The 57,671-nt window shown below is 37.8% G+C and carries 40 protein-coding genes, 1 pseudogene and 1 riboswitch (1 of these 42 running past the window's edge); of the genes and pseudogenes, 24 read left to right on the top strand and 17 right to left on the bottom strand.

The window, feature by feature from the left end:
* Positions 1-631, top strand: the 3' portion of a protein-coding gene (locus ACQKNC_RS18330) for a metallophosphoesterase (RefSeq protein WP_427426184.1). It extends 185 nt beyond the left edge of the window; only the last 631 of its 816 coding nucleotides appear in the window; the start codon falls outside the window, past its left edge; the stop codon is at positions 629-631.
* A gap of 14 nt (positions 632-645) precedes the next feature.
* Here ACQKNC_RS18330 and tatC read toward each other — a convergent pair whose 3' ends face one another.
* The 5 genes from tatC to ACQKNC_RS18305 all read right to left on the bottom strand — a co-directional run bounded on the left by tatC (position 646) and on the right by ACQKNC_RS18305 (position 5,765).
* Positions 646-1,491, bottom strand: coding sequence for a twin-arginine translocase subunit TatC (gene tatC, locus ACQKNC_RS18325; protein WP_427426183.1), 846 nt, complete (start codon positions 1,489-1,491; stop codon positions 646-648).
* An 11-nt stretch (positions 1,492-1,502) separates the two neighbouring features.
* Positions 1,503-1,706 carry a twin-arginine translocase TatA/TatE family subunit gene (gene tatA, locus ACQKNC_RS18320; protein ID WP_427426182.1) on the bottom strand — a complete coding sequence of 68 codons (204 nt, stop codon included), beginning with the start codon at positions 1,704-1,706 and terminating at the stop codon, positions 1,503-1,505.
* 35 nt (positions 1,707-1,741) lie between these two features.
* The gene (locus ACQKNC_RS18315; RefSeq protein WP_427426181.1) at positions 1,742-3,454 is read right to left on the bottom strand and encodes a GMC family oxidoreductase; all 1,713 of its coding nucleotides are present in this window, start codon (positions 3,452-3,454) and stop codon (positions 1,742-1,744) included.
* 17 nt (positions 3,455-3,471) lie between these two features.
* Entirely contained in the window at positions 3,472-4,218 is a 747-nt protein-coding gene (locus ACQKNC_RS18310; RefSeq protein WP_427426180.1) for a gluconate 2-dehydrogenase subunit 3 family protein, read from the bottom strand.
* Positions 4,219-4,580: 362 nt separating this feature from the next.
* Positions 4,581-5,765: an alanyl-tRNA editing protein gene (locus ACQKNC_RS18305; RefSeq protein WP_427426179.1), complete on the bottom strand. Its 1,185-nt coding sequence runs from the start codon at positions 5,763-5,765 to the stop codon at positions 4,581-4,583.
* Positions 5,766-5,934: 169 nt separating this feature from the next.
* On the opposite strand from ACQKNC_RS18305, the gene ACQKNC_RS18300 reads away from it, so the two are divergent.
* The 7 genes from ACQKNC_RS18300 (at position 5,935) to ACQKNC_RS18270 (ending at position 13,483) form a co-directional block, all read left to right on the top strand.
* Positions 5,935-6,222: a DUF6509 family protein gene (locus ACQKNC_RS18300; RefSeq protein ID WP_427426178.1), complete on the top strand. Its 288-nt coding sequence runs from the start codon at positions 5,935-5,937 to the stop codon at positions 6,220-6,222.
* Positions 6,223-6,771: 549 nt separating this feature from the next.
* Positions 6,772-7,917 (top strand): VanZ family protein, encoded by a 1,146-nt coding sequence (locus ACQKNC_RS18295; RefSeq protein ID WP_427426177.1) that lies wholly within the window; start codon positions 6,772-6,774, stop codon positions 7,915-7,917.
* A 13-nt stretch (positions 7,918-7,930) separates the two neighbouring features.
* Positions 7,931-9,265, top strand: a complete 1,335-nt coding sequence (locus ACQKNC_RS18290; RefSeq protein ID WP_427426176.1) for an FAD-dependent oxidoreductase — start codon at positions 7,931-7,933, stop codon at positions 9,263-9,265.
* Positions 9,266-9,366: 101 nt separating this feature from the next.
* A complete protein-coding gene (locus ACQKNC_RS18285; protein WP_427426175.1) occupies positions 9,367-9,843 on the top strand; it encodes a glutathione peroxidase in 477 nt (158 codons plus the stop codon).
* A 653-nt stretch (positions 9,844-10,496) separates the two neighbouring features.
* Entirely contained in the window at positions 10,497-11,264 is a 768-nt protein-coding gene (locus ACQKNC_RS18280; protein WP_427426174.1) for an ABC transporter ATP-binding protein, read from the top strand.
* Entirely contained in the window at positions 11,251-13,119 is a 1,869-nt protein-coding gene (locus tag ACQKNC_RS18275) for an ABC transporter permease (protein WP_427426173.1), read from the top strand. The genes ACQKNC_RS18280 and ACQKNC_RS18275 overlap by 14 nt, the downstream gene beginning before the upstream one ends.
* 1 nt (position 13,120) lies before the next feature.
* Positions 13,121-13,483, top strand: coding sequence for a YxeA family protein (locus ACQKNC_RS18270; RefSeq protein WP_427426172.1), 363 nt, complete (start codon positions 13,121-13,123; stop codon positions 13,481-13,483).
* A 27-nt stretch (positions 13,484-13,510) separates the two neighbouring features.
* Here ACQKNC_RS18270 and ACQKNC_RS18265 read toward each other — a convergent pair whose 3' ends face one another.
* Positions 13,511-14,902, bottom strand: a complete 1,392-nt coding sequence (locus tag ACQKNC_RS18265; protein WP_427426171.1) for a sensor histidine kinase — start codon at positions 14,900-14,902, stop codon at positions 13,511-13,513.
* Positions 14,899-15,621, bottom strand: a complete 723-nt coding sequence (locus ACQKNC_RS18260) for a response regulator transcription factor (RefSeq protein WP_427426170.1) — start codon at positions 15,619-15,621, stop codon at positions 14,899-14,901. Before ACQKNC_RS18260 ends, ACQKNC_RS18265 begins: the two co-directional genes overlap by 4 nt.
* A gap of 537 nt (positions 15,622-16,158) precedes the next feature.
* Here ACQKNC_RS18260 and ACQKNC_RS18255 point away from each other — a divergent pair.
* The 4 genes from ACQKNC_RS18255 to ACQKNC_RS18240 all read left to right on the top strand — a co-directional run bounded on the left by ACQKNC_RS18255 (position 16,159) and on the right by ACQKNC_RS18240 (position 21,072).
* Positions 16,159-16,773 carry a PH domain-containing protein gene (locus tag ACQKNC_RS18255; RefSeq protein WP_427426169.1) on the top strand — a complete coding sequence of 205 codons (615 nt, stop codon included), beginning with the start codon at positions 16,159-16,161 and terminating at the stop codon, positions 16,771-16,773.
* 82 nt (positions 16,774-16,855) lie between these two features.
* Complete coding sequence (locus ACQKNC_RS18250; RefSeq protein WP_427426168.1) at positions 16,856-18,214, top strand: acetamidase/formamidase family protein; 1,359 nt, start codon at positions 16,856-16,858, stop codon at positions 18,212-18,214.
* Positions 18,215-18,450: 236 nt separating this feature from the next.
* Positions 18,451-19,005, top strand: coding sequence for an HPP family protein (locus ACQKNC_RS18245; RefSeq protein WP_427426167.1), 555 nt, complete (start codon positions 18,451-18,453; stop codon positions 19,003-19,005).
* A gap of 591 nt (positions 19,006-19,596) precedes the next feature.
* A complete protein-coding gene (locus tag ACQKNC_RS18240; protein WP_427426166.1) occupies positions 19,597-21,072 on the top strand; it encodes a hypothetical protein in 1,476 nt (491 codons plus the stop codon).
* Between the two features lie 124 nt (positions 21,073-21,196).
* Here the strand turns inward: ACQKNC_RS18240 and ACQKNC_RS18235 are convergent, their stop codons facing one another.
* Together ACQKNC_RS18235 and ACQKNC_RS18230 are read right to left on the bottom strand one after the other, a co-directional pair.
* Entirely contained in the window at positions 21,197-22,381 is a 1,185-nt protein-coding gene (locus tag ACQKNC_RS18235) for a CaiB/BaiF CoA transferase family protein (RefSeq protein ID WP_427426165.1), read from the bottom strand.
* Positions 22,382-22,847: 466 nt separating this feature from the next.
* Positions 22,848-23,756, bottom strand: coding sequence for a CAP-associated domain-containing protein (locus ACQKNC_RS18230; RefSeq protein WP_427426164.1), 909 nt, complete (start codon positions 23,754-23,756; stop codon positions 22,848-22,850).
* Between the two features lie 273 nt (positions 23,757-24,029).
* On the opposite strand from ACQKNC_RS18230, the gene ACQKNC_RS18225 reads away from it, so the two are divergent.
* Both ACQKNC_RS18225 and ACQKNC_RS18220 read left to right on the top strand, forming a co-directional pair.
* The gene (locus tag ACQKNC_RS18225) at positions 24,030-25,598 is read left to right on the top strand and encodes a sensor domain-containing diguanylate cyclase (RefSeq protein ID WP_427426163.1); all 1,569 of its coding nucleotides are present in this window, start codon (positions 24,030-24,032) and stop codon (positions 25,596-25,598) included.
* Between the two features lie 601 nt (positions 25,599-26,199).
* Positions 26,200-30,522, top strand: coding sequence for an S-layer homology domain-containing protein (locus ACQKNC_RS18220; protein WP_427426162.1), 4,323 nt, complete (start codon positions 26,200-26,202; stop codon positions 30,520-30,522).
* 338 nt (positions 30,523-30,860) lie between these two features.
* On the opposite strand, the pseudogene ACQKNC_RS18215 reads toward ACQKNC_RS18220, so the two are convergent.
* The 6 genes and pseudogenes from ACQKNC_RS18215 to ACQKNC_RS18190 form a co-directional block, all read right to left on the bottom strand.
* Positions 30,861-31,075: pseudogene (locus ACQKNC_RS18215) on the bottom strand (SDR family NAD(P)-dependent oxidoreductase); the annotation flags it as partial.
* 189 nt (positions 31,076-31,264) lie between these two features.
* Positions 31,265-32,653 (bottom strand): nucleoside recognition domain-containing protein, encoded by a 1,389-nt coding sequence (locus ACQKNC_RS18210; RefSeq protein WP_427426161.1) that lies wholly within the window; start codon positions 32,651-32,653, stop codon positions 31,265-31,267.
* Positions 32,625-33,350: a FeoB small GTPase domain-containing protein gene (locus tag ACQKNC_RS18205; RefSeq protein ID WP_427426160.1), complete on the bottom strand. Its 726-nt coding sequence runs from the start codon at positions 33,348-33,350 to the stop codon at positions 32,625-32,627. Before ACQKNC_RS18205 ends, ACQKNC_RS18210 begins: the two co-directional genes overlap by 29 nt.
* On the bottom strand, positions 33,347-33,601 hold the full coding sequence (locus ACQKNC_RS18200; protein WP_427426159.1) for a FeoA family protein: 255 nt from the start codon (positions 33,599-33,601) through the stop codon (positions 33,347-33,349). Before ACQKNC_RS18200 ends, ACQKNC_RS18205 begins: the two co-directional genes overlap by 4 nt.
* Positions 33,602-34,019: 418 nt before the next feature.
* Complete coding sequence (locus tag ACQKNC_RS18195) at positions 34,020-35,318, bottom strand: hypothetical protein (RefSeq protein WP_427426158.1); 1,299 nt, start codon at positions 35,316-35,318, stop codon at positions 34,020-34,022.
* A gap of 460 nt (positions 35,319-35,778) precedes the next feature.
* Positions 35,779-37,680, bottom strand: a complete 1,902-nt coding sequence (locus ACQKNC_RS18190; RefSeq protein WP_427426157.1) for an S-layer protein — start codon at positions 37,678-37,680, stop codon at positions 35,779-35,781.
* 252 nt (positions 37,681-37,932) lie between these two features.
* On the opposite strand from ACQKNC_RS18190, the gene ACQKNC_RS18185 reads away from it, so the two are divergent.
* The 3 genes from ACQKNC_RS18185 (at position 37,933) to thiC (ending at position 43,469) form a co-directional block, all read left to right on the top strand.
* Positions 37,933-40,035 (top strand): methyl-accepting chemotaxis protein, encoded by a 2,103-nt coding sequence (locus tag ACQKNC_RS18185; RefSeq protein WP_427426156.1) that lies wholly within the window; start codon positions 37,933-37,935, stop codon positions 40,033-40,035.
* 192 nt (positions 40,036-40,227) lie between these two features.
* A complete protein-coding gene (locus tag ACQKNC_RS18180; RefSeq protein WP_427426155.1) occupies positions 40,228-41,157 on the top strand; it encodes an AEC family transporter in 930 nt (309 codons plus the stop codon).
* Positions 41,158-41,440: 283 nt separating this feature from the next.
* A riboswitch (TPP riboswitch) is annotated at positions 41,441-41,555 on the top strand.
* Positions 41,556-41,690: 135 nt separating this feature from the next.
* Positions 41,691-43,469 (top strand): phosphomethylpyrimidine synthase ThiC, encoded by a 1,779-nt coding sequence (gene thiC / locus ACQKNC_RS18175; RefSeq protein ID WP_427426154.1) that lies wholly within the window; start codon positions 41,691-41,693, stop codon positions 43,467-43,469.
* A gap of 278 nt (positions 43,470-43,747) precedes the next feature.
* Here the strand turns inward: thiC and ACQKNC_RS18170 are convergent, their stop codons facing one another.
* Together ACQKNC_RS18170 and ACQKNC_RS18165 are read right to left on the bottom strand one after the other, a co-directional pair.
* Complete coding sequence (locus tag ACQKNC_RS18170) at positions 43,748-45,253, bottom strand: catalase (protein WP_427426153.1); 1,506 nt, start codon at positions 45,251-45,253, stop codon at positions 43,748-43,750.
* A 546-nt stretch (positions 45,254-45,799) separates the two neighbouring features.
* Entirely contained in the window at positions 45,800-47,254 is a 1,455-nt protein-coding gene (locus ACQKNC_RS18165; protein WP_427426152.1) for a helix-turn-helix domain-containing protein, read from the bottom strand.
* A gap of 259 nt (positions 47,255-47,513) precedes the next feature.
* On the opposite strand from ACQKNC_RS18165, the gene hutH reads away from it, so the two are divergent.
* From hutH to ACQKNC_RS18130, 7 genes are all read left to right on the top strand, one after another.
* Entirely contained in the window at positions 47,514-49,028 is a 1,515-nt protein-coding gene (gene hutH, locus ACQKNC_RS18160) for a histidine ammonia-lyase (protein WP_427426151.1), read from the top strand.
* Between the two features lie 102 nt (positions 49,029-49,130).
* On the top strand, positions 49,131-50,459 hold the full coding sequence (locus ACQKNC_RS18155; RefSeq protein ID WP_427426150.1) for a YjiH family protein: 1,329 nt from the start codon (positions 49,131-49,133) through the stop codon (positions 50,457-50,459).
* Between the two features lie 15 nt (positions 50,460-50,474).
* The gene (gene hutU, locus ACQKNC_RS18150; RefSeq protein ID WP_427426149.1) at positions 50,475-52,145 is read left to right on the top strand and encodes a urocanate hydratase; all 1,671 of its coding nucleotides are present in this window, start codon (positions 50,475-50,477) and stop codon (positions 52,143-52,145) included.
* The gene (hutI, locus tag ACQKNC_RS18145) at positions 52,142-53,428 is read left to right on the top strand and encodes an imidazolonepropionase (protein ID WP_427426148.1); all 1,287 of its coding nucleotides are present in this window, start codon (positions 52,142-52,144) and stop codon (positions 53,426-53,428) included. Before hutU ends, hutI begins: the two co-directional genes overlap by 4 nt.
* 36 nt (positions 53,429-53,464) lie before the next feature.
* Positions 53,465-53,770, top strand: a complete 306-nt coding sequence (locus ACQKNC_RS18140) for a hypothetical protein (protein WP_427426226.1) — start codon at positions 53,465-53,467, stop codon at positions 53,768-53,770.
* Positions 53,771-53,859: 89 nt separating this feature from the next.
* The gene (gene nadD, locus ACQKNC_RS18135) at positions 53,860-54,474 is read left to right on the top strand and encodes a nicotinate (nicotinamide) nucleotide adenylyltransferase (RefSeq protein ID WP_427426147.1); all 615 of its coding nucleotides are present in this window, start codon (positions 53,860-53,862) and stop codon (positions 54,472-54,474) included.
* 796 nt (positions 54,475-55,270) lie between these two features.
* The gene (locus ACQKNC_RS18130) at positions 55,271-57,148 is read left to right on the top strand and encodes an SLC13 family permease (protein WP_427426146.1); all 1,878 of its coding nucleotides are present in this window, start codon (positions 55,271-55,273) and stop codon (positions 57,146-57,148) included.
* The last annotated feature ends 523 nt before the right edge of the window (positions 57,149-57,671 follow it).

Raw genomic sequence — 57,671 nt, 5'->3', positions numbered from 1 at the left:
GAGACTCATAGCAAAGGTGAAGACAACAAATCCTGACCTGATTTTTATTACAGGTGATTTAGTTGATAGTAATCGCTATGATTTGGAGCGAAGCTTACAGGCTGTTAGAGGATTAGTTAAATTAGCGGATGTCTATTATGTACTAGGAAACCATGAAGTAGCGACGAATAAAGTGAATGAAATTTATGAGGAGCTATCATCGTTAGGCGTACATGTGTTGTCCAATGAATCGACCATCATTGAGCGCGACGGGGAGCGCTTGGCGATTGTTGGCATAGAAGATCCGTTATCGGGTAGAACAACGAAAGAAATGCTAGAGATAGCAACAAGGAATGTTCAACCAAATGTACTAAAGATTTTACTAGCACATCGACCAGAAGTGTTTGATACGTATGTGGAGTTTGGAATTGATTTAGTATTTTCAGGACATGCGCATGGTGGACAAGTTCGGATTCCTGGAATTGGTGGTCTTTATGCAAGAGGGCAGGGAATATTTCCGAAATATACGGCAGGTCTTTATAAAGAAGGAACCACAACTATGGCTGTTAGTCGAGGATTAGGTAATAGTACAGTACCTATGCGGATTTTTAATCCACCAGAGATTCTTGTCATGGAATTAAAGAAAAATTAAGCACTGCGTTTTTGCTACGCAGTGCTTTCAATTTGTTTACGCTCTATACGTTTAACGAGATAGATGCTTATTTCATATAAAATAATCATTGGAATTAAGACGAGTAGCTGACTAATAAAATCAGGTGGTGTAATCAAAGCAGAACCAACGCCCATCCCGATATAAGACCAGCCTCGTATTTTTTTCATGGATTCAGCCGTTAATACACCAATGGACGATAAAAAGAGGGCTACGATTGGTAATTCAAAGAGTAGTCCGAGTGGTACGGTTGTCATCACTAAAAAATGCATGTATTCATTTGCGGATACCATAACATCAAAATTGGTTGCTCCTATACTCACTAAAAACGAGTAGCTGAGTGGATTAACAATAAAGTAACCGAAAGCTACGCCTAATAAGAAGAGTACTAGCATGACAGGTGCATAAAGACCGAGGAAACGGCTTTCTTCTTCTTTTAAACCTGGCTTTACGAAACTCCACAAAAAATGAACTAAAAATGGCATAGATAACCCGAAAGCTAGTGTTGTGGATATCGTCATGTAAAATTTTACAACCTCTAACGGTCCTAAAATAATTAGTGAATGTCCTCGAGTGACATAAGGAAACCAAATATTAATGGTAGAGAATACAATAATAAAAAATAGAATAAATACGAAAAGCCCTTTAATAATTTGTTTTCGCAGTTCAGTAAGATGTTCAAGTAATGATGCCATTGGAAAAAGTGGTTCATCAACTACCGTATCCTGTTCAATTGTTTCTACTTGAATTTCAACAAAAGCCTCCACAGGTGTGAGAGGCTCTGCTTCTTTCTTATCAAGTGGACTTAAATATTTTCTTTTTCCGTCTTCATATGGATCCATAGGAAACCCTCCTACGAAACGTCAGATTTTTTTTCTTCTTTTTTCGCTGGATCATCTTCATCATCGATAAGCCCCTTTGTGGACTTTTTAAACTCAGCAAATGTTTTACCGACTGCCCCGCCGATTTCTGGCAATTTTTTCGGACCAAACACAATTAAAACAATTACCAAGATGATGATTAACCCAGGTACTCCGATTGCTCCAAGACCTCCCATAAGTCTTGCCTCCTTTTAAAAAATTTGATTGTTATTTAGACTAAGGAGCCACCTGATTTGCTATATTTTACAACACCCTCTGCACAGCGGTAGGCTAGTGCCCCTAAAGTACCTGTAGGGTTATAACCGCTATTGTGCGCAAAGTTTCCGGCACTCACAGCAAAAAGATTCTCAACATTCCAATGTTGCAGGTAGTTATTCACAACGCCATTCTCTGGCTTTAAGCTCATAACAGTTCCGCCTGTATTATGGGTTGTTTGATAAGGTACGATATTGTAATCAGTGATTTCAGCATTTGGGACAACAGTTTTGGCGCCCATTTCTTTCATAATGTCAGCTGCACGTGCTGAAATATATTTATGGAGTGCTCGATCCTGATCTGTAAAATTGTACGTTAACTGTATTAGAGGTAAGCCGTAAGCATCTTTATACGTAGAATCAAGAGACAAATAATTTTCTTTGTGTGGCATCGAAGCACCTTGTGCACCAATCCCGAATGAGCGTGTATAGTAATGAATAGATTGTTTTTTAAATTCTGCACCCCATGTTGGCGTATCAGGAGGTGTTGGGTTCGAGCCGATAGGGCGTGCACCAGTTTGTGTTAGAGCTATATTTCCACCGTGAATAAAATCTAAGTCACTATGATCGAAATTATCGCCATTATAGTCATCAATACTCATACCGAGTGAACCCGCACCCATAAATGTGTTATATTGCTCATCAAAAAATCCTACTGCTCCAGGTAGTATTTGATAGCAATAGTTTCTTCCAAGTGTCCCTTTTCCAGTAGCTGGATCATAGCGTTCCCCAATGTTAGAGACCATTAATAGCTTGGCATTATTAAAGACATAGCTAGTAAGTACAACAGCGTTTGCTGGTTGAATAAATTCTTCACCAGATATCGTATCGATATATCGGACACCAGTTACTTTATTGCCTTTTTTTAAGATTTCAACAACATTGGAATTATAGCGTAAGTCAAAATTACTTGTTTTTAATGCAGTAGGAATAACAGTAACCTCTGCAGATGATTTGGCGCCATATTCACAGCCGAAGCGTTCACAGAAGCCACAATATTGGCAAGCGTTAATCGTTTCACCGTCAGGGTTCTTATAAACTTCTGATAAGTTTGCAGAAGGTACCATGTAAGGTGATAATTTTAATTTTTTTGTAGCTTTTTCAAATTGCGAAAGCATCGGGGTCATTTTCATAGGCCCCGTAGGATAAGGATTTGAACGTTTTCCGCTAAATGGATTTTTATCATCCCCGGAAATACCTGCTGTTTTTTCGAACTTGTCGAAATAGGGCTCAAGTTCATCGTATGTTAATCCCCAATCCTGTAATAAATAATCAGGTCCAAGCTTTTTCGGACCATAACGTTTGTCTGTTAATGTTTTAATTTGAAAATCGTATGGTAAGAAGCGATACGTCATACCGTTCCAGTGTGTACCAGAGCCGCCAAGCCCTTCACCAAGTAAAAAGGAACCGAGCTGACGCATGGGCAATGCCTTCATATTGCGATTATTACGAAAGCTTACGGTTTCTTTCGAAAGATTTTGCATTAAATCATAGCGGATTGCATAACGATACTCGTCATGGATAGTCAGATAATCTTCTGTGCCACGCTTTTGACCGCGCTCTAAACCAACGACTTTTAAGCCTGCCTTCGAGCACTCTGCAGCGACAATGCCGCCGGTCCAACCTACCCCGACTGTAACAACGTCTACACTTGGTAATGTTGTTGCCATTTCCTTACCCCCTTATACTAGTGACTGCCTAATGAATTAGGCTCAATTTTTTGGAATTTCGGATCTTCGATTTGAGAAATATACGCCATTTGATGGCCAGGGAAGCTCTTCATACGCCATCCATCCATGTTACGATTCCCGCCATATATAGGGTCAGAGTAAGCACCTTCTAATGTTGCTGCACGTAATAAAGTAAAGAAGAAAGCAGATGTGACACCACTCATTTGCACGTCACCTTTCTGGAAGGCAGTTAAAATTTCATCCATTTGCTTACCATCAATATCATTAAAGCTCTTTTTATAGCGATTCTGTGCTTCCGACTCTAACTTTTGGACACCTTGCTTAAAAATTTCCGCACGGGTTAAACGACTCTGATAACCCTGTGTTGGGGCACCCTCACCAAAAGGTCCATGCATATATTCTTTAGAATTACTTCCATATTGCCCTGCTAGCTGATGATCGATAAAGTAAGGCACATCTAAGCCCTTTGCCCCCGGGCCTAAATCATCCTCAGGGAAAATACGTTCAGTAGCATTCGTTAAAATATTGAAATCTCTTTGATTCATAAAAAACATTTTAGCTTTTGGAGAACCAGTCTCTTCAGTAGCAGTTCCATGCTGACCATGCTCTAGCGTAGTAGTTCCTTTACTAGGCATGTTATAGCCAACAAGACCTCCTATTAATCCACCGCCGACTAATGTACCTGCTGCGATCCCTGTTGTTTTTAAAAAATCACGACGTGAAACATCCTTTTCTGGACTCATAGAAATCCTCCCCTCAAAATGTATAGAAACCATTCTATTTTTTATAATCAGCAAAAAAAGTAAATTATAATCAGGTATAACTGGAAAAACTTTTAATATCATCCAACTGGCAAATTGATTTGACGTAATCGAGATGAATTGTGGACAAATTGTGCATTAAATGTGGATAATTTGTGGATAAAAATAAGGTGCTGAGGAATCTATTACTTCAGCAGGGCAAATGTCTGTGGATAACAATCGACGGGGAAGATAGCAGCAATAGAACGTGCAGCAAGTGATGATAAGCATGAATGAATAAAGGAGCCGTCCCAGTAATGGAACGTCTCCTATTTTTTGGAATTTTTATTATCGAAAAGGTTAGTTTAGTTTAGTACTTCTTGCATAGCTTCAAATAGTTCCTCGGTAGAGATAATACGCTCGCCACCGCCTTGTACCATCTGATCGCTACCGCCGCCTTTTCCGTTAATGAGTGGCAGTGTCTTTGCAGCTATGTCTTTCATACTTTTCTCAACTTTTGCACCACGTGCCGCGACAAACTGAAGCTGGTCTTCATTTTCTGAAACAAGTAATACGACAGCGTCTGCCTGCTCAGCGACAACAGTCCGAGCTATTTTTTGAAGCTCTTGCATAGTACGCTGAGTAAAGGTAGCAGTAATAATACGTTTTTTACTAGAGACTAGCGCTTTTGCTTCATAATTTAGTAGCTCTTCTTTTGCTGCTACAAGTGCTTTTTCTGTATTTTTCTGCGTTGTTAAGACTTTTGCAAGTGCTGTAGCCGCTTCCTCTTCAGGTACACTTAGTTGTCTGGCAACGTCAGCTAGCACTTTCTTTCGCATTGCAAGCTCCGCTAAAACTCGGTGGCCACAGACAAAGGAGACGCGAATATTGCCCTTCATTTTTTCCGTGCCGAGAATTTTTATTGCGCTGACTTGTCCAGTTGAAGTTGGATGGGTACCACCACAACCGTTGTAATCAAAATCAGGGATAATAACGAGTCGAATATCTCCTGTGACCGCTACTTCTTTACGTAGGCAATAGTTCTCAAGTTCTTTTTCTGTAATCCATGTCGTTTCAATGGGACGATTTTCTAGAATTATTTCATTGGCACGGGCTTCCGCAGCCACAAGCTGTTCTTCCGTTAAGGTGTCCACGGCAATATCAATTGTGACCTGCTCACTACCCAAATGGAAGCTCACAGTTGGTGTATCAAAAAGCTCGACAAAAGCAGCTGTTAAAATATGTTGACCTGCATGCTGCTGCATATGATCAAATCGTCGTTGCCAATTCAATTGTCCATGCACTTCTCCAGTTAAAAGCGAAGAGTCGTCTAGGATATAATGACGAATTTCATCATCAATTTTCTCAACATCGATGACTTCGATATCATTTAAAGTACCTGTGTCATGAGGTTGTCCACCTCCTGTTGGATAGAATGCAGTATTTGATAGCACCACGTAGTTACGGCCATCTATATCAGTTCCTTTATCGACAATTGTTGCATCAAATTCACGTAGCATGACATCTTGATAATATAGTAGCTCTTTCAAGAAAAAAGCCTCCTTTTTGTAGAGTATCCTTAAGAGAATCGCGTCTCTCAATTATTTTAATTTCATTGTGGCATATTTACTTTCAAGTGTATACGAGTTTTCTAGTTGACCCATGCTGAATTTGATTTAATATATAAAAAGAACAGGTTAACTTAAAGGAGATCGAACAATGGAAATTACACAATTCTCAATGGAAGAAATTTTAGATCCAACAAACATTATTGAAGGTAAGCGTTACGAGTTTATTTTAGATGTAGATATTGATGAAGAAGATGAGCTTTATCATGAAGCAGGAATTGAGATTCGAGTACTGGTTGCTGAAAAAGGTGAAGAGCTATTTATTTTAAATTACTTCATCATGGAAAAAGCTGAAGGTGAGTATTTAGATTTCGCATTAGAAGATGATGAGCTAGAGGAAATTTTAGCTTTCTGTAAAGAGGAAATGGCAAAAGCATAGTATGCTCGTGTAAAAGTCCTTCAAACAAAAATTTATATTCTTATTTGGTAAAATTCCGCTTTGCTCTCCGTGGCATGCACGAGCCGTATCGATCTTTCATTTCTAGATCTTATGCTCTTGCTTAACCCCACTGGAGTCTAGCGGAATTTTAATTTTATATCCAGATGGCCTTATTTATCAATTATGCCTCGGCATAATTACGTCCGGAATCGGCTTTGTGCCAACGTGATGTTAGTCACTTAGTCGTGTGTTGTTGTTGCTGTCGCTACGCTTTCGCACAGATAAATTGCCACAGGATGCGGCGTTCTTAGACTTAAGTTAAATTAAGGATTATTTAAGATAGGTGAAATATTCGTGTTGTGTTTATGGGCTAAACTAAGTTTAAGATATAAAAAAACGGGGATTTAACATCAAAAGTTGGGAAGGGCATTAATAAAATATATGCCATTCATATAAGTTGATTGGTACGAAGGCTGGAAGCGCCCAGTCGGAACGGAAATCAATCCCTCGTTATGGTGAAGAGCCTATTTTTAAATGAAGAGGTGTCCAATGTCAGTTTATACACATTCTATAATGGTAGCTTTTTTAATAACAATATTCTTGTCCTTTATGCTATTTGTACCGTGGCTTATTTATACGTATCGGAAATATGGCTACTTATCTGTATCCAAAACGATTATTATGTTCTCATTTATTTTTTACTTTTTATCGGCACTATGCTTAGTATTATTACCTTTCCCGGAAACACGTGATACTTGCTCTCTACAAGCCCCGGATACAGTACATTATAATTTACATCCTTTTCAATTTGTCGCTGATATTTTAAAGGATAGTGGGATCGTTCTGACGAATCCATCGACATGGATTTATATACCGAAGCAGCCCGCTTTTTACCAGGCATTCTATAATTTCTTACTGCTCATGCCATTTGGCGTATACTTGCGTTATTTTCTTAAAAAAAGAGAGTACTGGAAGCGTGCATTTCTATTTAGCTTTTTGCTAACATTGTTTTATGAGGTAACCCAATTTACAGGGATTTATGGCATCTTTAATTGTGCGTATCGAATTTTTGATGTGGATGATTTAATGCTTAACAGTGTTGGGGCACTATTAGGGTTCTTTTTAGCCCCTGTTGTGTGGGCGTTGTTTCCTTCTCATGAAGAGGTGGCGGCTAAAGCAGCAGAAATGGTCAAAAAAGATATCGTCAAGCCATTATCTATTTTGTTAGCACTAGCAATAGATTTATTTATCGCACATATCATTTTGTTCAGTATTGGTGCCGTAACAGGCTATAGTGGTATTTTCGAATTTTTAGTAAAAATAGCTTTGTATATGTTGTTGTTTGGCGTTGTGCCGAGCTTTACAAATGGAGCAACGTTAGGGATGAAGATGATGCGATTTACAATGGTAAGTGAAAACGGCAAAAGTATTGTAAGTCAATCTTGGCGCCGTTGTATTGCCATTATCGTGGTAGTATGTACTTCGGAGATAATAACAACAATAGGCCATATTAAATTAAATATGGATTCACCATTTTATGTACTACAAATTGTCATTACATTGCTAGCTTTTGTAGCGAATCTTGTTCTAACGATGGTTATTGCTATTCATGTATTACGTGTCATCGTAAGTGGAGGAAGTCACCGTTTTTATATGGACCATTATGCATGCTTAATAGCAACAAGAAAAAAATAAGGGGGATGGTTGGATGAAATACGTAATCATCGGGGGAGATGCTGCCGGAATGTCAGCAGCAATGGAAATATATCGAAATGTACCAGGAGCAGAGATTACATCTGTAGAACGTGGATTTATTTATTCATATGGGCAGTGTGGGTTGCCCTATGTTATAGATGGACGTATTTCATCGACAAAGCGTCTCATAGCAAGAGATGTAGAAACGTTTCGTGATAAGTATGGTATTGATGCTCTTGTTGGCCATAAGGTTAACGAAATTGATGTAGACAAGAATCTTGTTTTGGGAACACAGTCATCTGGGGAATCATTTGAAATTCCCTATGATAAGCTACTTATTGCAACAGGCGCGGATCCTATTATGCCGGTGGAGAAGGGCTCAGATTTAACGGGTATACACACGGTGAAAACAATACCTCAGCTAGATGATTTACTAGCTGATTTAACGTCAGATATAGAAAATGTAACGATTATAGGTGCAGGTTATATTGGGCTTGAGATGGCCGAGACGATACATGCTTGTGGCAAAAAAGTAAGATTGATTCAACGCGGTAGCTATGTTGCAAGAATTTTAGATGAAGAGCTTGCTCAACATGTTCATGAGGAAGCAAAAAAGAACGATATCGAGCTTGTGTTAAATACAAAAGTAGAGGCGTTCGAGGGGAATCACCGTGTTGAACGTGTTATTACTGACAATGGCTCGTTTGATACAGATTTAGTCATTATGGCTGTGGGGATTAAACCGAATACGCAATTTTTAGAGGGAACAGGCATAGCACTGGCTAAAAATGGGGCAGTAATCGTCAATCGACATTTAGAGACATCTGTTGAAAATATTTATGCAGCGGGAGATTGCGCAACGCATTTTAATATTGTGAAAGAACGCTTAGATTATGTACCTCTTGGAACGACAGCTAATAAGCAAGGTCGTTTAGCGGGACTCAATATGTCGGGCAAGTTTGCACCGTTTCGAGGTATTGTAGGTACTTCGATTTTAAAATTTTTCAATTTAACAATCGCCACGACAGGTATTAATGAGCGCAATGCAAAAGAGTTAGGTTTTGAATATGAGGCATTTAAATTGTCTGCCCGTCATATTGCAGGTTATTATCCAGGTGCTCAACGGATGTTTATTAAAATTGTTGTTCGTAAACGAGATCAACAGCTTTTAGGAGCACAAATTGTTGGACCTGCAGGTGTTGATAAACGGATTGATGTGTTTGCAACAGCCTTATACAATAAAATGACATTACCAGATTTATTAGATTTAGATTTAGCCTATGCGCCTCCATTTAATGGTGTTTGGGATCCTCTACAGCAGGTTGCCAGAATGAATGCGCGTTTATAAAGTGAATTTTATGGGGTTTTCTCTAACTCCGCTGATTATTAGTCTTCATGAATCGAGCTTATACTGCCCGTTTATGCGGGATAAATAGGGGGTAATTAGAAATGAGCATTTACGACATTCAGGTTGCTTTAGAAGATGGTATTGAATATAGCTTAGATCGTTATAAGGGTAAGGCAATGTTAATTGTTAATACGGCCTCAAAATGTGGTTTTACACCGCAGTTTGAAGAATTAGAAGGTCTATTTAACAAATATCAGGATGAGGGCCTTGTTGTTCTTGGCTTCCCATCTAATCAGTTTAAGCAAGAAGTAGCGACTGCTGAGGAAGCGGCGTCACAATGTCGTTTGACATATGGAGTGACGTTCCCTATGCATGAAATTGTGAAGGTCAATGGTAAGGATGCACACCCTATTTTTGAGCATTTGACATCACATTCAAAGGGCTTTCTTGGCAACAGTGTAAAGTGGAATTTCACAAAATTCCTTGTGAATCGTAATGGTGAAGTTGTTGGACGTTACGGATCAGCTGATAAGCCAAGTAGCTTTGAGGATGATATTAAAAAAGTATTAGCAGAATAAAGTTAGAGGATTCACGCACAATTTTGTGTGTGAATCTTTTTTTGCTCTTTGGAAGTTGGATGTCGATAAAATTCAGAAGTTGGTTGATAAAACGTGAAAGTTAGTCGAAAAAATTCAAAAGTTGGTTGATAAAACGTGAAAGTTAGTCGAAAAAATTCAAAAGTTGGTTGATAAAACGTGAAAGTTAATCGATAAAGATTAAAAGTTAGGCGATAATTCTTGAAAGTGCCCCGATAACTAAAAAGTTGAATGACATTTTGTTAAAACTCATGTCATGAGGATAGGTTGATCTTCGTTCAGACTGGACGACATAATAAAGTAAAAGGATTCACGCAAAATTTTGTGTGTGAATCCTTTTTTGCTTTTTGGCAGGTGGATGTCGATAAAATTTAAAAGTTAGGTGATAAAACGTAAAAGTTGGGTGACATTTTGTTAAAACGTATGTCATGTAGATAGGTTGATTGGAGTGGAGACTGACGCCCCCAGGAAGCTTTGCTCTGTGCGAAAGCGAAGCGACAGCTCAAAGCGCCCAGTCGGAACGGAAATCAACCCCTCATCATTAAGCCTACGATTTAAGGTTGTTGTAAGTTTGCGACAAATTTGCTGTAAGTTTGGGGGCGTATACTAAAGTCAGAAAGAAGAGGTGAGCGTTTATGACGTCATTATTAAAGGTACAAAATGTAGAAAAAACTTACGGCAAAGGCGCAAATACATTTACAGCGCTATCGAATATATCATTTGAAGTAGAAAAAGGAGAGTTTGTTGGTGTAATGGGGCCTTCAGGGGCTGGGAAATCGACGCTACTAAATGTGTTAGCGACAATTGATACACCAACGACTGGTGAAATCATTATTGGTGATACAAACTTAGCGCGCATGAAGGATGCAGAGTTAGCAGATTTTCGTCGCGATAATCTAGGCTTTATCTTCCAAGACTATAACTTACTCGATTCATTAACAGTTCGCGAAAATATCGTACTGCCGCTTGCGATTGCAAAAGTGCCAACAAAGGCAATTAACGCAAAGGTAGAACGCATAGCTACACTGTTTGGGATAAAAGAGTTACTCGATAAATACCCATATCAAATTTCAGGTGGGCAAAAACAACGTACAGCATCATCACGTGCATTAGTTACAGAGCCAAAATTAATTTTTGCGGATGAGCCAACAGGTGCTCTTGATTCAAAATCAGCAACAGACTTGCTTGAAAGTTTAAGTGATCTGAATAATTCTCAAGCGGCCACTATTATGATGGTTACGCATGATGCATTCGCAGCAAGCTTCTGCCAGCGTATTATTTTCATTCAGGATGGACAGCTTTCTAAGGAAATTCATCGTGGTACTCAAACAAGAAAGCAATTTTTCCAAGAGATTTTACAGGTGCTTGCTGGCATCGGAGGTGGAGTAAATGACGTTATTTAGTTTAGCGCGTAAAAATATTCAGCGAAATTTGTCGAACTACTTTTTATATATAGCCTCAATGGTTTTTAGTATCGTCATCTACTTCACGTTTGTGACGCTGAAATATAATGATGATCTTTCAGCCTTAAAACAATCATCACAGCAAATTAAAGGATTGATGAGTGCATCATCCGTTGTGCTATTATTCTTTATCATCATCTTTATGGCGTATTCCAATTCGTTTTTTATGAAAAAACGAAAAAAGGAAGTTGCACTTTACTCACTTCTAGGTGTGCGTAAGCAGAAAATTGGCTTAATGCTCTTTTTTGAGAATTTAGTGATCGGTTTTGTTTCACTAGTACTAGGAATTGTTCTTGGATTCTTTATGTCACAAGGTTTGTTAATGATTTTAGTACGTTTGATGGGCTATGAGGTTGTAGGGAGTTTAACATTTTCCACTGAGGCTCTAGTAAATACAGCAGGAGTTTTTACGCTACTATTTTTATTCACATCTTTACAGGGCTATCGTGTTATCTATCAATTTAAATTGATTGACCTGTTCCATGCAGAGAAGCAAGGAGAGAAAATTCCGCGTGCATCATTATTAGCAGCTATTCTTGGGACAGCGCTAATTGCATTTGGTTATTATACAGCGTCTGCAGATATCTTTACGAGTAATATTTGGAGATTCTTCACTGTACTAGGTACTCCACTAATGGTTATAGGTGTGACAATTGCAGGGACATATCTTTTATTCCATAGTGTTAGTGTATTTGTGTTAATAGCGTTGAAAAAAGCAACTTCTTGGTCATGGAAAGGCTTAAATTTAATTGGTGTATCGCAATTATTGTACCGTATTCGAGCAAATGCTAAATCTCTTTCGATCATCGCTATTTTAAGTGCGACAACGATTACAGCTGGTGGCGGTGTTTTCGGTATGTATTACAATGCGGAAGCCAGTGTACGTCAAGCGCTACCTAATACATTTATGTGGAAGGGCGATACGGTAAAATTCTCTCAAGAAGAAGTCTTATACAACGAATCGCTTTCTGTGAAAAATTTACGCGTGGATAATGAATATTCGTCTTTTGAATATACATTATTAAAGGAATCTGACTATAATCGTTTAGCAAAATTGCAAGGGAAAAATGAAGAACTGCACATTGCAAATGGTTCAACAGTTTTACTTGATGCTAGCTTCGATGAACGTTTTTCAGATGATTTTACTGGTGAAGAGTTTAAATTGGAGAACGGGGAATCAGTCCATGTTGATAAAATGTACACAAAGAGTGTATTAAACTTTATGCCAGCTGGGACAGTACTCGTTGTTAATGATAAAGTGTTCGCTGCAACAAATGCAGAAGATGTTAACATGCAGGTAGTGGGTATGGATAATGACTTGAAGCAACAAGCCATTTCAAAGGAGATTTACAGTCAACTATCTACTGAACAGCAGGAAGGGTTTTCAAGTGTTCCGCAAAGTTATGAGGATGGTTTAGCTACTGTAGGATCACTATTGTTTGTAGGAAGCTTTTTAGGATTAGTATTTTTAGCAGCGACAGGAAGTATCATTTACTTCAAAGTTTTAACAGAGGCAGAGGAAGATCAGCCTAAATATGCAATTTTAAATAAAATCGGTGTTAACAAAAAACAAATATTAAAAACAGTTGCAGGGCAGGTTGCCGTTATCTTTAGCGCACCACTCGTTGTCGGCATCGTCCATAGTGCATTTGCGCTACTAGCATTTTCACAGCTATTTAGTATGGATATAACTAAACCAGTAATACTGTGGATGATTGCTTATTCGGCAATTTACGGCATATATTATATCTTTACAGTTCGTTCATTCTATAAAATTGTTAGACAGGAGAATTAATATGAAAAAGGTTTTCTTAGGTATAGGAGCACTGTTCTTATTGTTCGTAGCAGGTCTTGTTGTTCTGATGACCGTAGATTTTAATCGTTTAAATAAAGAAGCATACTATGTTCATATTACTACTGATGGTGATATAGAGGAATATAAGCTAGATAGTGGACAAATTATGAAAATGTATTGGTACGAGCTACCTGCTTATGACGAAAATGGTAAAGAGCAAACATTAAAGTTTTCAGCCCATAAAAATTTACGTCACGATGCATACATGAAGCTTTATGTAAAAAAAGAAACGGAAGTTACATCATATGATGAAGTAAAATTCCATGAGCTACCTAAAAAAGTACAGGAGCTAATGAAGAAATAGGAGGAAGGAGTAGTCCCTAGTATAGGGCTACTCCTTTTTTTCTTCTGATAATTGAATGCTGACAGTTGTACCTTGTTGTTCTTCAGAGGTAATCGTTACAGTTCCTCCGTGCGCTTCGATAATATCTCTAGCAATAGCGGTACCTAACCCAGTACCATGCGTTTGCTCAGTATTTGTACCTCGATAATAGCGCTCAAAAATATGTTCAAGATCTTCGGCAGAAATGCCTTTACCATTATCAGAGATTGTAATAGTAGTATCATCAACAAGAACATTGACTGCAACATCAGAAGCATTATGAAGCAATGCATTGTGTAAAAAATTCATCACTGCTCGTCGCATAAAGTGTTCGTCGATGTGATACTTGATGACATCTTTAGTTGCATTAAATTCAATATTGGCCTGCTCGTATTGTGGTGTATTGAGTGTATCAATAACGATTTCACGGATAAATTGCACCATATTTACTTCGGTTAAGCTGAGCGGAAGCTGTTGATGTCTTAATCGCATAGTTAAGTTTAAATCATCCAGTAGATCTTGCATATGCAATGATTGTTTTTCGATAATCTGAGCATATTCTGTTTGTTCATGAGGAGTTAATTTTCCATCATTCAGTAGTTCCGAATAACCACGAATCGAGGCAAGGGGTGTTTTCATATCATGTGAGACATTGCTGATCCATTCCTCGCGCATCATCTCTAATCTTTTACGTTCCTGCTCATGTGCAGCAAGCTCTCTCGATACTTCGTTTAAATTCTCAAAAACTGGTTTGTACACACCACCTGGCATTTTACTAGGCATATGATCATGATTCTTTAAATGGCGAATACGTTCAATCATTGCATGCAGAGGCTTGGTCAACGTTCGGCCGAAAAGCCAGCCAACTAATGTAGCCACTAATAAGTCAGCAATAACTATGAATAACCCAAACTTGCCAATAAACTGTAATACTGATGAGCCAGAAAAATGCATGACTAATCTTGTACTATCACTACCCTTAATACCAATGAGATAACTAACATCATCTTTACTGCCTATATACACCGTAGTATCAGCATCAAATTCTTTATATTTATATACTTGAATTAAATCGATGGGTGTATAGTGTGACTGAGCCTTATCTGGTACGAAATGAGATTCAAGAACCTGACCATTAACATCAAGCAATTGAATCCAAGCATTTCGCTGATGTAAGTGTTGAAGCCCCTCTTCACTTACTGAAGGCGTACCATTACTGATTTTAATATACTTCTGGAAGTCCCGGACAAAGTTTTCTTCTGTATCTGCAATGCCCCCATCATAATCATTTGTTAGCTGATAAGAGAGGAGCCCGATTAGAATGGCTGTATTTACGAAAATAACAATAATAACAATAGACAGCACAGACAGAAGGAATCTAGCTGTTAATTTCCATTTCATACTTGCTCCTCTTTTGGAACGACAAATTTATAGCCAAGCCCTTTTACAGTTGTAATATACACAGGTTTTGATGCATCCTTCTCAACCTTTTCACGCAGACGTCGAATATGCACCATGACGGTATTGTCTGAGCCGAAAAAGTCCTCTCCCCATACACGCTCAAACAGAGTTTCTTTACTTAAAATTCGATTAGGATTATTCATAAAGCAAGCCATCAAGCCAATTTCCTTCGCCGTTAGCTCCAATAAAACGTCGTCCTTATGTACCTCCGTTTCATCCCCATTAAGCAAGAATGGACCAACTTGAATAGACTGCACGGAAGTTACTGGCGCTGTTTCTTGCGTTTGGTAGCCTGCTCTGCGAAGCTGTGCCTTCACACGATAGGCAACCTCTTTAGGACTAAAAGGTTTCGTAATATAATCGTCTCCTCCGATCGCAAGTCCTAAAATTTTATCGATTTCCTCATTTTTCGCAGACATGAAAAGCACTGGCACATGCGACACTTCTCGAATACGTCGGCATAAATCGTAGCCCTCGCCATCAGGAAGCATCACATCAAGAAGTACTATATCAGGTTGTGTCTGTTGAAAGCCCGTCCATGCTTCTTGAATGGAGCCAGCTGTATGAATTTGCTTATAACCTTCTCTTTGTAGGCTGACTTTTAGAAGATTTGCTAAATCTGCCTCATCATCCACCACTAGAATAGTTGGTTCTTGCATTGTTCACACGTCCTTTCTTTTTTATTATTGTAAATCGTCATTAGAATTTTAAGAATAGCTTATGGCTAATAAGTTTAATGATAGCGCGATAAGCAATTCCTTATTAAAGTTACCGATTGAAGTTTCACTTATGTGACTCATTATAAATTAAACATGCTTAAAAAAGGAAACTTGAATTAATAAAATAAAGACCAATTAGTTACTTATAAAGGGGGAAATAATGCTTTGTATACTCAGCTGAAAAATTTATATTTAAACACGTACAGGTCTCAAGAGTTTTGTGGAAAAGCCTTTAAAATCAACGATGCAACTTTAGGTTGCGGAAAAAGTAACTAATGAGTTCTCGATGGATTTTTGGATTTTCAATAAAGTTAAGGTATCAAAAATGATAGGCGGAATGATGTATGAACTTATCACAGAATTTAAAAAATAAAAGAGAAAAGCACAGATCAGTACTAGTAAGAGTACTCAGGCTATTTGAAACTTTTTACAGATGTAAAGCGTAATAAGAGTATCAACCATTTAAGGAGGTAAACAATGTTTAAAAAAATAGCAGCAGACGCGCTCGGACTTTCAGATATTGGGGTAGTAATCACTCGTAAGGACTATGATAAGACGGATGCAGATGATTTTATCCTACATGAAATTGATGAGAAAATTTATTTTTTAATTAAGACGAAGGCAGATGAGTATTGCTTTACAAATCGTGCGATTATTCATGTAGACGGTGAAAGCGCGATGAGCAAAAAGCGTTTACTGCGTCGTTACGACTACTCAATGCACAATATTAGTGATGTATTCCTCGAAACAGCAGGAACTATTGACCTTGATGTCGAAATTAAATTTACAATCGACAATACACCATTATCAATTGATATTCATAAACGTTTTATCGATGACATTAGAGATTTATATAAAGCGTTGCATGCCATCAGCTATGAGCAAAAGCAAAATGCATACAAGCTCGAGGTGGCAGAAAAGAGTTTATCCGTTGCTTCTTCATCCATTGGTCGTATCGGAAATGACAATGTCTCACCATCTGCATCATTCGAGGAGATTACACGTTTTGCGAATAATTGGATGATTGACCATAAGGACAAATACAAGAAAGAAGATTTCTCACACATATTTGATTTATACATGAACAATTAAGGAATATAGCTCTCTACGTTTTGTAGAGAGCATTTTTAACATAAGTATATACATAAAATCAGAACTAGGAGCGTGACGAAAAATGATAAACGAGTTGCAAATGCTAGAAAAAGAAGAAATGGAAAGTGATGACCTTGTACAGCAGTCACAAGCCGCCGAAACATTATTCGTAAATGAGTTCATAGATGGTATTTTAGATCCACAACAGAAAATGCTTGGACCTGTCAAAGACGGTGGAACAATTATTGCTAATACGACGCCAGGATGTTGGGGCCCGATGCTAACACCAACGATTCGTGGTGGGCATGAAGTAACAAAGCCTGTATTTGTAGAAGGGGCAGAGGTAGGAGACGCCATTGTTATCAAGATTAAATCAATCCAGGTAACATCATTAGCAACAGCATCTGGGCACGATGAGGTAATTACAGATCGATTCATTGGAGATCCATTCGTATCAGTAAAATGTCCAGGCTGCGGTAAGCTTCATCCAAGTACAGTTGTCAAAGGGATAGGTCGACAATCCATTCGCTGTTCGACATGTGATACAGAAACATCACCTTTTAACATGACGAATGGCTATACGATGGCACTAGATCATAAAGGTAATATTGGTGTCACTGTTGGGCGAGAAGGGGCTCGCCGTATTGCTCTTGATGCGAAAAATTATATGCGTACACCTGAAAATTCTGTGCAAAATCCTGTAGTTGCATTAGCACCAAGTGATTTGATTGGTGTTATGGCAAGAATGCGACCGTTTTTAGGGCAACTTGGAACGACGCCTTCAAAGGCGATGCCAGACTCCCATAATGCTGGTGATTTTGGATCGTTTTTAATCGGTGCACCACATGAATATGCATTTACTCAAAATGAATTAGATACACACCGTACAGATGGACATATGGATATAAGCCGTGTTCGTGAAGGTGCAACGATTATTTGTCCAGTAAAGGTTCCAGGTGGCGGTGTGTATATAGGTGATATGCACGCAATGCAAGGGGACGGTGAAATTGCAGGACATACAACCGATGTTGCCGGTATTGTTCAACTTCAGGTAAGTGTATTGAAAAAAGTAGCTTTGGATGGCCCTATTTTATTGCCAAATACAGAGGATTTACCTTATACGGCAAAACCTTTTACAAAGGAAGAAAAACGACGTGCACGTGAGCTTGCAGAGGAATTCGGCGTAAAACAAGTGGAGGAAGTATTACCTGTATCAATTGTTGGCTCTGGAACATCATTAAATGAAGCCACGACTAATGCTATAAGCCGTGCAGCAAGGCTTTTTGAGATGAGCGAGCCAGAGGTTATGAATCGAGCGACGATAACAGGATCGATTGAAATTGGTCGTCATCCAGGAGTCGTAACAGCAACCTTCCAAGTACCTAAAGCAGTATTAAAAAAAGCACGTATTTATAAGCCAGTGAAAAAACAATATGATTAAATGCTGAGAAGCCTTAAAAGAAAGCAAACTAGAAAATTTCATAGTTTGCTTTTTTGTTATAGGGAGAAAAATAACTGAATTTTGTATGGTGAAATTCGGACGCAATTATGCCGAGGTAGTTATGTCTAAAATTTTACATTTTGAAGTGGAATTCTAGTTGCTATAATAGAACAAGCTTAGAATATACAAAAAATCGATACAGTTTTTTAGAATTTTGGATAGAAAAAAGGTGACTTATGGCAGATTTCGTACGTTTGCAAGACAAGAGAGAAAAAACAAACCCTATTAAAACATACATATTCAAGATGAAAGGTGGGGGACATGCTCCTTCACGAACAAATTTTGCTGATGCTATAACAGGTGCAATCGGTGGATTAATATGTATTTTTGTATTGCTTTGGTTGACGAACTATACAGGGGCGCCATGGTTAATGGCGTCACTTGGTGGGAGCTGTGTACTTGTATTTGTCGTTTGGAATGCGCCATTGTCCCAACCTAGAAATATTATTGGAGGTCATTTGATTTCAGCTTTTATCGGCTTAATCATGTATTCGCTGTTAGGGACGAGCATTGTCTCAATTAGCCTTGGCGTAGGTTTAACGATTTTTTTAATGTCCCTATTAGGAATCATTCATCCGCCAGCCGGAGCAAATCCGATTATTATTATCTTAGGGGGCTATGGATGGAACTATCTAGTAATGCCCGTTCTTATAGGCGCTCTCATTATCGTATTCTTTGGTCTTGTGATAAATAATCTACGAGAAACGCGGAAATATCCTTTGTTTTGGTGAGGAATAAATTGAAGCAAGTGGCGGAAAAAAGTCGCGCTTTCGGGGCAGAAAAAAATCCATCAAAAATTTGATGAATTTGAAAACCTTTTGCCCCTGCCGCTACGCTTTCGGAGCAGAAAAAATACGTCAAAAATTTGACGTATTTTTTTGTAACTATTTTGTTGGTCGCTCGTCTACTGTTGTGAGAATGCTTTTTCTCGATTGTATTGGTGAATAATGCATAGCTTTCTTTAGTTGTGCGTAATATGGCGCTAGCTTTGACTAGCGAAGGCAATGAGCTATTGGTGACAATACGAATGGGCTACCAACTTATGAGTGATTGTCCAATGAGCTCATTTGCCATTTTTTAAACCGAAACTTAATCTTATAAGCCGTCTATGAAGTATCTTCGCTTTATAGATGGCTTTTTTTATGCTGCTATAGCTGAAGTTGTCGATTTTGACTAATACTTTTGTTGTCATTTCTTCACGATTTTTTAGCATATGTTGGATAAGATTTGTTATATTGAAGAAAGAGTAATCAATTAGACAATTATTTTACACGATAGGGGAAGATCTTTGTTGGTTGAATTTGATGGGGGGCTCCAGTTGCATGCTGTTGGATTGTGATGAGCAGTTATTCATGACATATAAACAAAGTGGTGAAAAGGGTGCTGAAAAATTACTTTCAAAATGGTTAGAGGCAGAGAGTGACTCACAGGCAGACCCGAAAATACTAGGTACTGCACTTTCACCGAATTTATTTTTAGTGAATGAGGAAACAGTGATGAATATTGCGTTTTCAACTGCACGAAAATATTGGGGCCGTGTAACGACAGATATGCAAACTTTTTTTAACAAGCATGGTTTAGATACTAAATTTGTCAATGAACGTCTCAATGCTTTTTTTTATACGCAAAAAGGCAAGGAGACCTTTTTTGAGCAGCTTTTTGCACAGCATACAATGGACTTAGAGCGATTAATCTGGCTAATTTTCGGGAAGCGAATGCAAATTACTATGCCAGTCAATGAACTACAAACTATATTTTTATATAAATTTGAGAATGAATATTTAGTGCATATGATTTATAAAGAAGATGCCCGATTTTGGCATTGGCTTTTCATGAAAAAAGTTTATTCACTATTTATCCACAAACCATTAGAACAATTCACATTTATCCATGAAATGATGGGTCATATTGAATATTCTACAAGAGAAACTTATGCACATGTGAATAACTTTGTGAATAATCACAGAAAAATTCTGGATAAGTGTATAACTTATGTGGATAACCATAATTCTACTTGCTTAGCGAAAAAGCAGTTACATCTCTACCAAATTGTAACGCACTATCGTTTATCAGAAGGGGATTATCAATGCGTAAAAGCTCTAATTACTTCTTTTGAAGCGGATTGGCGTTATTCGATGTATGCATTGACAGAGAAAGAAAAAGTTCTGATTGCATATCTTCTATTTCATATAGCACATAAGGAAAAAAATCATGAAACTGTTATCTACTACGGTGAGTATTTATTAGAAGATGAACGACTTAATAACTACGCGATAGAGATTTTATTGGAGTATAAGGAGTTATTGCCGAATCGTAAGCCAACACCTCCTGCCATTATTAAAAATTATGAACTTAATTTTTTAGAAAACTTGTATGCAGTACTGCTTGATCATTATGTAAAAATGGGACGTTATCAAGAGGGGCTCCTCCTTTTAAAGGAACATGTACTAGCATCCAATAAAAAAATACATGCCACTTTAGTACAGAGTAACTATAGTAATGAGCAATTTATTGCAATGGAGGCGTTTGTTCAGCAGGATATTGCTCTACATGTTAATAATTCATTACAGCAAGTCGGCTTGTCTGTGGAAGAATGGCGTCGACATTACCGTCAGCCAGAAACTCCTTACAATTTGGTAGCACAGAGTGCATCCTTGCATATGCTCAATATTTTAAAGGTTTTATTTGTAACAGAGCAGTATGAGCTTTTTGAAAAATTAATGGAAATTTATAAAAAATATTTACTCATTGACGAGCATTTCGAAAAGCTACGAGTTTTTATTAGTGCATATGTTTAACTCCTTTCCGATTCCGAACGCAATTGTGCCGAGGCCTAATTGATTAGAAATACAAAAAAGTGTCTAATGTGATAAATGCAACATTAGACACTTTTTTTATTTCTTGCAGTTGGCGCTTATGATATTATTCTAAAACCCCTTTGTCCTTTAAGACTGCAATCTGCTCGGCGCTATAGCCAAGTGAAGATAACACTTCTTCATTATGCTCTCCAAGCTTAGCACCTACATGCTTGTACTGCGGCTTAACATCGTTAAACTTAAAAGCAGATGCAATTTGTTTTTGCGTAGTGCCGTCGCTTTTGGGAATATCAACAATCATATCACGAGCCTTGAGCTGAGGATGTTCGCATGCTTCAGGAAAAGTTAATACGGGTTCGACACATCCCTCGAAATTCTCGTTAAACACTTCAAGCCATTCTTCGTAAGTCTTTGATAAGAACGCATCATGGACAGCCTCTTTAAAACGAATTTGTGTATAGTATGAATCATTAAAAGTATTATCAATGAGCTCAGGAATATCAAGCGCTTCACAAAGCAATCTGCGGAATTGAGGCTCAAGACTCCCTACTGAGAAAAATCGGCCATCTTTTGTTTTGTAAAAATCATAGTAGCTGCCACCATTTAAAATTTCTTGCTCGGGCTGAGGCACACGATCACCGCCAATATAGGCAGACCCATACATAGCATTGAGCGAAAATACAGCATCGGTCATACTTATATCAATATATTGCCCTTCACCTGTTTTTTCACGATGTAAAGCAGCTGCAAGTACTCCAATCGCTGCATGCATTGTGCCCCCAGCAATATCAGCTAGCTGAATACCCATTGAGACAGGTTTTTTATCTTTATGACGTGAATAATCAAGTATACCAGCTAATGATAAATAGTTATTGTCATGCCCAGGCCGATTGCTATACGGTCCAGTTTGTCCATAGCCTGTAATAGCACAATAAATAACTTTAGGATTTACTTCTTTTAAAGCCTCATAGCCGATGCCAAGTCGTTGCATGACACCAGGTCGAAATCCTTCGATAATTATGTCGTATTCTTTAACGAGTGCCTTAACAATCTCTATAGCTTCAGGCGATTTTAAATTTAATGTTAATGACTTTTTAGAGCGATTCAAATGTTGATGAATATACGCCTCATGATCATCGTCATAAGGTGGCATAATACGCGTTAAATCTACGCGCTTTGATGATTCAACGTGAATAACCTCTGCGCCTAAATCAGCAAATATCATTGTCGCCATTGGTCCCGGTAGTAATGCAGAAAAATCGAGAATTTTTAACCCCTTTAAAATACCCAAATCTCCCAACCCCTTTTTGTGTAGGCTACAACGCCTTCTATTTAAGAATGTATTGTAGCGCTTTTCTCATAATCCCCATTTTGTGAAAAGCGTGCATAACTCTGTATTAATACAGAGTTATTGTAAATTATCAGTATTATAACAGAAGAATTAATGGCTTGACTATGTTAAATTTTATTATAAAATATTTAGTTGAAAAATTATATGTCAGAATAACGATAAAAGTAAAAATATTCAGAATGTGGGATTATCCTCATAACGTGTGGGTGGTTTCGTTCCGTTTGGTTTAATCAATCAACTTATAAAAAGGGCATACGTTTTAACTTCTTTCAGCTAAATCCGCTGAAAGAAGTTAAAGTATCCTTACAGATTACGATAAGGTTACAAAAAATCTCTATGCAATAGATTTCTGCATAGAGATTTTTGTGTACTATTGGTCAGCGCTGATAAACTTCAACCATTCAAATTACTTAGAATAAAAGTTAATTGTATAATAGGGCGCACCGTTGTCATTAAAGCAGACACCAACAAATATATGTGTAAATTCTTTTCTTAAAATATTTATACGGTGGCCTTTTGAGTTCATCAGTGCTTCATGGGCAAATATACTATTGTGCTGACCATGGGCTATATTTTCGCCATACCAATAGTAATTAACTCCACCAGCAGTGAGGCGGTCATTGGAATGATCACCATTATGATCTTCATGACTAAAAAATTGATGTGTGATCATATTGCTACTATGCAGCCGAGCAATAGGATTATACACTTTGTCATAAATGAGTGGCTGTAATCCTTCTATAACTCGCTCATGGTTAATTAGGTCAACCATTAAATCTTCAAGTCCTGTTCGTAGTTCTTTGGAAGGCTTACCATAATAACCATACTTACTTAATTCTGTTTTGGCATTAATCCAAATAATAGAACGAACAATATTGTTATTGTGTAAATCATAGAAAAAAGTAACATAGTGATGATCAATCAAATAGGTCCCGTGTGTAGTATTGCCTTCACTATTTTTGTAATCGAGCAAATAGCTTGTGTTTTGATAGTGAATTGCTCTAAGTGGAAGACCGTATTTTTTATTCACATCTGTTCGATTAGCACCGATACGAATACCGAATACGCTATACCCAGTGCGTGTTTCATATCCTCCAACCTCATTGGAATTATGTTTGCCTACGAGGAAAAATTGGGAGTAGTCCGTCTCTACTCGATGCCATTTCATTTTATATTCACTTTGAAAGCTAGATATTGACAAAGATTTTTGTGTATTTGTTACAATTGAACGAGCTGACTTATTTGGATTGAGAGAAGTATTCCATAGAGCCATACTAAAACCAACCATTATCGGAGCTACTTTACGTAACAACATATTTAAACCCTCTTCTAATAATAAATTTATAATAAAAATCTATCAAAACAATAAAAGTTCCATAGATATAAATTACTATATTTTTGTTCCATTAACGATGCTAAAAATTTGGAACTTCCTCTACTATATTACTCTTGTTATAAGAGGGTCTTGAAAAGCTCACTATTTTGACAAATATTCTTCTCTGAATATAATAAATTTTCTTAATAAGTGATTTTTTGTGTTTTAATAGAATAATAGAGTAAATAATAAAATAGGGGTAAGACGTAGAAAATGAAATCAAAACAGTTAAAGTTAAAGCATTTAATCATGGGAGTTGCGTTAGCTGCTTTTTTCTTAACAGGCATTGGTAGCATTTGGAGCGGTTACCGAATGAATGTTACCTCAATTAAAGAAAATACGCTTGAAACGAATCGAGTATATGCACAAAAATTAGCAACAACCGCAAGTTCCTATCTTGAAGAATCTTTTCAGATTTTAGGGTATAGCGTCAGTACGATAAAGACGAAAATGCATGATAACAATGCATTGATTCAGGAAACTGAGCGTTTGAAAAAGCAAAATAACATGTTTAACTCTGTTCTTATTACAAATGCAGAAGGTCGTGTATTATCTATTTCACCACCATCTATAGAGGTACAAGGTGAAGTATTAACATCTGTTGGAGCAAAAGAGGCTTTATCTAAAAGGGAACCTCTTGTCTCAAAGCCTTATAAAGGAATGACAGGGCGTCTCCTTATTTTTATATCGTATCCTATATTTTCAGACACAAATGAATATTTAGGAATGGTAGGCGGGACAATTTATTTAAAGGAACGAAATGTTTTTAATGATTTACTCGGAGAGCATTATTATCATGATGGTTCATATGTGTATGTAGTTGATTCAGATGGGCGCGTTATCTACCATCAGGACCCCAGTCGCGTTAATGATATCGTTAATGATAATAAAGTTGTCCAAGCAGTGGTTTCAGGAAAAAGTGGGGCTCAGCAAGTAATGAATACCAGAGGAGTAGAAATGCTTGCTGGTTATAGTAACGTACCATTAACAGGCTGGGGAGTAATTGCTCAAAGACCGTTAGATGTAGCATTAGACCCTTCATTTGATAGAGTACAAGATGTAGCTATAAAATCTATTCCGCTTATGCTAATTTCAATTTTAATTGTCCTTTGGGCTGCGGCACGTATTGCAAATCCCTTACAGCAATTAGCTACATTAACAGAGGAGAGCATGGAATCGAAAAATGTAGAAGGCTTGAAATCTGTACGCGGTTGGTATTTTGAAGTGTACTATCTAAAGAGTGCTCTTATTCGGAGTTTAACATTTTTACAGGGTCAGGTATCCTATTTTAAAGATCAATCTACAACAGATCCATTAACAGGTGTAACCAATCGTCGAACAATGGACGCGATGCTAGCTGAGTGGCTTGAGAACGATTTGCCACATGCCCTCATTTTGCTTGATTTAGATCATTTTAAAAGTGTTAATGATACGTATGGTCATGCAGTAGGTGATAAAGTTTTACAATTTTTAGCTAAAAATATGAAAACAGTTGCTCGTAAGGGAGATGTTTGCTGTCGCTACGGTGGTGAGGAATTTGTGATGTTATTGCCAACTACTACAGTTGAGGAAGCGGCACAGGTGGCCGAGCAACTGCGTGATATTTTGGCACATACTATAAGTCCTTGTGGTCGCCCAGTTACATTATCTGCCGGTGTTGCAGTGTATCCGCAAATGGCCGACACAACAGAAAAATTAATTGAAGCTGCGGATAGTGCGCTGTATCTTGCAAAACAAGCTGGACGGAACCGAGTCATGGTAGCAGAGCAAAAAAATAAATAAAAAAATGTATTGAAATATGCATACATTTCTAATTTTGGGGGTACATGATTAATGCAACGATCATTTGGGCAAGCTACTTTTAAGTCATTCCCCTGTGACTTGTAAATCATGTTCAAATGATACGTAACTCGGGACACATCTCTTGATCGACTTGACAAGATGTAAGGTTATCCCCCTTTCCCTTATGACATCACAAGTATGACCAGATGTATGCCTATATATCGTTAAAGCCAAGTGAGCACCGATGCTCCTTGGCTTTTTTTATGTGGGGCTAAGGAAAAGGTGTTTCGGAAATGTAGAATGATGCATTTAGACTTAGTTTACTTACTCACTTCGCTCCAGTGTCTCATCTGTGACGCTAATCCCCAAGGAGTTGCCCAGTCGGAACGAAGATCAACTTATTTACATGGCATACGGTTAAACAATGTCATCTCTAACTTTTGATAATGAACTTTTTATGTTTTTTCCGATTTTTGTTAACGATTTTCTTCCAGTATTTTAGAATTATCTATGAAGGTTTACTACCTACCTGTCGATATAAAGGGTATGATGAAAATGATATTTTGAACGTATCAAATACATAGATGAAAGGAAGAGTGGGATGGATAAAACAAAAGTCCGAAAAGTCCAAAAAGTGAACAAAGCACTTATAGCAACTGTTTTTGCTACTAGTGGGATTGCTGTTGTAGTGCCACCACCACAAAAGGCAGCTGCAGCTACTTCACCATTTACGGATATTGACCAATATTCAAGTCATTATGACAATATTTTAAAATTATACTCTCAAGGTGCGATTAGTGGGTATGCAGATAAAACCTTTCGACCAAATCAAAGTGTAACACGTGGTCAGGCAGCAAAAATGCTGGCTACTGTTTTAAAATTAGATTTAAAAAATGTGCAAGATCCATACTTTAAAGATGTCCCAAAAAGCAGCGAATATTACAAGTATATAGCTGCATTACAAAATGCAGGGATCATGTCTGGGTATTCAAACGGAACATTTATGCCAAATGAAGTGATTACACGTGGACAATTAGCGAAAATTTTAGTGCTTGGCTTTAAATTTGAGGTAGCGTCTAATTACAACCATAGTTTCAATGATGTAACTAGCCAAACAAGCAACGCCATCTATATTCAAACTTTAGTAGATTTAAAGATTACAGAAGGAACAACACCTGTCACATTCTCACCATATAATGTGGTAACACGTGGACAAATAGCATCTTTTATTGTGCGTTCACAAGAGAAAAAAGGCAATGCAACATCTTTCAAAATTACTGGTGTTGAAGACGATATTGTCTATATAAATGCTGAGCCATACTCAGTACCAGAAAGTCTCTCGCATATTTTTAACGAAGATAATGCACCGGTATTAAAAGGAGCACTTATTGAAGGGGATCTTTCGGGCAAAACCATTCACTCTGTATCAAAGCTAACATTGAATGCAAGTGGGACAAGCTCAAGATTTCTAGAGTTTAATGGCAATCATGGGTCCTTCGGTGCGACAATCGTTGTCAATGGGAACTATATTGAATTTTCAGATGTGACATTGACTGGCACAATGCTTGTCAACGAAACGGTACGTCCACCTTTACAATTGGGCGTTTCCAACTATAAGCCATTATCGCTTGGCCGTATAGCAAGCACCAATACGGCATTTATCGACTGGTCTAATCCAGATAATCCAAATGATGAAGGCTCGTCCTCGTCCAATAAAGGTCCGACAACAGATTTTCAAAATTGGACAGATCAAAACTCCGACAAGAATCCGGAAAAAAACAAGCCATTTGAAAACTGGTCTAAAGATAAAGTGACGATGAAAAATGTTGAAAAACATATTGAATTTTATAACAGCACTGTATCACGCCTAGTTGTCTCTCAAAACGGTACAAAAATTGAAACGAATACTAAACTACCACGTGTAGACATCATCGGGAATGTTCGTGAATTTGAAATTCAAGGAAATATAGGCACACTAAACCTTGATACAGAAACGAAGCTGACAATTTACGGAGATGGCAACATCGACTGGATTAACTACAATAGCTATACAGATTTAGAGCTGTATATAGACGGTCGTGTAGGAACTCTGTATGTTGATAATGCATATGGTTGGATTGATCTTGGAGATTACACGTATGTTGACAAAGTTATTTTACCGAAGGGCGAGTCACCGAATAATATCTTCGACGACTTCCTAGAGGATAAAGATAATGTTGGTAGTATTACAGATCCAGACGGTAAACCAATCGATAAAGACGATATTGATAATCAAAAACCAGCTGATAAAACAAAACCTTCAATCGACATTACGAATGTAAATGTTTTAAGTGGTAGTGAGGTACAGGTAGATTTCACTTCAGATAAAGTTGGAACTTACTACTATATTGTTCGTGAAAAAGGCGTCGATGCACCAACGAAAAAAGAAATGGTAAATCGTATTTCTACTGACAATGTGGCAAGCGGAACAGGCGCAGCAGTGATTAACAAAAACACATTTAAAATCACTAATTTAGGTGAGAAAAAAGAATATGTAGTTTATGTGATGGTCGTGGATGGAGCGAAAAATGTTTCGGATATTAAATCACAAGAATTCAAAATGAAGGATACTATATCACCTATAGTGACATTTAAATCTGTAAATCCACTTCCTGGAGGAAAAAGAGCAGAAGTAACATTTAATTCAACAAAGCCCGGGGAATATTTCTATTTAGTGCGTAAAAAGTCAAATGCTACTCCACCGACAGCAGAGGAAATTATTTCAAAACCAACAGATAAGGGTAAGGTTACTGGCAATACTCCCGCCGAGTTAACAAAAAAAATACTGCTAGAAAATCTAGAGGCCAAAACAGACTATGACTTCTTTATAGTAGTGAAAGATAGCTCAGGTAATATATCGAAGGTTGCTTCAACGTTGATCTCAACACTTGAGTTAGATGAAATACATCCATTCGTGGAGAAGGGGAAACTTGAACCTGCTACTGGAAAAGAAAATCAATTCTACATTTATCTAAATGAAGCATTAGACCCTGAAAGCGCACGAAATGTAAATAACTACGATTTATCAGGAACAGTTATCGTCAATACGACAGGGCAGAAAAAAATTAAACCTTCTGCTGTAGAGTATAAGGAAGGTGATAAAAAAGTATTATTAACAATTCCATCTGAAACAGGTTTTGTCTATGGAGATACATTACGTGTAACAGTATTACCTGGTGTTAAGGATTTAGCAGGAAATGAATTTGAAAATGCTAATACTGTTGAACCTGGTAAAAATGTTCGAAACTATGCAGAATACGTGCATGAAAAACTAGATATGCCTGTTATTAAGATTGAAAATGTTGTTAGTAAACCTGACCAATCTGATAATTATAAACGAGTAGAGGTAGAATTTAAGCCAAATAAAGCGGGTACGTATTATTACATGGTGGTACCTGATACTGTCGTAGACGCAGGAGAAACAAAAACGTTTAAACAATATTTAGATGATAAAGGTATTACAGAACGTGATTTTGTTAATGAATTTTCATCGCTAAAATCAGGCTACTTCCAAATAGGCGGAAAAAATATTTATATTGAAATTGGCTCTGGTCCGGCTGATTTAGAAGAGGCTACAAAGAAATTCCCTATTGCTATTTCCAAAGACAATCTTAATCCATTCTCAAGCTATTCTGTTTATATGATCTTAAAAGATCGTGGTGGGGAAATTTCGAAAATTGCTTCAAAAGAAATTATTGGTGATTCGAAAGCGCCGTTAATTTCGGAGTTAAAAGTAAAGTCTGGTACTGCAAAAGGTCCTGATGATACGAAAGCTACTGTAAGTTTCAGTACAGATGAGACGACAAAGCTTCATTACTGGTTCGTGCCAAAGAAAAAAGCTGACGGAACAGCTAATCCAGATGCAACTCTTACGATTAACACGCCGGCAGAAAGAAAAACATTAGAAGACAAACTTAAAGCAAGTCCTTCAGTCACAAAAAGTGGAAAAGGTGAGTCTGGAACTTTAGATATGGCAGGGGTTACTTTAACGCCACATACTGAATATGTAGTTTATTTAGGTGCAGAAGATACGTATGGTAACTTTACTGTTTATAAAGCCGCAGGGAATAATCACGATGAAACAAATGACGGCTGGATGAAACAAGATTTCTATTCCGATGGCACAGCTCCACGAATAGAAGACCCTATCTTTAAACGAATCGATGGAAAAACATTTGAGGTTACATTCTCAGAAGCAGTTGGTGATCCAGCTAATCCAGGAAGTATTATTAAAGATGGCCAATCATTCTTTAATTTTACTAACTTAGACGGTACAACTGCGACTTTACCAGGTTATACATGGGCATGGGAAGATGGCGCGGCTTTAAAAGAGACATGGAAACCTAGAAAAATGATTATTACGTTTAATGATCAGGTAGATCAAAGCTTTGCATTAACAGTAAATGCTGATATTACAGATAAAGGAAGCGCGATTATTGCCAATACACAAATGCCGTTTGCAAATGGTAAACCTGCAGCATCCTTTATTTATAGAACTCTAAAAACTAATATTGAAAGTGCTAAGCTTCAGGAGCCAATTTCTATTGATAGAAGTAAAAACATTAATATAACATTCGACTTTGCTTTCCCTGATCTTTCAGTGGAACCTGGAGAAGAAGTCAACTACTATTACACATTATATAGTAAAACATTTACACAAACAGAAATTGATAATGTTAAACCAATTGAGGTTATTGATCCAACTACTTCTGGTGCATTAACAAATATTGGACATGACAATGGCAAAACTCCGCTTAAAAAAGGACGAACAGTTCAATCTATTACAAATAATACGTTCCCATTCATTGAGGGAGATAATATTGTAATCGTTATAGTTGATAAATATGGAAATAATTACCTTGTTAAAGGTAAGATTTCAAAATAATAAATATGTATAGATGATAGAAATAAGGCTTTTAAATCGAAAACAATCAAAATATAACCAAGTGGATGATTTTCCACTTGGTTATTTCTTTGTGTGCCTGGCATGCGCAACAACTAGGTGGTGAAAGTCCACTACAGGCTCGGCAGTAGGAACTGGTAGCGAAAGACAAGGGTGTCCATGGTGACGTGGAATCTGAAAGGAAGTCGGACGCAAAATCTCGAGCTGACAAACAAAAATCAAATATAAGGCTGAATTGGGATGGACGAGTTTGCAATACAAAACAAAGTCAAATACTGCCCGAATCAAGGTAAAGACCAATCTGGTTCTTTTCGGTAAAGTATTATATGCTTTGCCCATTCCATTGCTATACTCTTCGTAAGCATAATCACGCCTGCTTTAGAACGTTATAAGAAGATTGGCATTGCGGGGTATTAGCGATAATGCCAGACATAGAGGATATATTCACGATAGATCCTCTTTTTTGATCGATCATTACTTTTCTGACAGCTTTCGATACTTGAAAAACTCCATTTAAATTGATATTGATTACTTTATTTGGTATTAGCGATATCAATGTTGTTGTAACAGAAAAAAACCATCTGCAAATGGATAGAGAGACTTAAAACAAATAATGTCCAGCTGATTTATTGAATACCTAGTTGTTTATCCTCATTAAAAATATTTGTCGTCACGTTTGTTTGATAAAAAAGAGGGGCTTTTAAACAGCCCCTCATCATCAAACCTAACCAAACGCACGAGCAATTGTCGCTGTTAGCCATGTCACACCAATGGCAATAACGGTTGGAATTAAAAATGACATAAATGTCCACTTCGCACTTTTTGTTTCTTTATAAATATTGACTAAAGTCGTTCCGCAAGGGAAGTGTAGAAGTGAAAATAACATCATATTTAAAGCTGTCAGCCAAGTCCATCCTTGGTCGATAAACACTTGTTTTAGCTTCGATAAATCCTCAATTTCCAGCATAGCTCCCTGGGATAAATACGCCATGATCAGGATAGGGATAACAATTTCATTAGCTGGTAGCCCAAGAATAAATGCAGCCATAATAAAGCCATCCATACCAAGAGCGTGACCAAACGGCTCTAGAAAGTTAACAAAATGCATTAGAATGCTCGTATCACCAATGAAAATATTGGCGAATACCCAAGTCAATATAGAGGCAGGTGCTGCAACGATAACTGCTCTTTTTAATACATTCCATGCTTTATCAATACTTGCTCTTAAAATTGTATCCAAGAACTTTGGTTTTCGGAATGGTGGAAGCTCTAATGTGTAATGTGTTGGTACACCCTTTAAAGCTGTTTTAGAAAGAACCCATGAAACAGATAATGTTACAACGACACCCAACATAACAAATGCTATTAAAATGGCCGATGTTACAAATGTACCTGCTGCACCTGAAAAACCAGTTACCATAAATAAGGATGCTAATAAAATAAGTGTTGGCCATCTCCCGTTACAAGGAACAAAATTATTTGTTAAAATGGCTAACATTCGTTCACGAGGAGATTCTATAATTCTCGTTGACAGAATAGCAGCAGCATTACAGCCAAAGCCCATTGCCATTGTTAATGATTGTTTCCCGTGTCCACCTGCTCGTTTAAATAAACGGTCCATATTAAATGCTACTCGTGGTAGATAACCGTAGTTTTCTAATAGAGCGAACATAGGGAAGAATATAGCCATTGGCGGTAGCATAACGCTAATAACCCAACCGGTACCTCTAAATAGCCCAAGAATCAACATACCGTGTAGCCATTCTGGTGCGTGCATTGCTTCAAAAAGAATTGTTAGCTTACCCTCTAGATAACCAAATAAGTTTGCTAACATATCAGATGGTACGTTTGCGCCAGCAATCGTAATGTAAAAGACAGTCCCGAGCAAGATAAGCATAATAGGGAATCCCCAAATGCGGGATGTGAAAATTTCATCTAATTTATCAGATCTGTACATTGCAGGCTGCTGCGTTACTACTTTTTTACATAAAGATTTGCTTTTAGTATAAATATCACTAACAATTTCATCTCGAATATCCTCATTCGAAACCTCATTCACTTCAGCTAAAATACCCTTAAGCGAATTATGATTTAACGCTGACTGGGACTCCATTCGTTCTCACCTCGTGCTGTTTATTATTCTTATGGTTTTGCAGTTTTAAAATCAGTTCCTCATCACCATCAAGTAATCGTAGGGCAACCCATTTCGATGGATATCTTTCATCAAAATAACCTTCTAATTTCGATTCTATCTTTGTAATGGCTTCCTCTATTTCTTTCGAATATTTCATGCGATATGGGGTTGTCACAATTGTCCCGCTCACCAGTTGACTTAATGTTTCCAACAATCGATTAATACCTTTTTTGTTTCTTGCCGATATTTTTACGACTGGGACTCCTAGTTCACGAGCTAATCTCCTTTCATCAATTCGAATACCTTTTTTCTCAGCTTCATCAATTAAGTTGATACAAATGATGACGTTATTAGTCATTTCTAAAACTTGGAGCGCAAGATTTAAATTTCTCTCTAATGATGTTGCATCAAGCACAACAATCGTTGCATCCGGTTGGTCAAAAATAATATGGTCTCTTGCAACTTCTTCATCTGCGGAATTGGAAAATAGAGAATAGGTCCCGGGTAAATCCACGAGTACATATTGCTCTCCTTTGTATTCAAAAGATCCTTCTGCATGAACAACCGTTTTCCCTGGCCAATTTCCAGTATGTTGCTTCAATCCTGTTAATGTATTAAATAATGTGCTTTTACCAGTATTCGGGTTACCTGCTAAAGCTATTCTATTTACTCTCACTTTGTATTCCCCCTAACAATTTCGCCCAAAATCATAGAGCTTTCATCATTACGTAATGCAATCATCGTATTACTTACGCGATAAGCAACAGGGTCTCCTAAAGGACTTTTGCGAAGAACGGAGATTTCTGCTTCTTTCACAAAGCCTAAATCTAATAATCTTCTTCTTAAAGGACCCTTAATATTTATTTCTTTTATTACAAAGCAATCTCCAAATGAGCATTCAGAAAGTGGTTTTAAGGTTTTTTCCATACGAATTTTTTATTCCTCTCTATAATAATATTTCCTGAACTTAATATTGTTTCTTTAAGGAAACTTTAATAATGATTATCCCTGTATTATGACAATTGTCAATGGTTTTCTGAAAATTTTTAAAAAAATACAATTAAAGAGCGTACTGATGAAAGGAACGATGGCACATTGTTTAATTAGTTGTTGGACCAAGAAATGTTGAAAAAAGTTTGCCATACGAAGCAGGGCAAAGTTGTTGATGTAATGATATAAAAAGGTCCTCTTTATGATGTATTAATGTAAGTAGGATTTCGTTACAGGTGCCTATAGAATTTTTGAAAGAAGAGGTTCTGCTTTGAAGAAGCGATAGCGGAGCAGAAAAAAATTATAACCCTCTGCTAAAGTATTGGCAGAGGGTCATGATTTTTTTACTTGGAGATTAATATCTAATTTGGAATGAACCAGATGTAGTTGTTTGAATGAAATGACGATTTCCTTCTATTGTGTAATCAGCTAGCTCTTGATCGCCAAAGTCATAGGTACGAACGATGGAGGCATTCGGTGATAAATTCTCGATAATGATTTCCATATCTGCCTCAAATTCAACTGGTTTTTTATTTAATGTTGCTTGGAATGTGATACGATTCAAATTTCGCGTAATTTTAATTTCCATAACACCAGTATCCTCATTAAGAAGAGTTCCTAGCGGTGGAATAATAACAGTCATATTGGATTTTGTTGTTAAAACGAAGCGCTCTGTACCATTTTCCGAGTCGGCAACGTTTATTTTTGCTGTATAGGTATTTTTGTTTTTAGTCATAGCTGTAATTTTACCAGGTTCGGCTGCCGTATCCGATAAAATTGGAGTTTTTGTCCCGTTCCCCTTAGTTGGTAGCTTATATTTGCCGTTTACATAGTCTGCTAAAGTCCAGACATTTGGGACAAGCTGCTGTTGCACAGGTGTTAAAGCTTCAAAGGCTGTTTTGACTGCCTGTACATCTTGGGCAGTGGACGTTTTAGGCGATAAAGCTGCAATGGCGTTTTCCACTTCCTTAGCCGCTGCCTTATCCTTCACAACAAGCTGTTCGGCATCTAATAAAAGCTGCTCTATGCCAACGGGTAAAGAGACGTTTGCAAATTTTCGTAGTGCATTGAGCTCAGCCCTAGCATCAGCTACATCTTGATGGAAGCTAATACGAGAAGAGTTTAACAATTTAATTTTATTAGTCACTTTATCAATTGATGTATTTGGTGCGATAGTGGACGTCAGTATCTTTTGCGATGCAGCACTCACAAATGTTTTCTGTGCTGCATTTAACGTATTGTACCAATCTCTCGTTTCAATAACATTTTGATAGTAATTAATAGAAGTTGATTCCACTGAAGCTAATTTCTCTTCAATTTGATCAGCAAGCTTACGATACGCTACTTTTGTCTGTTTATGATTTGACAGCGTTGAATAATTTGTGACGTACTCTTGTTCCGTTACGGTTAACGCATCGTATGCTTTGCTAGCAGTCTCTAAAGTTGTTTGGAATGAAGCGGTTGTATCATTAATGTTGGAAATAAGTCGAATAACATTCGCAACATTAGCGTTGTAGTAATAAGTATTATCATATATGTAAGCAGTTTTTACCTGTCCTGTTATATCAGCAGCCAATGCTGACGTAGGTGCAGTATAGATCAGTGCAGGAGCCGCAACTAGGGCGAGTAAGGCTAGTTTTCTTTTGTTTTTCATAATATGGGAAACCTCCTATTTGGTTTTTAGATAATTGCGATGGATTCAATCATAGGGTTTTTATCCTAGATGAAATCTTTGATTGATTTGAGAAACAGTTTATTATTTACCAGTTGAAAAGAGTCCTGTCTAAATGGAAATAACCTAATATATGTTGATAACCCAATTTTATCATAGCTTAGGATTTTTTTATGTATATTTTAGATGAATAGGAAGATTGGTTATGTATTTTTTTAATACTTTGTGTCTTATGTACTTATGAAAATAGAGAAGGATAGAATCTCAAAACTGATGGATGAAAGCCTCATGTAAAGGATAGAGCTTGTTATAATGATTCTAAGAAGGAGTGGGGGTGTTTTATTTGCAACGAAACTGGCAGAAGGTAGTTGTTTTTGGTTGAGATTAGCTGTTAACAAGATAGAAAAAGAAAAGGGCCTACATTGTGTAGAGCCCCTCTCTTTTAGTATTGTTGTTTATAACCGGGACGTTTAGCATAATTGTAAGCGTTAATGGCATTGTTTAAAGTGTTGTATGCATCATTAACTTCGGACTGAGTTGCATAAGGATTATAATAAGTTGTTTTAGCCCGATCAACGTAGTATTCTAAATCCCTTTTTGCGCTTGGGGTAGTCCATTCTAAATTATTATATACATCGTACCCATCTGAGGATACTTCTACGTACCTAACTGAATCGATAAGTCCTGATAATCCGGATTTATCAGCATTATACCCATTCTTCCCATATTTATAAGCATTCTTGTAAGTCAAGATAGCATTGTTTAAATTATTCGTAGCATAGGTAATATCATTTTGAGTTGAGTAGTTATTATTCACAACTGTTTGAGCAGATGAAACAGTCGAATATAAAGCATTGTACTCAGCTTGAGTTGTCCAAGGCGTGTTATATGGAACGTTGTAGCCATCCGAAGAAATGGTTACATATTGAACAGAATTAATAAGTGATTGAAGTGAAGTCTTATCACCATAATTCCCGTTCGACCCGTATTTATATGCATTCTTGTAAGTTAAGATGGCATTATTTAAATTATTCGTAGCATTGACAATATCACTCTGAGTAGAATAGTAATTATTCACAACTGATTGAGCAGATGAAACAACCGAAGATAAAGCATCTTTCTCAGTTTGTGTTGTCCAAGGCGTGTTATATGGAACGTTGTAGCCATCCCAAGATACAGTTACATACTGGACAGAATTAATAAGCGATTGAAGCGAAGCTTTATCGCCATAACCATACTTTGTTCCACTCTTTTGTACAGCTTGATAAACGGCTAATGCATTTCTGTACTGTGTAATAGCATTGTTTACTTGTTCCTGAGAAGCGTTGGAATTATTAGCTACTACTTTTGCGCTGCTTACGGCAGATTCAAATGCTGTACGTTCAGCCTGCGTCGTCCATTTTTCAGTTGTTAAAACGTCATATCCATTAACAGATACTGCAACGTACGGAGGTGTAGCTATTAATTTACTTAACTCTGTTTTATTCACCACAGGTAATGTCACAGAGGCTTTATTATCATCCACTTGCACCTTGTTAATTAGATGTCCTGAATCTAATGCCACCTTTGCCCCGTGCTTAACGATTACTTGATCAATTTTACCTTCTCCGTAAAGACTAAAATCTTTCTCAACATCGATTGTTAGCTTATCAACATTGGCATTCACTTCAAATGCTGCAACTTTACCTACTACATCAACTTTAGAAATGTTTTTGTCAGAAGTTACATTTACTTTAGTACGCTCTGAGTTAATGTTTGGAGATTTAATATCTTTTAGAGAGACATTTAACCAATTAATTTTTCTCCCTGTTAAAGGTTTAAATGTAATTGTATCCCCGATGGCAACGTTATCAATTGTAATTGCTTTTTTCACACGATTAGTTACGATAAGCTCATCTTTAATATTTACATTTTGAACTTTAACATAATCCGCATTTACAGTTAGGCTTCCGTCAATTTGTTCGCCACCGCCATCGAAATATACCGCTTTATTGTTTGTACCAGCTTTAGATAATGTTAGTGATGTAATGCTTGTAATTTCACCGTTCTTTACGACAATAGTAGCCTCAGCATTTGTCAATGCAGTGCTATTGGATGTACTTAAGAGAGGCTTCAGCGACTGGCTAATTTTAAATTGGCCATTGGATGTAAGTACTTTATCTTTAGTGATGTTGTTAATGGTAACGGTTTGCCCCTTAGCTTTTGCTGCAGCTACCTGCCCATCAATTTGAATTGAATGGTTTGAAGATGAATCATTAGAAGCAGCGTTTGCAGGTGACACAGGCAAAACTAATGATGCTGTAATAGCTGTTGCCATAAAAGTTGATAACGCTTTATTTTTCAAGTTAATCACTCCAATCGTAGTATTTAGTAGATAATATATCATATATTTCAATATTTTAGTATATAAAGGGTAGGTTCTACTAGGTGCAAAAAAATAAATGGATAATTAGTCCTTTTTTATGTGATTCGAATTTTTGGAATAAAATCGGCAATATTCTCTATAAATTAGTAAATATCTACTTAATTCGTTAAATATTTTGTTGTGATACAACCTTCCATGCATTATTATTATGTATAAAAATGGGGTGTTGTTATGGGGAAATCTAGGAGTATTGCATTAAAGCTATCTGCCCTAATTATAGGGTTATTTTTAGTGTTATTTATTACATATACTGTTATTACAGGTGTTATTTTAAAGACCCAAAGTGTTGAAGATGCAGAAAGTGCAACACTGAAAACTGCTGAATATTCGTCAGCTAAGATGAGCGAACGCTTTAAAAAAGCTAACACTACTTTACTCACGACGAAACGTATAGTCGAGGGAATGGAGAAAAAAGGTAAGCTTTCTGCAGAAGACATAATAGATATGATGGAAACTAACTTAGTTAATAACGAAGATTTACTTGGTGTAGGAGCTGTTTTTGAACAGAACTCCGTAAATATTGAGCCGACAATAAATGCTACTTTAGTAGATTCAAAAAATCGCTTTACACCTTATTTAAGTAAGGATGGAAGTAAAATAACAAAGGCTTCTATTGAAGGACTCGAAGACAAGAGTATTTCCGAGTGGTATTGGATACCAAAAGAAGAAGGACGAGCAGTTCTAACAGAGCCCTATGATTATAATATAGATGGAAAAAAAGTACTTATGACAACGATTTCTGTTCCATTAGTCGATGCTTCGGGGGCATTTTTTGGCACACTGACTGCTGATATATCTATTGATTATTTAAAGGGATTGACAGAGTCTGTAAAGCCAGATGGTGGTTATGCAGCTATTATTACTAATAAAGGCATTTTAACTGCAAATAGCTTTGGCGATACATTAGAAGGATTAAATATGCAGGATCATTTAGACTGGACAAGCATTAAACAAACAATGGATAAGGGCGAGCTAAAAAGTATGTATTTGGATTCTGACGAGCTTAAGGAAAATTCATTTAATGTTTTTGCTCCGATGAAATTAGATGGAGTTAATGAAACCTGGACTGTACAATTAGTGCTACCAGAATCCAAAATCTTAGAAACCTATAATCATGTGCTTGTTTTTACCATCATAGCGTCAATTATTATAGTAGTTTTAATGACTGTCGCTAGTGCACTGTTTATCTATAAATTACTGAAGCCATTAAAGTTTTTACGCAACTCTATTGAAAAGGCGGCAGATGGAGATTTAACTCAAAAAGTTGATGAGAAATATATTAAGCCTGATGAGATTGGTACTGTTGCTTTAGCTTATAATAATATGTTAGATCAAACGAATAGTGCCATTCAAACGGTACTGAATTCTACGACATTGCTCAATCAATCATCAAATCATGTTCATGAAACGTTTAATGAAATAGTGGCTTCAAGTCAAGAGGTCTCGGTAGCTATTAATGAAATTGCGCAGGGAGCATCGAAGCAATCTGAGGATACAGAAGAAACCAATTATCGAATGATTGATTTATCTGATCAAATTGATGCTATTACAACACTTTCGAATGAAATGGATGAGCTATCGGATAAAACGAAAGCAACTACAGACAAAGGAATGAAAGAAGTCGAAAGCTTACGTGAACGTAATTCAGAAACGAATGCAATGAATGAACGTATTCAACAGCAAATGGAGTCGTTAGCGTCAAACATTTCCAATATCAATCAAATTATAGCGTCCATTCAAGGTATTACCGAGCAAACGAATTTATTAGCCTTAAATGCAAGCATAGAAGCTGCTCGGGCTGGTGAACATGGTAAAGGTTTTGCAGTTGTCGCTGAAGAAGTACGGAAGCTAGCAGAGCAATCCAGAAATGAAACAGAGATCATTAAGCAAACGGTGGATAATATTCTTGAAAATTCTCAGCAAACAGTTGCTGTCATTACCTCAAACGCTGGCTTAATACAAGCACAAAATGAGTCTGTACAAGGCACAGAGATTGCATTTAAAGACAATAGTGAGCTTTCTAGTTCTATCGCAACATCAATTAGTGAGTTAATGAATAAACTTTCTCACATGCTAGACCATAAAAATCAAGCAATTATGGCGATCCAAAGTATTTCTGCTATTTCTGAGGAGACTGCTGCATCAGCAGAACAGGTAAGTGCATCTGCTATTGATCAACAAGCGGAACTACAAAAGGTTGCAGAATCCATCGATAATATGAATGAGATTTCAAAAGAATTGCAAGAGGTCGTTAATCGATTTAAGCTTGCCTAATAGCGTTTTCAGAAAGACTGCTTCATATCTGAGGCAGTCTTTCCTTTTGAGATATTTTCTGATAAAAGACATTGGATTAGTGTTGTGCATTTTTGAGAAAATGCCTTGTTAGGAGTGATGGGATGACGTTGAGGTGCATTGACCGAGCATAAAAACAGCACTACTATAGAAAAGGAAAGGGGGGACATCGATATGATGTATCTCGGTATGATTTTCTTCCAAATCGTAGCTCCTATTTTAGTGCTTCTAGTACTTGGTGCAGTTTTACAAAAGAAATTTCGTTTTAATTTAAAGGCGCTATCTCAGCTTATTACATATTGCTTCATGCCAGCAGCTGTTTTTGTGAATTTATATGAAACGAGTATAGAGCTGTCAGTACTTGGACAAGTTGCGTTATTTATTTTACTCTTTATCGGCAGTCAAATGGTGCTTAGCCATTTTATAGCAAAGGGACTTGGTTTAGTAAAAACAGAGGCTGCAGTGTTTAAAAATAGTGTTGTCCTTATTAATTCAGGCAACTATGGTATTCCAGTCGCGCAAATGATTTTCGTGACGCAGCCGATTGGAGTAGCGATTCAGGTCATTCTCGTGATATTTCAAAATATGACGACCTATACATACGGCTTATACAATTTAATTTCTTCAACAAAATCGGGCATGTCTATTGTGAAAGACTTCCTCAAAATGCCTATTATTCATGCACTTATTATTGGTGTAGCCATGAACTATTTTAATATCACTATTCCGCAGTTCATAAGAATTCCGGTAGATCATGTGGCAGATGGCTTTATCGCTGTGGCATTAATAACTTTAGGGGCACAACTATCACAGCTTGAAATCAAATCTATGTTCAATAAGATTGTATTCATTAGCTGTTTTACACGACTAATCATAGGGCCAGCCGTAGCATTACTTATCATTTTTACACTTGGCTTAGATGGTGTCGTGGCGCAATCGCTTTTTATAGCTAGTTCGTTCCCAACATCAAGAAATAGCTCTAGTCTGGCATTAGAATATGATGTAGAATCGGCAACTGCTGCACAAACAGTATTATTTTCAACGATTGTGAGCTGTATTACAGTGACGATTGTGATTTATGTAGCGGAGCTGTTGTTTACCTAACAAGTATAAGTTTATTAACAAAACGAGGGAATGAGTCACCCGTTGTTGATAAAAACTGAGATTGTTCTGATAAAACAAGATAATATTCCGATAAAATCTGAAATTGTTCCGATAAAATGAGCTTTTGTTCCGATAATTCTTCAAAGACATATTTTCTCGAGGGCATCCGATGAGTGCGCGCTCACGTTCTCATCTGGACGCTAACTCTTGATGATAAACCAAAAATAATCAAATCAAGCTTCCATCTCTTAGCAATATCTGCTACACTATCATCAAACTTAATAGTATTAACTAGGGGAGTCTGATGAGTCAGGCTGAGAGGGAAACGCTTAGAGGTTTCTTGACCCTTTGGACCTGATCTGGCTCATACCAGCGTGGGAAAGTTAACCATTATTGCACTCTATGTTATTTGCGATAACTATACCTTTACATTCTTAGCCGGATCCAAAATTTTCTTTGGATTCGGCTTTTGTTTTTGTTGGGGTGAGCTAGATTCGGTCCTTGTATAAATGTAAAAGGGAGCGAAGTAGTTTATGACAACAGTTAGCGACAAGAATATTACGATTATGTCAAATTTTGATGGAAGTAAAAAAGTTTATGTAGAAGGATCTCGATCAGATATTTTAGTGCCAATGCGTGAAATTGCTCTAAGCCCGACGACAGGAAGCTTTGGTGAAGAGGAAAATGCGCCAGTACGTGTTTATGATACGAGTGGCCCTTACACTGATCCTACGTATAAGGTGGATATTACGAAGGGATTGCCAGCTTTACGTAGGTCATGGATCAAAGAACGAGATGACGTTGAGGAATACGAAGGTCGCACTATCAAGCCAGAAGATAATGGATTCCGTAATGCTGATGATCCACGAATTCAAGAAAATGTTTTCCCAGATCTATCTAGAAAGCCTTTGCGTGCGAAGGAAGGTAAAAATGTAACACAGCTTCACTATGCGCGAAAGGGAATTATTACTCCAGAAATGGAATTTGTAGCAATTCGCGAAAATATGGACCCTGAATTTGTGCGCTCAGAGATTGCGGCAGGGCGTGCTATTTTGCCATCTAATATTAATCACCCTGAGGCTGAGCCAATGATTATAGGACGTAACTTCCATGTGAAAATTAACGCTAATATTGGAAATTCAGCGGTGTCATCCTCTATTGCAGAAGAGGTAGAGAAAATGACGTGGGCTACACGCTGGGGCGCTGATAACATTATGGATTTATCGACTGGTAAGCATATTCATACGACACGTGAATGGATTATCCGTAATGCTGCGGTGCCAGTAGGAACGGTGCCGATTTACCAAGCGCTAGAAAAAGTAAATGGTGTGGCAGAGGATTTAACGTGGGAAGTGTATCGTGATACGTTGATTGAGCAGGCTGAGCAAGGTGTTGATTACTTCACGATTCATGCAGGGGTACTGCTACGCTATGTGCCATTAACAGCTAATCGTGTAACAGGCATAGTGTCTCGTGGAGGCTCGATTATGGCACAGTGGTGTTTATTCCACCACCAAGAGAGCTTCTTATATACACATTTTGAAGAAATCTGTGAAATTATGAAAGCCTATGATGTTGCCTTCTCCTTAGGTGACGGTTTGCGTCCTGGTTCTATTGCAGATGCTAATGATGAGGCTCAATTTGCGGAGCTAGAAACGCTAGGGGAATTAACGCAAATTGCCTGGAGGCATGATGTACAGGTGATGGTTGAAGGACCAGGGCATGTACCAATGCATCTTATTAAAGAAAATATGGACAAGCAGTTAGAGTTGTGTAAGGAAGCTCCTTTCTATACTTTAGGGCCGCTGACAACAGATATTGCTCCTGGCTATGACCATATTACATCAGCCATTGGTGCTGCGATGATAGGGTGGTTTGGTACGGCAATGCTATGCTATGTGACACCTAAAGAGCATCTCGGCTTACCAAATCGTGAGGATGTTCGTGTAGGGGTTATTACGTATAAAATTGCTGCACACGCGGCTGATTTAGCGAAAGGGCATCCGGGAGCGCAGCAGCGAGATGATGCGCTATCTAAGGCACGCTTTGAATTTCGCTGGCGCGATCAATTCAACCTATCGCTTGATCCAGAGCGTGCAGTTGAATATCATGATGAAACATTGCCTGCAGAGGGAGCAAAAACTGCGCACTTCTGTTCAATGTGTGGACCTAAGTTTTGTAGTATGAGAATCTCACAGGATATTCGTACTTATGCAAAAGAAAAAGACTTAAATACGACTGAAGCAATCCACAAAGGTATGCAGGAGAAGGCAGAGGAATTTAAAAAGGCAGGCAGTCAAATTTATCAATAACTATTAGAGCGGGCTTGTGTCTATTAAATTAGGCACAAGCCTTATTTTGGTTCATCTCCAAAAGTGGTGGATGACATTTATTAAAAACTACCCATGTATACAAGTTGATTGGAGTGGAGGCTGGGCGACTCCTGGAAAGCGCCCAATCGGAACGGAAATCAGCCACACATTTTGATGATGAGACCTCATTTGGTCATTAAGATAAAAAAACTCCATGTGAAGTTGCCCTACGCATGGAGTAAAAAGTTGGATTTGGATATCAATATAATAATAGAAAATTAAACGTTAGTTGGTTGTTTTACGTATGGGTTTGAAAGATCCATACCTTCTAATGAAAGACCCATAGCTTTTGCTACACCTTCACCATATGCTGGATCAGCTAAATAGCAGTGAAGAATATGACGACGTTTGATGAACTCTTCAACAGACGCCATATCATTAGCAGTAGTTTCGAATAGGCGTTGTTGCTCTTCAGCAGTCATTAGGTTGAATAATTTACCTGGCTGCTCGAAGTAGTTATTGTCGTCTTCACGGAAGTCGTGGATACCTGCATGACCATCAATACGTAATTCAGGCTCTTTATAGTCTAAGTTATGCTCCCATTCGCCGTAGCTATTTGGTTCATAGCCCAAAGTTGAGCCAAGGTTGCCATCGAAACGCATAGCACCATCGCGGTGGAATGAACGGAATGGGCATTTTGGTGCGTTTACAGGAAGCATGTAGTGGTTTACACCTAAGCGGTAGCGTTGAGCATCTGCATATGCAAAGATACGACCTTGTAACATTTTGTCTGGTGAGAAGCTAACACCAGGAATAATGTTAGACGGTGCAAATGCTGCTTGCTCAACTTCCGCAAAGTAGTTGTCCGGGTTTTTGTTTAACTCGAATTCACCTACAGGAATTAATGGGAAGTCTTTTTTATACCATACCTTTGTTAAGTCAAATGGGTTATATGGTAATTCACGAGCTTGTTCCTCTGTCATTACTTGAATGTACATTTTCCATTTAGGGAAATCACCTTTTTCAATTGCCTCATACAGGTCACGTTGTGAAGATTCACGGTCGTTACCGATTATCTCACCTGCCTCAGCACCTGTTAAGTTTTCTATGCCTTGCTCTGTACGGAAGTGGAATTTAACCCATACGCGCTCGTTTTCAGCATTAATAAAGCTATAAGTATGCGAACCGAAACCATGCATATTGCGGTAACCAGACGGAATACCACGGTCAGACATAACAATTGTTACTTGGTGAAGCGCCTCAGGTAATGAAGTCCAGAAATCCCAGTTTGAATTAGCGTTTTTCATATTTGTACGTGGATCACGTTTTACCACGTGGTTTAAATCTGTGAAGTGTAAAGGGTCACGGAAGAAGAATACAGGTGTATTGTTACCAACTAAATCCCAGTTACCTTCTTCTGTATAGAACTTAAGAGCAAAGCCGCGAATATCGCGCTCAGCATCCGCTGCACCACGCTCACCTGCAACTGTGGAGAAGCGTGCAAACATTTCAGTTTTTTTCCCAATCTCTGAGAAGATTTTTGCTTTTGTATATTTAGTAATATCATGCGTAACAGTGAAAGTACCGAATGCACCTGAACCTTTAGCGTGCATACGACGTTCAGGAATAACTTCACGGTTGAAGTTTGCTAATTTTTCAACCAGCCATACATCCTGGAGTAATAGAGGACCACGAGGACCTGCTGACATTGAATCGTGGTTGCTTACTACTGGAGCGCCACCTGCTGTTGTAAATCGACGGCTACGATCATTTTGGTTTGTCATATTAGTTTACCTCCTGAAGAAAAAATTGTGAGTCAAACTCTTCATCAATAACTATAACAAATACAAACTAGAATTGCTAGTAAATTATAATTATTATTGTTAAAGAATTTTTATATTAAGATATAAACTATAAATATATGCGAAATTTAAAGAGTTTATGAATAGTTTCTACCTCAAAATTAGCTTTTTTAAACATTTTTCGAGAATTATTTAAAAATGAGTTATAGAGAAGAGATAGCTCGAAATTAAAAGTGAATTCTGTTGTTTATCTATTCTTATTGAAAATAGGATATGATAATTGAAAAAATATTGATTTTTAAGGCTCATTACCAAAGGATAAGGATTACATTTGTTGGAACTTATTCCGTGTATCTAAGTAGATTGAAGTGAAGGCTGGACGACTCATTGGGAATCAGCGTTCCCGATGAGACCTAGATACAAGTCAGTAGAGGAGCGAAGGCTGAAATTCACCTTCGTGACCAACATCCGTTTGCCCCAAGCGGAGTTGGAACTGAAATAAACTCCACGTTATGGTGAGGAACCTTTTTAAGCTTTACGATATCGATTAGGAGTAATCCCAATTTGCTGTTTAAAAATTTTAATGAAATAATTCGAATCATCAAAACCATTTAAATATGCAATTTCACTAATTGCAAAATCTGTTTCGACAAGCATTTTTGTGGCATTATGAATTCGGACCTGCTGTAAGTAGCGTTTAAATGGCAAGCCTTGTTTCTTTGGGAAAATTGTACTTAAATAATTGGGGCTAATCCCTAATTTATGGGCAACGAAAGGTAAAGATAACCCGCTATCCTGAAATTGTTGATCGATAATTTCTATGGCCAGTTCTACATAGTCAGCTCGTTTTTCCATTCGCGCCTCACGAGCCAATTCAATAAGTCTTTGTGTAAATGATATGATGCCATTTAGAATGGTGTAAAATATAGGATGCTCAATAATTAAATGAAAAAGCTGACGATAATTTTGCTCAATTGAAGCTTTCTCATGTAATTTATACTTCAGCATAAAGCGTCGAATTTGTGCTAAAACACTCGTCAGATGAATACGTAAGTCATCTTGCTCGTAATAAATTCCTTCATTAGATAGTCGATATAAAAATGCTTTAACGGCTTCAATATTCCCATCTTCCAAACTACTTATTAGTAATTGTTGCTCTTCTGGTGTTAACAAAGGATCAAAGGGCTGTGTCTCTAATTGTTTACTAGCATAAAAAATGTGTCCATAGCCTTCATAAAAGCTTTGATGAAGTGTACGCTTCGTTAAGGTATACATATTCTTCATGGTAGTAGGTTCCCCATCGTAAATCCCAATATTTAAAGAGCTATTATTTGTTAATCGCCATTCCTTCATTAATGTACGAACATCCTTCTCTACGATTTTTAAATCGTCTGTTTGGAATAAGCAGACAATCCTATCGGACAAAGGATAAATCTTCATATGATAATAAATAGGAGTTTGCTGAAGCCAATTGTAAAGTTTGTTAAACATTTCGGAATGCTCAGGCTCGATCATTGTGAAATGTATATTTGTTTCTAAGGAACTTGTTTTACTATCTAAAAATAGTTGATAGTAAAAGGACTCATCTGTAGCTTCTTGATACACTGCCGTTACCTTTGGTGTCCGAAGGGAGATGGCAGTGAGCTTTTGCTTTAAAACTTCTAAATCAATTGGTTTAACGAAAAGATGTGCAACCTGCAAATCGATTGCTTTCAACGCATTTTTAAATAATGGCTCTGTCGTCATAGCTAAAATAGTCCCTGAATGTTTTTGTAAAACACGATAAAGTGCAGTTAAACGATTATTTGAGAATAGGTCGATATTCAGCAGTATCACCTCAGGCTCGAATCGTTGGATACTTTGAAGCGCCTCATTAACAGTGGTACTTATTTCAATGGTTACATCCCCAGGAAAATATGTATGCAGAAACCAACGAATACCTGAAAGATCAGTGGGGTCTTTGTCAATTAATAACAATCTCATAACGATCAACCTTCCTTAAAATTATCTAGTTTCTTAAAAAAATACTATTATATTATTAAAATAACAAAAAATCTGAAATAATTCATGTTTTCTCTTTTAAAATTCTCTATTTTCTGAAAAAGCAAATTTGTACAATGTAATTAGAGTAATTGTTACTTATCTTCTTTCGGCAAAATCACTTCTGCGCGAAAGCAAAGCGGTAGCAATATTATATTCAAAGCATTTTTTACATAGCTATAAAGGGACAGGGGGATGTCATATGAAATCTATCATCGAGCTCGATGGCAAGACATTAACAAGACAGCAAATAGAGGAAATTGTAAACGGTCTTGCTACAGTAGCGCTATCTGTAGACAGTGTGGAGCGTATACGTTTAAGTAGGGAACGAATTGAAAAACGTTTAGCTGAAGGGCAAACGATATATGGTGTGAATACAGGCTTTGGAAAGCTAAGTAATATAAAGATTGAAGAAGAAGACATTGAGCTTTTACAGTTGAATTTATTGCGCTCAGATGCAACTGGTGTTGGTCAACCATTCCCGACGGATGTTGTACGTGCAATGATGGTTTTACGTGCCAATGCTTTAGCGCGTGGTTTTTCAGGAATTCGTCTGGAAACAGTGCAGCTGCTATTAGACTTTATAAATAAGGGAGTACATCCAATTGTACCATCTCAAGGTTCGGTTGGAGCAAGTGGAGATTTAGCGCCATTATCACATTTAGCCTTAGTGCTAGTGGGTGAAGGCAAGGCTGAATTTAATGGAGAGGTTGTCAGTGGTGGTACTGCATTGCAGCAAGCTGGGCTAAAGCCTGTCCGACTACAAGCTAAGGAAGGGCTAGCGCTTGTAAATGGTACACAAGCAATGACAGGTATCGGAGTTTTAACAGTGAATGAGGCAGAGCGTATTGGGCTAGCGGCAGATATGGCAGCAAGTTTAACACTTGAGGCACTGAAGGGTATTACTTCAGCATTTGACCCAGCGCTTTTGGCGGTAAGACCACATCCGGAGTTAGAGCTTGTTGGTGGACGAATCCGTAAGTGGCTTGAAGGAAGTAAACGTGTGACAAAGCAAGGTGAAATCCGTATGCAGGATGCCTATTCACTGCGTTGCATTCCGCAAGTGCATGGTGCTTCATGGCAGTCATTTTTCTATGCGGAGGACCGCGTGCAAACTGAAATGAATGCAACGACAGATAATCCGATAGTTTTAGAAAATGGAGAAGTATTGTCTGGTGGGCATTTCCACGGTCAACCAATTGCATTAGCAATGGACTTTTTAAAAGTCGGTGTAAGTGAGTGGGCTAATATTTCAGAGCGACGTACGGAGAGAATGGTTAATCCGCAGCTTAATGAAGGTTTACCACCATTTTTAGCGACAAATCCTGGTATTGAATGTGGACTAATGATTGCTCAATATACAGCAGCCTCTATCGTATCTGAAAACAAAGTATTGGCGCATCCTTCAAGTGTGGATTCGATACCGACATCAGGTAACCAAGAGGATCATGTGAGCATGGGTACAACATCAGCTAGGCAAGTACGTCAAATTGTACAAAATGCCGCTCATGTCATTGCGATAGAAATGATTTGTGCATCGCAGGCTATCCATTTAGACAAGGCAGAAGAGCAGTTATCTCCAACAACGCGAAAGTTTTTAGAAAAAGTGCGTGAATTCTGTCCGCCGCTGTTAGCGGATCAACCAATTGGCGATGAAATTGAAGCGCTTTCAAGGTATTTATTAACGAGTGATGTTCTATTAAATGAGTATATGTAATTATAAGGCGATAACTTCCTAGAGAAAATCCAAAAAATCCTTCAACTTGTTCGGATGAACTGGGGATTTCTCTCAGAAAGAGCACTTGCGTGGGGGGATAGGATGGAATTTCAACAACAAGAGCTGAGGCAAGACTCGGATTTTCGAGTCTCCTCCGCTTTCAAGATGATTATCTGTAGTTTAGTCGGAATATTTAGTTTTTTCATCTCATTTGAATGGCAAGGTAAGAATACGATTTTAATTGATCACATTGTAAATTTTATTCGCGCCGAAGCACCACTGCTTGTAACTGCATATGTACTCATAATGCTTATAGGTGGAGCGATTCATCCATTCCTTGCTAAGAAATGGAATAAATCGATAGTCAATATTATCATGTCAATTTTTAAAGTGGGCGGTATGATTGCGGGGATTTTGTTAATTTTCAATATAGGTCCTGCATGGTTAGCGGATGAAAGTATCGGCCCGTATTTACTGGAGAAGCTTGTTAAACCAGTGGGAATTCTAATTCCAATTGGATCTTTGTTTTTAGCACTTTTAGTAAGCTATGGATTGCTTGAATACATCGGTGTTTTAACACAGCCGTTTATGAAACCTATTTTTAGAACACCAGGACGTTCAGCAGTGGATGCAGTAGCATCATTTGTCGGTAGTTATTCGGTTGGATTACTTTTAACGAACCGTGTTTATATGGAAGGTCGCTACACAGCGAAGGAAGCCGCAATTATTGCAACAGGTTTCTCGACTGTTTCTGCAACGTTTATGGTGGTCATTGCAAGTACCCTTGATATTATGGAGCATTGGAATGCGTTTTTCTGGGTGTCACTCGTTGTGACATTTGTGGTCACTGCGTTAACAGCGCGTATTTATCCACTTCGTTCGATGAAGGATGAATACTACGAGGGAACGACCCCGATGCCAGAAAAGATTGTTCAGAAGGACCGTTTTAAAGAAGCGTGGCGCCAAGCGATGGATGCAGTTGAGCAAAATCCACCTTTATCTAAAATTTTATGGATGAATTTAAAGGATGGTTTCATCATGGCTATGGGTGTTATTCCGTCGATTCTATCAATTGGTCTGTTAGGGCTTGTACTTGCAACATATACACCAATTTTTGATTGGCTTGCGTATATTTTTGTACCATTCACATATGTATTACAAGTTCCAGAACCATATTTAGCAGCGAAAGCGCTGTCATTATCATTAGCAGAAGTATTTTTGCCAGCACTTGTTGTCACACAAGCAACACTTGTGACGAAATTTATTGTGGCGGTCGTATCAATATCGGCAATTTTGTTCTTTTCAGCCGTTATTCCACTTATTTTATCATCTGAAATTCCATTGACATTGCGCCAAATTTTACTCATTTGGTTTGAGCGTGTCGTATTAACTCTAATCATCGTAACACCAATAGCATTTTTACTATTTTAAAGGAGTGTGTTTTTAATGGTAGTTAAAACAAATATTCGTGCACCACGTGGAAAAGAATTAACATGTAAGGGATGGACACAGGAAGCTGCAATGCGTATGTTAATGAACAATTTAGATCCTGAAGTAGCAGAAAATCCAGATGAACTAATCGTTTATGGTGGAATTGGGAAAGTAGCGCGTAATTGGGAGAGTTATGAGCAAATTATTGCGTCATTAAAAGAGTTAGAGAATGATGAAACACTTCTTATTCAATCGGGAAAACCGGTAGCTGTATTCCGTACACATGAACATGCACCACGTGTATTAATTGCAAATTCTAATTTAGTACCAGCGTGGGCAAATTGGGAGCATTTTTATGAGTTAGAGGACCGCGATTTAATGATGTACGGTCAAATGACGGCTGGTAGTTGGATTTATATTGGCGCACAAGGGATTTTACAAGGAACGTATTTATCGTTTGTAGAGGCAGGGAAAAAGGTATTTGGTACAGCTGATTTACGCGGCAAATTCATCCTTACAGGTGGTATGGGTGGTATGAGTGGTGCACAGCCTTTAGCTGGGAAAATGGCTGGCGCTGTAATTTTAGTAGTCGAAGTGGATCGCGCTCGAATTGAACGTAAAATAAAAGAGGGCTACTGCGACTATCTTGTGGAGACGGTAGATGAAGCTATCGAATTAGTTAATAAACTACGTGACCAAAAAGAGCCTGCATCGATTGGTCTTGTTGGCAACTGTGCAGACATTAATCGTGAGCTATTGAACAGAGGAATTATCCCTGATTTTGTCACTGACCAAACATCTGCCCACGATCCAATAAATGGCTATGTTCCAAATGGCATGACGTTTGAGGAAGCACTTAAACTGCGTAAAAATGATGTGAAAACGTATGAGCGAAGAGCAAAAGAGACAATGGCTGAGCATGTTCGTACAATGCTTGAATTCCAACAAGCGGGTGCAGAAGTATTTGATTATGGTAATAATATTCGTGCTTATGCTAAAGAGATGGGTGTAACAAATGCATTTGACTTCCCTGGCTTTGTTCCTGCGTACATTCGTCCATTATTCTGTGAGGGTAAAGGACCATTCCGTTGGGCTGCGCTTTCCGGTGATCCTGAGGATATTTATAAAACAGATGCACTTGCAAAAGAAATGTTTGCTGAAGATGAAGGTCTTGTGAACTGGATTGATATGGCACAAAAAATGGTAAAGTGGCAAGGATTACCTGCACGTATTTGTTGGTTAGGCTATGGTGATCGTCATCGCTTTGCATTGAAGGTTAATGAAATGGTTGCCAATGGTGAGTTATCAGGACCGATTGTTTTTGGTCGAGATCATCTAGACTCAGGCTCAGTTGCATCGCCAAATCGTGAAACAGAGGGCATGCTTGATGGCTCTGACGCAGTATCAGACTGGCCAATTCTAAATGCGCTTGTCAATACAGCAAGTGGTGCAAGTTGGGTAAGTGTTCATCACGGTGGTGGTGTAGGTATGGGTTATTCTCAGCATGCTGGCCAAGTGCTAGTAGCGGATGGTTCTGAGCTAGCCGCAGAGAAGATTGCACGAGTGTTAGTTTCGGATCCAGGAATGGGTGTTGTGCGTCACGCAGATGCTGGCTATGAAATTGCCATTAATACAGCAAAGAACAAAGGTGTGCATATCCCAATGTTAAAGGATGATGCTAAGTGACAATTTTAATCAAAAACGCCAATGAAGTGATCACGTTAAAAAGTGCCATTCAAGGCCCTCGTACAAAGGAACAAATGCGTGAAATTGCAGTAGTGGAAAATGGCAGTGTTTTAATGAAGGGAGACAGCATTATAGCAGTTGGGCCTATAGAACAGCTGGAAGAAGACTTCCCTGAACTAGTAAAGGTGGCTGAAGTTATTGACGCCTCAGGTAAGGTTGTTATGCCGGGTCTGGTAGATTGTCATACGCATTTAGTTCATGGTGGCACACGTGAGCAGGAGTTTAATATGCGACTCAATGGTGCCACATATATGGAAATTATGAATGCAGGCGGCGGGATTCATGCCACAACAAACCGGACACGAGAAACTAGCTTTGGTGATTTATGTGAAAAAACTATGAATCATTTAGATGTGTTTTTAAAGCATGGTGTCACTACTGTTGAGGCGAAATCAGGCTATGGCTTGGATTGGGAAACTGAAAAGAAACAGCTTGAGGTAGCTAAGGAATTGCAAGCCTCACATGACATTGATGTCGTTAGTACCTTTATGGGTGCGCATGCAGTACCACGTGACTATAAGGGGCGTGAGGATGAATTTGTGGATGTGGTCATTCATGAAATGCTGCCGAAAGTAGCGGAGCTAAAGCTTGCGGAATTTAATGATGTGTTTTGTGAAAAAGGGGTATTTACTCCAGAGCAATCACGACGCATTTTAGAGGCTGGAAAAGTGTTGGGGCTAACACCGAAAATTCATGCAGATGAAATTGAGCCTTATAAGGGAGCGGAGCTTGCTGCGGAAGTAGGGGCAATTTCAGCAGAGCATTTACTAGTTGCTTCTGATGAGGGCATAGAAAAAATGGCGGAAGCTGGGACGATTGCCGTTTTGTTACCTGGAACAGCATTCTTCTTACGTGCACCATTTGCGAGAGGACGCCTAATGATTGATGAAGGGGTACCTGTTGCTATTTCAACTGACTTTAACCCTGGCTCATCCCCAACGATGAGTCTGCCATTTATCATGAATTTGGCTTGTATGCATATGGGCATGACATTGGAGGAAGTGTTAACAGCGACAACTGTTAATGCAGCATATGCACTTAACCGTGGACATCAAATTGGCTCCCTTGAAGCAGGCAAACAAGCTGACGTCATTATATTGGATGTTGCCAATTACAAGCAGTTACAATATTTCTATGGCATGAATCATACGAATACTGTAATTAAAAATGGGCGAGTTGTTGTACAGGATGGTATTCTTTTGAAAAATCAACTTGTGAATTAAATAATACGAAAGGCATAAGTAAGGCAGAAATGCTTTATTTATGCTTTTTTAATTTGGTTCAGCGGGTTTGGTCACCCGCTGAATTATCTTGCATTAGACTACAAAAATCCACAAGAGGAAGAACGCTTGAAAATGTTCCCCTCTGTTCATACTTATATCAGCAAATTAGTAATAAATTTTACACATCAAGACATTGTAGTAAATAGGTCTATTCTTTACAAGGAATCAACACTTCAGGAAATTCAAGTATATGTAGAAGAAAATTTGCATCTACTATGGAGTGAGTACAAACGAACGATGAATCCAGAAGAGTATCCAGTCTATTTAAGTCAAGCATGCTAGGATAACAAAATGACAAGAAATAAAGAAATTATAGAAAAAGTCACGAAGATGATGAATGGTAATAGGGAAGAGGAATGGAGGGATAGATAATGACGAAAATAGGAATTTACGGATCATCCTTTGATCCAATTACAAATGTTCATCTGTGGACCGCAAGCACTGTCGCACATCGTTGCAAATTAGATAAAGTAATTTTTTTACCTTGCTCAAATAAACGAAAGGATAAGGAGATAAAAACAGAGAATACTCATCGATGGAATATGCTACAGCTGGCTATTGCAAAGGATGAGCGCTTTATTGCTGATTCATACGAAATGGAGCAAGAAGGCTGGAACATTTACACATATGGTACGATGAAATATTTTAGAGAACAACTTCCGAATGATGAAATTCATTTTATTATGGGAGCTGACTTATTAGTTGATATTGGGGCAGGAATGTGGAAAAAAGGAGAAGCGTTAGTAGCTGAGAATAAATTTATTATAATGGCAAGGCATGGGGTAGATATGTTATCAACGATCAGTCGTTCTCCAATTTTGAGAAATCATGATGATGGAAGATTCCATCTAATTGACAAAGGCTTAGCGATGGAAATTAGCTCTACCTATATTCGAGAAGAATTCGCAATGGGCGGTGAACCAAAATATCTACTGCCTGACGTTTGCTATGACTATATTAAAGAGCATAACCTTTATCAAAAATAATCTAGTATGGCCGATACGTGATAGTAGAGTGCGGAGTAATACCACACATTGTATTGTGAAGAGCGTTGAAATTATCTCGTTTTCCGCTATGGTGAGGTTCACCTTGAATGAAAATTAACTAAACACTATCCCATCCTAATATAGGCTGGATTTTAAATGTTTTAATCATCGCTATACTCTTTTGATTCAAACTGCCTTCTTATACTAACGATGAGGAGCTATGTATTCTTTTTGGAAAAGTTGGGGGTGTAGGTCAATACCAAACTTATTTTTATTGGGATTATCAAAAGTTGGGGATAACATTTGTATACTAATTATATAAGTTGATTGGAGTGGAGGCTGGGTGATTCCTTGGGGATTAGCAATAGAGGAACGAAGGCTAAAACCATCACATCCTGTGATAACGCCTTCGTGACCAACATCGGTGCTGTTGCTGTCGCTACGTTGCACTACGCTTTCGCACAGACAAAAACACTTTGCTGACGCTTCGTTAGCACTACGCTTTCGCGCAAAAAACATCTGCCGCTGTCGCTTCGCTTTCGCGCAAAAAACATCTGTTGCCCCAAGCGGCTCATCGGACGCCCCCAGGAAGCTCTGCTCTGCGCGAAAGCGAAGCGGCAGCGATAAAAGCATCCAGCCGGAACGGAAATCAACCTCGCGCTATGGTGATGAATCTTTTATTTCGAAAAGATGGTGAACTTTCCTATATATCGTTTTGGGTAAGATATAATAAATCTAAATGATATAGCAAACGTGCTAGGTGATATACAAAAGGTTTTGTATATCACCTAGCACAATGATTAATGTTAGAAAGGAATTCTTAGAAGTGCAGCTTACATTAACATTTCTTATTTTAGGAGCAACAATTTTTGCATTTGTGACGAATAAAGTACGAGCAGATCTCGTTGCGATTGTGTCACTTCTTGCTTTTGTCATTACAGATATTTTAACGCCAACAGAGGCGCTTGCTGGTTTTTCGAATTCTGTAGTTTTAATGATTGCAGGGCTATTTGTTGTGGGCGCAGGAATTTTGCGCACTGGACTTGCGGGGATGGCAGGGCGATTATTGTTGAAATGGTCAGGTGATAGTGAGCGGAAGTTATTTGTGTTATTGCTCATTATTGTAGGGTCGGTAGGTGCCTTTATGAGTAATACAGGTACTGTCGCTTTAATGATGCCGATCGTAGTTAGTATTGCTATTAGTATGAAGGAAAGTCCATCGAAATTTTTGCTACCCCTTTCTTATGTTGCGAGTCTTTCCGGACTTATGACATTAATTGCTTCACCGACAAATTTAATTGTCAGTCAGTTATTAGTAGATCGCGGCTATAATAAGCTAGGATTTTTCGAAGTGACACCCATCGGTATTGTAGGAATGATAGTTGGTATTATTTATTTAGTGCTGGTGCGCAATACTCTTTTACCAAATGAAAAAAATCGTACACAATCAAATGCTGACTATAAATTATCCCCCAAAAAAATTATTAAACAATATGATTTAAATAATCGCTTGTTTAAAGTATTTGTGCCAGAGGATTCGTCTATTATTGATGCAACATTAGCAGAATTAAAGCTTCCGGCCGAATATACGCTCTGTATGATGAAAATTCACCGACGATCACAAGAAGGCATTAATTTTTTACCGATGACATATCAGGAAATGGCAGGTCCGACAAGTGTGATACATGCCAAAGATGAATTGTATGTCCAAGGTGAGGAAGAGAATATTCGTCGTTTTGCTTCGGATTATAGTCTAGAGATGCAGGAACTTGCTGAAGGAGAAGCTGATGAATTGGTGTCGAAGCATCTTGGTATTGCTGAAGTATTATTAACGCCAAATTCTAGCTTTATTAATAAGAGTGTTAGCACCCTAGGCTTTCGAGAAAAATATAATCTTAATATAATTGGCATTAATCGTAGAGGCGGCTATAAGCTTCAAGATATGGTGACGCATAAATTGAAATTTGGGGATGCTATTTTAGTGCAAGGAGCATGGGATGAAATTCTATTACTCGCACGAGAAACGCAGGATGTCGTTGTTGTGGGTCAACCGAAGGAGCATGCGAGTGTCGCGGCAGCAACGGGTAAAGCAGGTATTGCTGGTGTCATTATGCTTTTAATGATTATGTTAATGGCCTTTGAAATTTTTCCTGCTGTTATTTCCGTTATGATTGGTGCTGTATTGATGATTTTAACAGGCTGTTTACGTAATATGGAAGATGCATACAGTAACATGAATTTTGAAAGTATTGTGCTTGTAGCTGCAATGCTTCCGATGGCGACTGCATTGGAGAAAACAGGTGGTATGGTCATTTTATCCGATGGTATTATAAACGCGCTTGGAGATTATGGACCATATGGAGTACTGATTGGTGTATATATTTTAACAGTGATTTTCGGACAATTTATTAGTAATACGGCGACTGCTGTATTGTTCGCGCCGATTGCTATGAATGCCGCGATTGCAATGGATGCAAGTCCAACGACATTTATGATTGCTGTTGCTGTAGCGGCAAGTATGGCATTTGTCACACCAATTGCTTCTCCAACAAATGCGCTTGTGATGACAGCAGGTGGTTATAAATTTATGGACTTTGTGAAGATTGGAATTCCACTACAGATTATTATGTTTATTGTCATGATTCTAGCAATTCCATTTTTCTTTCCATTTTAAAAACTCGGTTTCTATACCGAGTTTTTTTGTTAAATTTTTTGTGAAGTATACTAGTTTTTTATTTAAGGTTATAATAAAATTCAATTTCAGATAGCTATAAAGAAGTTAAATTAACTAGAGATGAAAAATCTGATTTTAATTTTTTCGTAGCTATATAAATAGGAAGTTTTTCGATGAAATGAAAAAGGTATAAATTTTTTCGAAAAAAGTGTTGACCTTTTTAAAATATGCGTGTAGTATTATACGAGTCGCTAAGATAACTAGTGAAGGACAATTAAATTAAATAAATTAGTTGTTGACATCTAGTAAACGACGTGATATTATATAAGAGTTGCTACTAAAGAAGTGGCAACGAAATGAACCTTGAAAACTGAACAAGCAAAACGTAATCAATAAAGTTTTTAGTAACTAACCTTGAGTTAGTGAAAAAACAAAATTTTGGACATCAAACATGATGCCAGCAAAACAATTTGAGCTAATCAAATTTCTTTTTATGGAGAGTTTGATCCTGGCTCAGGACGAA

The organism is Lysinibacillus sp. NPDC094177, from assembly GCF_050279145.1.
Classification (GTDB): Bacteria; Bacillota; Bacilli; order Bacillales_A; family Planococcaceae; genus Lysinibacillus.
This window is presented reverse-complemented; position numbering and strand designations above follow the sequence as displayed.

Bases quoted from the DNA above. Each gene is read 5' to 3' on its own strand.
- ACQKNC_RS18210 (WP_427426161.1), bottom strand. From the start codon at position 32,653: ATGGAGTCCCAGTCAGCGTTAAATCATAATTCGCTTAAGGGTATTTTA.
- ACQKNC_RS18295 (WP_427426177.1), top strand. From the start codon at position 6,772: ATGTCAGTTTATACACATTCTATAATGGTAGCTTTTTTAATAACAATA.
- ACQKNC_RS18270 (WP_427426172.1), top strand. From the start codon at position 13,121: ATGAAAAAGGTTTTCTTAGGTATAGGAGCACTGTTCTTATTGTTCGTA.
- ACQKNC_RS18185 (WP_427426156.1), top strand. From the start codon at position 37,933: ATGGGGAAATCTAGGAGTATTGCATTAAAGCTATCTGCCCTAATTATA.
- thiC (WP_427426154.1), top strand. From the start codon at position 41,691: ATGACAACAGTTAGCGACAAGAATATTACGATTATGTCAAATTTTGAT.
- ACQKNC_RS18240 (WP_427426166.1), top strand. From the start codon at position 19,597: ATGCTGTTGGATTGTGATGAGCAGTTATTCATGACATATAAACAAAGT.
- ACQKNC_RS18165 (WP_427426152.1), bottom strand. From the start codon at position 47,254: ATGAGATTGTTATTAATTGACAAAGACCCCACTGATCTTTCAGGTATT.
- ACQKNC_RS18195 (WP_427426158.1), bottom strand. From the start codon at position 35,318: ATGAAAAACAAAAGAAAACTAGCCTTACTCGCCCTAGTTGCGGCTCCT.
- ACQKNC_RS18300 (WP_427426178.1), top strand. From the start codon at position 5,935: ATGGAAATTACACAATTCTCAATGGAAGAAATTTTAGATCCAACAAAC.
- ACQKNC_RS18275 (WP_427426173.1), top strand. From the start codon at position 11,251: ATGACGTTATTTAGTTTAGCGCGTAAAAATATTCAGCGAAATTTGTCG.
- ACQKNC_RS18290 (WP_427426176.1), top strand. From the start codon at position 7,931: ATGAAATACGTAATCATCGGGGGAGATGCTGCCGGAATGTCAGCAGCA.
- ACQKNC_RS18250 (WP_427426168.1), top strand. From the start codon at position 16,856: ATGATAAACGAGTTGCAAATGCTAGAAAAAGAAGAAATGGAAAGTGAT.
- ACQKNC_RS18200 (WP_427426159.1), bottom strand. From the start codon at position 33,601: ATGGAAAAAACCTTAAAACCACTTTCTGAATGCTCATTTGGAGATTGC.
- ACQKNC_RS18245 (WP_427426167.1), top strand. From the start codon at position 18,451: ATGGCAGATTTCGTACGTTTGCAAGACAAGAGAGAAAAAACAAACCCT.
- tatC (WP_427426183.1), bottom strand. From the start codon at position 1,491: ATGGATCCATATGAAGACGGAAAAAGAAAATATTTAAGTCCACTTGAT.
- ACQKNC_RS18310 (WP_427426180.1), bottom strand. From the start codon at position 4,218: ATGAGTCCAGAAAAGGATGTTTCACGTCGTGATTTTTTAAAAACAACA.
- ACQKNC_RS18265 (WP_427426171.1), bottom strand. From the start codon at position 14,902: ATGAAATGGAAATTAACAGCTAGATTCCTTCTGTCTGTGCTGTCTATT.
- nadD (WP_427426147.1), top strand. From the start codon at position 53,860: ATGACGAAAATAGGAATTTACGGATCATCCTTTGATCCAATTACAAAT.
- ACQKNC_RS18285 (WP_427426175.1), top strand. From the start codon at position 9,367: ATGAGCATTTACGACATTCAGGTTGCTTTAGAAGATGGTATTGAATAT.
- ACQKNC_RS18180 (WP_427426155.1), top strand. From the start codon at position 40,228: ATGATGTATCTCGGTATGATTTTCTTCCAAATCGTAGCTCCTATTTTA.
- ACQKNC_RS18130 (WP_427426146.1), top strand. From the start codon at position 55,271: ATGATTAATGTTAGAAAGGAATTCTTAGAAGTGCAGCTTACATTAACA.
- ACQKNC_RS18255 (WP_427426169.1), top strand. From the start codon at position 16,159: ATGTTTAAAAAAATAGCAGCAGACGCGCTCGGACTTTCAGATATTGGG.
- ACQKNC_RS18230 (WP_427426164.1), bottom strand. From the start codon at position 23,756: ATGTTGTTACGTAAAGTAGCTCCGATAATGGTTGGTTTTAGTATGGCT.
- tatA (WP_427426182.1), bottom strand. From the start codon at position 1,706: ATGGGAGGTCTTGGAGCAATCGGAGTACCTGGGTTAATCATCATCTTG.
- ACQKNC_RS18280 (WP_427426174.1), top strand. From the start codon at position 10,497: ATGACGTCATTATTAAAGGTACAAAATGTAGAAAAAACTTACGGCAAA.
- ACQKNC_RS18260 (WP_427426170.1), bottom strand. From the start codon at position 15,621: ATGCAAGAACCAACTATTCTAGTGGTGGATGATGAGGCAGATTTAGCA.
- ACQKNC_RS18170 (WP_427426153.1), bottom strand. From the start codon at position 45,253: ATGACAAACCAAAATGATCGTAGCCGTCGATTTACAACAGCAGGTGGC.
- ACQKNC_RS18225 (WP_427426163.1), top strand. From the start codon at position 24,030: ATGAAATCAAAACAGTTAAAGTTAAAGCATTTAATCATGGGAGTTGCG.
- ACQKNC_RS18220 (WP_427426162.1), top strand. From the start codon at position 26,200: ATGGATAAAACAAAAGTCCGAAAAGTCCAAAAAGTGAACAAAGCACTT.
- ACQKNC_RS18155 (WP_427426150.1), top strand. From the start codon at position 49,131: ATGGAATTTCAACAACAAGAGCTGAGGCAAGACTCGGATTTTCGAGTC.
- hutH (WP_427426151.1), top strand. From the start codon at position 47,514: ATGAAATCTATCATCGAGCTCGATGGCAAGACATTAACAAGACAGCAA.
- hutU (WP_427426149.1), top strand. From the start codon at position 50,475: ATGGTAGTTAAAACAAATATTCGTGCACCACGTGGAAAAGAATTAACA.
- ACQKNC_RS18315 (WP_427426181.1), bottom strand. From the start codon at position 3,454: ATGGCAACAACATTACCAAGTGTAGACGTTGTTACAGTCGGGGTAGGT.